The 55947-nt window shown below is 42.7% G+C and carries 63 protein-coding genes and 1 tRNA gene (1 of these 64 only partly in view); 31 read left to right on the forward strand and 33 right to left on the reverse strand.

The genetic code is table 11. The annotated features are described in order from the left end of the window. Nucleotides 1-141: 141 nt before the first annotated feature. A tRNA-Leu gene (locus tag OKC24_RS01495) sits at nt 142-227 on the forward strand. Nucleotides 228-991: 764 nt separating this feature from the next. Here OKC24_RS01495 and OKC24_RS01500 read toward each other — a convergent pair. Next, the gene (locus OKC24_RS01500) at nt 992-1195 is read right to left on the reverse strand and encodes a hypothetical protein (protein ID WP_005010578.1); all 204 of its coding nucleotides are present in this window, start codon (nt 1193-1195) and stop codon (nt 992-994) included. 432 nt (nt 1196-1627) lie between these two features. On the opposite strand from OKC24_RS01500, the gene OKC24_RS01505 reads away from it, so the two are divergent. Further along, nucleotides 1628-1900 carry a hypothetical protein gene (locus tag OKC24_RS01505; protein WP_130144535.1) on the forward strand — a complete coding sequence of 91 codons (273 nt, stop codon included), beginning with the start codon at nt 1628-1630 and terminating at the stop codon, nt 1898-1900. Between the two features lie 55 nt (nt 1901-1955). Here the strand turns inward: OKC24_RS01505 and gloB are convergent, their stop codons facing one another. Together gloB and OKC24_RS01515 are read right to left on the reverse strand one after the other, a co-directional pair. After that, complete coding sequence (gloB, locus tag OKC24_RS01510; protein ID WP_131275913.1) at nt 1956-2687, reverse strand: hydroxyacylglutathione hydrolase; 732 nt, start codon at nt 2685-2687, stop codon at nt 1956-1958. 142 nt (nt 2688-2829) lie between these two features. Further along, nucleotides 2830-3414, reverse strand: coding sequence for a flavin reductase family protein (locus OKC24_RS01515; RefSeq protein WP_131275912.1), 585 nt, complete (start codon nt 3412-3414; stop codon nt 2830-2832). Nucleotides 3415-3653: 239 nt separating this feature from the next. Here OKC24_RS01515 and OKC24_RS01520 point away from each other — a divergent pair, with 239 nt between their 5' ends. From OKC24_RS01520 to OKC24_RS01530, 3 genes are all read left to right on the forward strand, one after another. Further along, nucleotides 3654-5042 carry an L-cystine transporter gene (locus OKC24_RS01520; RefSeq protein WP_005010569.1) on the forward strand — a complete coding sequence of 463 codons (1389 nt, stop codon included), beginning with the start codon at nt 3654-3656 and terminating at the stop codon, nt 5040-5042. A 112-nt stretch (nt 5043-5154) separates the two neighbouring features. Continuing rightward, nucleotides 5155-5988, forward strand: coding sequence for a PhzF family phenazine biosynthesis protein (locus OKC24_RS01525; RefSeq protein ID WP_130144541.1), 834 nt, complete (start codon nt 5155-5157; stop codon nt 5986-5988). Between the two features lie 171 nt (nt 5989-6159). Further along, complete coding sequence (locus OKC24_RS01530; protein WP_265464589.1) at nt 6160-8928, forward strand: M16 family metallopeptidase; 2769 nt, start codon at nt 6160-6162, stop codon at nt 8926-8928. A 132-nt stretch (nt 8929-9060) separates the two neighbouring features. Here the strand turns inward: OKC24_RS01530 and OKC24_RS01535 are convergent, their stop codons facing one another. Further along, complete coding sequence (locus OKC24_RS01535) at nt 9061-10125, reverse strand: amidohydrolase family protein (RefSeq protein WP_131275910.1); 1065 nt, start codon at nt 10123-10125, stop codon at nt 9061-9063. A 204-nt stretch (nt 10126-10329) separates the two neighbouring features. Beyond that, on the reverse strand, nt 10330-10725 hold the full coding sequence (locus OKC24_RS01540; RefSeq protein WP_005010560.1) for a DUF3144 domain-containing protein: 396 nt from the start codon (nt 10723-10725) through the stop codon (nt 10330-10332). A gap of 108 nt (nt 10726-10833) precedes the next feature. On the opposite strand from OKC24_RS01540, the gene OKC24_RS01545 reads away from it, so the two are divergent. Continuing rightward, complete coding sequence (locus OKC24_RS01545) at nt 10834-11466, forward strand: hypothetical protein (RefSeq protein WP_265464590.1); 633 nt, start codon at nt 10834-10836, stop codon at nt 11464-11466. A 90-nt stretch (nt 11467-11556) separates the two neighbouring features. On the opposite strand, the gene OKC24_RS01550 is transcribed toward OKC24_RS01545, so the two are convergent. Then, nucleotides 11557-13005: a CYTH and CHAD domain-containing protein gene (locus OKC24_RS01550; RefSeq protein ID WP_131275908.1), complete on the reverse strand. Its 1449-nt coding sequence runs from the start codon at nt 13003-13005 to the stop codon at nt 11557-11559. Between the two features lie 146 nt (nt 13006-13151). Further along, nucleotides 13152-14612 (reverse strand): CYTH domain-containing protein, encoded by a 1461-nt coding sequence (locus OKC24_RS01555; RefSeq protein WP_265464591.1) that lies wholly within the window; start codon nt 14610-14612, stop codon nt 13152-13154. 317 nt (nt 14613-14929) lie between these two features. Here OKC24_RS01555 and OKC24_RS01560 point away from each other — a divergent pair, with 317 nt between their 5' ends. The 4 genes from OKC24_RS01560 to OKC24_RS01575 all read left to right on the forward strand — a co-directional run bounded on the left by OKC24_RS01560 (nt 14930) and on the right by OKC24_RS01575 (nt 18419). Then, nucleotides 14930-15313, forward strand: a complete 384-nt coding sequence (locus OKC24_RS01560; protein WP_131275907.1) for an Mpo1-like protein — start codon at nt 14930-14932, stop codon at nt 15311-15313. A gap of 635 nt (nt 15314-15948) precedes the next feature. Further along, complete coding sequence (thiE, locus tag OKC24_RS01565; protein ID WP_130144555.1) at nt 15949-16569, forward strand: thiamine phosphate synthase; 621 nt, start codon at nt 15949-15951, stop codon at nt 16567-16569. Between the two features lie 41 nt (nt 16570-16610). Next, nucleotides 16611-17915, forward strand: coding sequence for a glutamate-1-semialdehyde 2,1-aminomutase (gene hemL / locus OKC24_RS01570; RefSeq protein WP_130144557.1), 1305 nt, complete (start codon nt 16611-16613; stop codon nt 17913-17915). 87 nt (nt 17916-18002) lie between these two features. Continuing rightward, nucleotides 18003-18419 (forward strand): GlcG/HbpS family heme-binding protein, encoded by a 417-nt coding sequence (locus tag OKC24_RS01575; RefSeq protein WP_130144559.1) that lies wholly within the window; start codon nt 18003-18005, stop codon nt 18417-18419. Nucleotides 18420-18640: 221 nt separating this feature from the next. On the opposite strand, the gene OKC24_RS01580 is transcribed toward OKC24_RS01575, so the two are convergent. Together OKC24_RS01580 and OKC24_RS01585 are read right to left on the reverse strand one after the other, a co-directional pair. After that, nucleotides 18641-19183 (reverse strand): cysteine hydrolase family protein, encoded by a 543-nt coding sequence (locus OKC24_RS01580; RefSeq protein ID WP_130144561.1) that lies wholly within the window; start codon nt 19181-19183, stop codon nt 18641-18643. 84 nt (nt 19184-19267) lie between these two features. Further along, nucleotides 19268-20152, reverse strand: a complete 885-nt coding sequence (locus tag OKC24_RS01585) for an MBL fold metallo-hydrolase (RefSeq protein WP_131275906.1) — start codon at nt 20150-20152, stop codon at nt 19268-19270. A gap of 132 nt (nt 20153-20284) precedes the next feature. Here OKC24_RS01585 and OKC24_RS01590 point away from each other — a divergent pair, with 132 nt between their 5' ends. Both OKC24_RS01590 and OKC24_RS01595 read left to right on the forward strand, forming a co-directional pair. Continuing rightward, a complete protein-coding gene (locus OKC24_RS01590; protein WP_131275905.1) occupies nt 20285-21262 on the forward strand; it encodes a GlxA family transcriptional regulator in 978 nt (325 codons plus the stop codon). Nucleotides 21263-21860: 598 nt separating this feature from the next. Continuing rightward, the gene (locus OKC24_RS01595; RefSeq protein WP_131275904.1) at nt 21861-22214 is read left to right on the forward strand and encodes a hypothetical protein; all 354 of its coding nucleotides are present in this window, start codon (nt 21861-21863) and stop codon (nt 22212-22214) included. Nucleotides 22215-22256: 42 nt separating this feature from the next. Here OKC24_RS01595 and OKC24_RS01600 read toward each other — a convergent pair whose 3' ends face one another. Beyond that, entirely contained in the window at nt 22257-22757 is a 501-nt protein-coding gene (locus tag OKC24_RS01600) for a Dps family protein (protein ID WP_131275903.1), read from the reverse strand. 739 nt (nt 22758-23496) lie between these two features. Here OKC24_RS01600 and OKC24_RS01610 point away from each other — a divergent pair. Together OKC24_RS01610 and rapA are read left to right on the forward strand one after the other, a co-directional pair. Then, the gene (locus OKC24_RS01610) at nt 23497-24141 is read left to right on the forward strand and encodes an RluA family pseudouridine synthase (RefSeq protein WP_131275902.1); all 645 of its coding nucleotides are present in this window, start codon (nt 23497-23499) and stop codon (nt 24139-24141) included. A 141-nt stretch (nt 24142-24282) separates the two neighbouring features. Next, entirely contained in the window at nt 24283-27120 is a 2838-nt protein-coding gene (gene rapA, locus OKC24_RS01615; RefSeq protein ID WP_130144571.1) for an RNA polymerase-associated protein RapA, read from the forward strand. Nucleotides 27121-27234: 114 nt separating this feature from the next. Here the strand turns inward: rapA and OKC24_RS01620 are convergent, their stop codons facing one another. After that, nucleotides 27235-27522, reverse strand: coding sequence for a hypothetical protein (locus tag OKC24_RS01620; RefSeq protein ID WP_228257562.1), 288 nt, complete (start codon nt 27520-27522; stop codon nt 27235-27237). Nucleotides 27523-27719: 197 nt separating this feature from the next. Between OKC24_RS01620 and OKC24_RS01625 the strand changes: the two genes are divergently transcribed. Both OKC24_RS01625 and OKC24_RS01630 read left to right on the forward strand, forming a co-directional pair. Further along, on the forward strand, nt 27720-27986 hold the full coding sequence (locus tag OKC24_RS01625) for a PAAR domain-containing protein (RefSeq protein WP_265464598.1): 267 nt from the start codon (nt 27720-27722) through the stop codon (nt 27984-27986). 173 nt (nt 27987-28159) lie between these two features. Continuing rightward, nucleotides 28160-28981 carry an alpha/beta fold hydrolase gene (locus OKC24_RS01630; protein ID WP_130144577.1) on the forward strand — a complete coding sequence of 274 codons (822 nt, stop codon included), beginning with the start codon at nt 28160-28162 and terminating at the stop codon, nt 28979-28981. Between the two features lie 27 nt (nt 28982-29008). Here OKC24_RS01630 and OKC24_RS01635 read toward each other — a convergent pair whose 3' ends face one another. The 4 genes from OKC24_RS01635 to OKC24_RS01650 all read right to left on the reverse strand — a co-directional run bounded on the left by OKC24_RS01635 (nt 29009) and on the right by OKC24_RS01650 (nt 33622). After that, nucleotides 29009-31393, reverse strand: coding sequence for a fimbria/pilus outer membrane usher protein (locus OKC24_RS01635; protein WP_265464600.1), 2385 nt, complete (start codon nt 31391-31393; stop codon nt 29009-29011). Between the two features lie 5 nt (nt 31394-31398). Further along, nucleotides 31399-32127 (reverse strand): fimbrial biogenesis chaperone, encoded by a 729-nt coding sequence (locus OKC24_RS01640; protein ID WP_130144581.1) that lies wholly within the window; start codon nt 32125-32127, stop codon nt 31399-31401. A 304-nt stretch (nt 32128-32431) separates the two neighbouring features. Continuing rightward, nucleotides 32432-32923 carry a spore coat protein U domain-containing protein gene (locus OKC24_RS01645; protein ID WP_130144583.1) on the reverse strand — a complete coding sequence of 164 codons (492 nt, stop codon included), beginning with the start codon at nt 32921-32923 and terminating at the stop codon, nt 32432-32434. A gap of 213 nt (nt 32924-33136) precedes the next feature. Next, nucleotides 33137-33622, reverse strand: a complete 486-nt coding sequence (locus OKC24_RS01650; RefSeq protein WP_130144585.1) for a hypothetical protein — start codon at nt 33620-33622, stop codon at nt 33137-33139. Nucleotides 33623-33849: 227 nt separating this feature from the next. Here OKC24_RS01650 and OKC24_RS01655 point away from each other — a divergent pair, with 227 nt between their 5' ends. The 3 genes from OKC24_RS01655 to OKC24_RS01665 all read left to right on the forward strand — a co-directional run bounded on the left by OKC24_RS01655 (nt 33850) and on the right by OKC24_RS01665 (nt 35139). Next, entirely contained in the window at nt 33850-34131 is a 282-nt protein-coding gene (locus OKC24_RS01655) for a hypothetical protein (RefSeq protein WP_130144587.1), read from the forward strand. 325 nt (nt 34132-34456) lie between these two features. Then, nucleotides 34457-34672: a hypothetical protein gene (locus OKC24_RS01660; protein WP_265464604.1), complete on the forward strand. Its 216-nt coding sequence runs from the start codon at nt 34457-34459 to the stop codon at nt 34670-34672. After that, nucleotides 34645-35139 carry a response regulator transcription factor gene (locus tag OKC24_RS01665; RefSeq protein WP_265464605.1) on the forward strand — a complete coding sequence of 165 codons (495 nt, stop codon included), beginning with the start codon at nt 34645-34647 and terminating at the stop codon, nt 35137-35139. The genes OKC24_RS01660 and OKC24_RS01665 overlap by 28 nt, the downstream gene beginning before the upstream one ends. Nucleotides 35140-35155: 16 nt before the next feature. Here the strand turns inward: OKC24_RS01665 and fabR are convergent, their stop codons facing one another. Beyond that, nucleotides 35156-35848, reverse strand: a complete 693-nt coding sequence (fabR, locus tag OKC24_RS01670) for an HTH-type transcriptional repressor FabR (RefSeq protein ID WP_026253432.1) — start codon at nt 35846-35848, stop codon at nt 35156-35158. Between the two features lie 143 nt (nt 35849-35991). On the opposite strand from fabR, the gene OKC24_RS01675 reads away from it, so the two are divergent. Together OKC24_RS01675 and OKC24_RS01680 are read left to right on the forward strand one after the other, a co-directional pair. Continuing rightward, nucleotides 35992-37059, forward strand: coding sequence for a ferredoxin reductase (locus OKC24_RS01675; protein WP_213073142.1), 1068 nt, complete (start codon nt 35992-35994; stop codon nt 37057-37059). A gap of 15 nt (nt 37060-37074) precedes the next feature. After that, nucleotides 37075-38169, forward strand: a complete 1095-nt coding sequence (locus OKC24_RS01680; RefSeq protein ID WP_131275900.1) for a fatty acid desaturase family protein — start codon at nt 37075-37077, stop codon at nt 38167-38169. 103 nt (nt 38170-38272) lie between these two features. Here the strand turns inward: OKC24_RS01680 and OKC24_RS01685 are convergent, their stop codons facing one another. Both OKC24_RS01685 and OKC24_RS01690 read right to left on the reverse strand, forming a co-directional pair. Then, nucleotides 38273-38935, reverse strand: a complete 663-nt coding sequence (locus OKC24_RS01685; RefSeq protein ID WP_131275899.1) for an HAD-IB family hydrolase — start codon at nt 38933-38935, stop codon at nt 38273-38275. Then, the gene (locus OKC24_RS01690; protein WP_131275898.1) at nt 38902-40110 is read right to left on the reverse strand and encodes a DUF1615 domain-containing protein; all 1209 of its coding nucleotides are present in this window, start codon (nt 40108-40110) and stop codon (nt 38902-38904) included. The genes OKC24_RS01685 and OKC24_RS01690 overlap by 34 nt, the downstream gene beginning before the upstream one ends. Nucleotides 40111-40659: 549 nt before the next feature. On the opposite strand from OKC24_RS01690, the gene pgaB reads away from it, so the two are divergent. From pgaB to pgaD, 3 genes are read left to right on the forward strand one after another with little or no spacing between them, the layout of a single operon-like run. Beyond that, on the forward strand, nt 40660-42648 hold the full coding sequence (gene pgaB, locus OKC24_RS01695; protein WP_265464607.1) for a poly-beta-1,6-N-acetyl-D-glucosamine N-deacetylase PgaB: 1989 nt from the start codon (nt 40660-40662) through the stop codon (nt 42646-42648). Between the two features lie 11 nt (nt 42649-42659). After that, entirely contained in the window at nt 42660-43952 is a 1293-nt protein-coding gene (gene pgaC / locus OKC24_RS01700) for a poly-beta-1,6-N-acetyl-D-glucosamine synthase (protein ID WP_131275896.1), read from the forward strand. Then, nucleotides 43942-44358 (forward strand): poly-beta-1,6-N-acetyl-D-glucosamine biosynthesis protein PgaD, encoded by a 417-nt coding sequence (gene pgaD / locus OKC24_RS01705; protein WP_130144603.1) that lies wholly within the window; start codon nt 43942-43944, stop codon nt 44356-44358. Before pgaC ends, pgaD begins: the two co-directional genes overlap by 11 nt. A 454-nt stretch (nt 44359-44812) precedes the next feature. On the opposite strand, the gene OKC24_RS01710 is transcribed toward pgaD, so the two are convergent. The 15 genes from OKC24_RS01710 to OKC24_RS01780 all read right to left on the reverse strand — a co-directional run bounded on the left by OKC24_RS01710 (nt 44813) and on the right by OKC24_RS01780 (nt 52019). Then, the gene (locus OKC24_RS01710; RefSeq protein ID WP_265464609.1) at nt 44813-45103 is read right to left on the reverse strand and encodes a pyocin activator PrtN family protein; all 291 of its coding nucleotides are present in this window, start codon (nt 45101-45103) and stop codon (nt 44813-44815) included. Next, complete coding sequence (locus tag OKC24_RS01715; RefSeq protein ID WP_265464610.1) at nt 45104-45307, reverse strand: hypothetical protein; 204 nt, start codon at nt 45305-45307, stop codon at nt 45104-45106. Beyond that, nucleotides 45300-45500, reverse strand: coding sequence for a hypothetical protein (locus OKC24_RS01720; RefSeq protein ID WP_265464611.1), 201 nt, complete (start codon nt 45498-45500; stop codon nt 45300-45302). Before OKC24_RS01720 ends, OKC24_RS01715 begins: the two co-directional genes overlap by 8 nt. Then, nucleotides 45493-45813, reverse strand: a complete 321-nt coding sequence (locus OKC24_RS01725; protein ID WP_265464612.1) for a hypothetical protein — start codon at nt 45811-45813, stop codon at nt 45493-45495. The genes OKC24_RS01720 and OKC24_RS01725 overlap by 8 nt, the downstream gene beginning before the upstream one ends. After that, nucleotides 45813-46385: a hypothetical protein gene (locus OKC24_RS01730; protein ID WP_265464613.1), complete on the reverse strand. Its 573-nt coding sequence runs from the start codon at nt 46383-46385 to the stop codon at nt 45813-45815. The genes OKC24_RS01725 and OKC24_RS01730 overlap by 1 nt, the downstream gene beginning before the upstream one ends. 60 nt (nt 46386-46445) lie before the next feature. Continuing rightward, nucleotides 46446-46622, reverse strand: coding sequence for a helix-turn-helix domain-containing protein (locus OKC24_RS01735; protein WP_307735398.1), 177 nt, complete (start codon nt 46620-46622; stop codon nt 46446-46448). 76 nt (nt 46623-46698) lie between these two features. Continuing rightward, nucleotides 46699-47004, reverse strand: a complete 306-nt coding sequence (locus tag OKC24_RS01740) for a hypothetical protein (protein ID WP_265464614.1) — start codon at nt 47002-47004, stop codon at nt 46699-46701. After that, nucleotides 46979-47485, reverse strand: a complete 507-nt coding sequence (locus tag OKC24_RS01745; protein ID WP_265464616.1) for a hypothetical protein — start codon at nt 47483-47485, stop codon at nt 46979-46981. Before OKC24_RS01745 ends, OKC24_RS01740 begins: the two co-directional genes overlap by 26 nt. Before the next feature lie 47 nt (nt 47486-47532). Beyond that, on the reverse strand, nt 47533-47745 hold the full coding sequence (locus tag OKC24_RS01750) for a hypothetical protein (RefSeq protein ID WP_265464617.1): 213 nt from the start codon (nt 47743-47745) through the stop codon (nt 47533-47535). Then, nucleotides 47745-48425: a 3'-5' exonuclease gene (locus tag OKC24_RS01755; RefSeq protein WP_265464618.1), complete on the reverse strand. Its 681-nt coding sequence runs from the start codon at nt 48423-48425 to the stop codon at nt 47745-47747. The genes OKC24_RS01750 and OKC24_RS01755 overlap by 1 nt, the downstream gene beginning before the upstream one ends. Then, entirely contained in the window at nt 48422-49558 is a 1137-nt protein-coding gene (locus tag OKC24_RS01760; RefSeq protein WP_265464620.1) for an ATP-binding protein, read from the reverse strand. Before OKC24_RS01760 ends, OKC24_RS01755 begins: the two co-directional genes overlap by 4 nt. Before the next feature lies 1 nt (nt 49559). After that, on the reverse strand, nt 49560-49778 hold the full coding sequence (locus tag OKC24_RS01765) for a hypothetical protein (RefSeq protein ID WP_265464621.1): 219 nt from the start codon (nt 49776-49778) through the stop codon (nt 49560-49562). Nucleotides 49779-49863: 85 nt separating this feature from the next. Then, a complete protein-coding gene (locus OKC24_RS01770; RefSeq protein WP_265464622.1) occupies nt 49864-50670 on the reverse strand; it encodes a DUF2303 family protein in 807 nt (268 codons plus the stop codon). A 52-nt stretch (nt 50671-50722) separates the two neighbouring features. Further along, nucleotides 50723-51055: a YfdP family phage-associated protein gene (locus OKC24_RS01775; protein ID WP_265464623.1), complete on the reverse strand. Its 333-nt coding sequence runs from the start codon at nt 51053-51055 to the stop codon at nt 50723-50725. Between the two features lie 214 nt (nt 51056-51269). Beyond that, nucleotides 51270-52019 (reverse strand): LexA family transcriptional regulator, encoded by a 750-nt coding sequence (locus OKC24_RS01780; RefSeq protein ID WP_265464625.1) that lies wholly within the window; start codon nt 52017-52019, stop codon nt 51270-51272. 130 nt (nt 52020-52149) lie between these two features. Here OKC24_RS01780 and OKC24_RS01785 point away from each other — a divergent pair, with 130 nt between their 5' ends. From OKC24_RS01785 to OKC24_RS01815, 7 genes are all read left to right on the forward strand, one after another. Further along, the gene (locus tag OKC24_RS01785) at nt 52150-52389 is read left to right on the forward strand and encodes a Cro/CI family transcriptional regulator (protein WP_265464626.1); all 240 of its coding nucleotides are present in this window, start codon (nt 52150-52152) and stop codon (nt 52387-52389) included. 19 nt (nt 52390-52408) lie between these two features. Continuing rightward, nucleotides 52409-53185: a phage antirepressor KilAC domain-containing protein gene (locus OKC24_RS01790; RefSeq protein WP_265464627.1), complete on the forward strand. Its 777-nt coding sequence runs from the start codon at nt 52409-52411 to the stop codon at nt 53183-53185. Further along, on the forward strand, nt 53182-53382 hold the full coding sequence (locus tag OKC24_RS01795; RefSeq protein WP_265464629.1) for a hypothetical protein: 201 nt from the start codon (nt 53182-53184) through the stop codon (nt 53380-53382). Before OKC24_RS01790 ends, OKC24_RS01795 begins: the two co-directional genes overlap by 4 nt. Before the next feature lie 53 nt (nt 53383-53435). Then, nucleotides 53436-53915, forward strand: a complete 480-nt coding sequence (locus tag OKC24_RS01800; RefSeq protein WP_265464630.1) for a hypothetical protein — start codon at nt 53436-53438, stop codon at nt 53913-53915. After that, complete coding sequence (locus tag OKC24_RS01805; protein WP_265464632.1) at nt 53912-54670, forward strand: hypothetical protein; 759 nt, start codon at nt 53912-53914, stop codon at nt 54668-54670. The genes OKC24_RS01800 and OKC24_RS01805 overlap by 4 nt, the downstream gene beginning before the upstream one ends. Next, nucleotides 54667-55035, forward strand: a complete 369-nt coding sequence (locus OKC24_RS01810; RefSeq protein WP_265464634.1) for a hypothetical protein — start codon at nt 54667-54669, stop codon at nt 55033-55035. Before OKC24_RS01805 ends, OKC24_RS01810 begins: the two co-directional genes overlap by 4 nt. Before the next feature lie 79 nt (nt 55036-55114). Further along, nucleotides 55115-55947, forward strand: partial view of a DNA cytosine methyltransferase gene (locus OKC24_RS01815; protein WP_265464635.1) — the 5' end (the start) only. It continues 850 nt past the right edge of the window; the window shows 833 of its 1683 coding nt (coding positions 1-833); its start codon is at nt 55115-55117; the stop codon falls past the right edge of the window.

The following is a 55947-nucleotide window of genomic DNA, read 5'->3' on the forward strand; positions in this document are numbered from 1 at the left end:
CGCCGCAAGGTGTGAGAGTTCGAGTCTCTCCGTCCCCACCATCAAATATTAAATCATGCGTTTATTATTGATTTAATAGCTGTTTTTTTAAACAGCACTATGTGAAAAAGTCCATTTATCTTGTTATAATTGGCGACCTAAGGGGATATGGCGGAATTGGTAGACGCACTGTGTTCAGGTCGCAGCGCCTTCTGGGCGTGAGAGTTCGAGTCTCTCTATCCCCACCAGAATTTAACTTCATATAGCCTTATATGAAGTATAAAGCCTTAATTCAAAAAGAATTAAGGCTTTTTTATTGCTTAATTTAATGTTTGGGATGCCGTTGATCTGGCTAAAGTTCAACCAATTTTAACGGTTAAACTCGGGATGAAATAAAAAGAAAACTGACGCATTGGGAACTGAAGCGAAATTAGATCTTGTTAAATCTATTGAAATACTCTTTCTTAGAGCAAGTGACAGCCATATAAAACGGGCAATTGGTGTCTAAATTTTTGGCGGCGATTCAACGTTTTTTTATCAGCACACATCAGTCTGCAAAGGGTTGGGTAATCAGGCGCGGCCTAATTCAACTTACAAAATTTCATCGGGCTTTGAACAAAGCTTCTGGTCACATGCAAAGATAATCCAAATAAAGCCTTGATCGCCCAGCGGAATAGGGTTGGCTGTATCTGAATAAGTATGGTTTCGGTCATTTTTGCCTGTTGATTCGGCGTACCATTAGCCGCAGGGATCAAACCCAATATTATATTTCTGTGATTAATCAAAGCGCATTAAGAAGTCCCCATTTGTTAGGCGCGGGGGATCTTTATTTATAAATGATAAAGTTCAATAAACACTGATGATTGGTTTGCGTAACAAAGTCAGAGTTTATAGCCTTGTGTTTTATAGCTTGAGGCACGATAAAGCTGCAGTGCTGTAAAATATAAGCCCTCACAGTGGAGGGCATAGTTTCGAAAAATCCATTTTTCTCGATCAAAAATTGGCAGATGAATTATGCTTTTAAGTGATCCTCAAATTCTTCGCCCAGCTGCATGGCCAAAGCATTGCCGGAGAGGTCACAGGTGACTAAGCCATATTCTTTTTTAAAACTGAATGAGAAGCCGCGGTTGTCTGCTAAGCTGCGGACGTTATAGCCTAATTTTTCAAGCCAAAGACGAAATGCGATCAGATTTTTTGCTTTAACCACTTTTTTCACGAGAGAACTCCTTATTCATTGATAAATATTTAATAGGGATGGTTAAATATTTTTTAAAGGGCAAAATGGAACTTTTTATAAAATTACATTTTTTTGCTGAATAAATAAACAATGAAATTGGTTGAAATGATAAGGATTTTAAATTAAATATATAATTTATAATCAATTTTATAGAGTGTAACTAATTATGATTGCATTGATAAAATAAACTTAAATGCAATGAAAAATACATTATTAAAGGTTATGCTGTATTAAATCTGAATGTAAATCATACAGCTGATCATAATCAAAACGCGATAAAAAGAATAAAGTATGCAGTTAGCGCTAAAATGCGGCCTTTGATCAAGGCATCCTTTTTTATAAGGATGCAGGATTGTTTGCGCTGTATATTTGAGTTTGCAAATAAAGCCAAACTGAAGAAGGGAAATTGTCATGCGGTCTGAAACCATTGAACAATTCGTTGCCAATCAAATTGACAGAATGACGCAAAATGATCAACAGCCAGCCGCGGTGATGCTGGGCCATGAAGACTGGCTGATTTTTTCTGCTGAATCGAAGGTCGCCTATACGCCATTTGGAAGTGCGCGCCGTTATCAGCCGGCATTGGGCGGGCTGCTTTTGGTCCGTGTGGATGAAATGCATGCAGTCCGTGTGGTGACACAGGCGGAACTGGATGCATTCGCTGAAACAAATCAAATTTTATGATAGAAAAATTCGAGTTTTAGCACTTGGATATTTCTTAAAGTCCGAGTCTTTTTCCTCAGAACTGATCTTTCATTTCTCTTAAGCGCTGAAACTCTTCTGCATTGTCCGCTCGGAGAAAAGGATTGGTTTCAAGTTCTAATTCAATCGTGCTGGGCAGGGTACACTGTCCCAGCATGCGCAGCGCTTCAATACGTTCAAAGCGCTCTCTGATGGCCATATTATGAGGCTCTGCATGCAGTGCAAACTGTGCATTGGACAATGTATATTCATGCGTGCAATACACTTTGGTCCGCGGCGGCAGGGCAGCCAGCCGGTTTAATGAATGGAACATTTGCGGATGGGTTCCTTCAAAGACACGCCCGCAGCCCATAGCAAACAGTGTATCGCCGCAGAACAGCACATCTAAAGCATCGATAAAATACACAATATGCCCTAGGGTATGGCCTGGAACAGCGATAATATCGATCTTTAAGCCGTGAAATTCAAAATGGCCTTCGTCTGCCAAGGGATGCGTGATAAACGGAATTTTAGATAATTCATCCCGCGGGCCATAAACAGGTATATTGTGCTCACTGATCAGCTCCGGCACGCCGCCAACATGGTCTTTGTGCCAGTGAGTCAGCCAAATTTGCGCTAAGTTCAGCTGATGCGCTTGGCAGTATTGTTCAACCAAACCTGCTTCTGTCGGGTCGATGGCAATAACATCTTGAGAATCTTCATGTTCTAAAAGCCAGATGTAATTTTGAAGCGCATTTTTAACATCTATGCAGTGAATTTTAAAAGACATAGGGCTTACTTCTTAATTTTTTGCATAAATTCAACTTATCATGTAAAGCGGCTTGCTAATACTATAAAAATTGAATATTTGCGGGCGTTAATCTTAGAAAAGCACGGAAACGATTCAGCATCGGTATTCTGCTGAATCCGTTTTATTCTTGATCCGTGTAAACGCTGACGGCATCGCCGATAGTATAAAAATGCCCGCCAGCCACATGATGCAGGCTTTTCCATTCATCTGCAGCATCCTGATAGTGCCAATGGCCATCCCTGAAAACCCGCTCATCTGCATAAGCGCCAATGACTTTGCCAATAAATAAATCATGCGTCTGCTGATTATGCGGTTCTGAAATAAGCTCGCATAGAAGCCAGGCGGCGCAGCCCGCGACAACAGGAATATTGGAATGCGGGAATTTAAACAGCTCAGTCCCAGAATGGCGCAGTTTCTCAGGGGCATCTTTGAGGCTGATCATGCCTAAGGCATATACCATTTTCAGCTGTTTTAGCGTAGGAACTTGCAGTGCGAAGTATCCTGAATTTTCAATAATTTCTCGAGTTTTTGTGCTTTTATCCAGCACAACAGTCACTTTAGCGGGATTGAACTCCAGCGCGCAGGCCCAAGCGGCTGTCATGACATCGGTATGTTCATGATCCTGTGCGGAGACCAGCACTGTTGGCCCATGATTAAGCAGGCGGTATGATTTTTCTAATTCAACGGGAAGAAGATGTGTAAGCATGCAGTGAACCTGAAATCTAAATGGATTTAATAAACTGAGGTAACGCAGATTGGAGCTTAAACTATCAAGCAGGGACTGCAAAGCTTGTAATTCTGCACTGTGCATAAACATGAAGCTGACGAAGATATCGTCAAGAGGCGGGTCATAAACACAAAATAGCTGTGGCCGGCTGAATGGGTGCCCTTGGGCAACGTTGAGCTGAAAGCGTATAATAGAGCTAGAAATTTAAAGGAAAGCTCATGAATACACCAATAATGCTGAATATCGCAGTATTTATTGCACTCTTGTTGTTGCTTGCGCAGATGCATAAAACCCAATGGAGCCTGTCAAAGAAAGTTTTTGCCGGTTTAGGGCTAGGTGTGATTTTTGGTTTAGGACTGCATGCCGTTTACAGCAGTTCGCCTGATATTTTAAAAGACTCGATACAGTGGTTCAATATTGTTGGCAATGGTTATGTCAAGCTGCTGCAGATGGTGGTGATGCCGCTGGTATTTATTTCCATTTTAGGGGCGGTTATTAGGCTGCATGATGCCAGCTCATTAGGCAAAATCAGTATTTTAAGTATCGGCACACTGCTGCTGACTACTTTTATTGCCGCTTTTGTCGGGGTGATGGTGACTAACTTATTTGGCTTAAGCGCTGCCGGTTTGGTGCAGGGCACTCAAGAGACCGCGCGTTTAAACCAGCTGAATACAGAATACATCTCTAAAGTGACAGACTTAAGCGTGCCGGATTTGGTGCTGTCATTTATTCCAAGCAATCCTTTTGCTGAACTTACAGGCGCGAACCCGACATCCATCATCAGCGTAGTGATTTTTGCCGTGATGCTGGGGATAGCAGGGATCAAGCTCATCAATGAAGAGCCTGAAAAAGGGCGCCGTGTATTAACTGCCATTGAAACGCTGCAAGGCTGGGTGATGAAGCTGGTGCGGATAGTCATGCTGCTGACGCCATATGGTGTATTTGCTTTAATTACCAAAGTGGTCGCCAGTTCAAATTTGGCGGATATTCTGAATCTAGGCGGGTTTTTGGTCGCGTCTTATATTGGCCTTGCCATTATGTTTGCAGTGCATGCGGTCATTTTGGCGCTTACAGGCATGAATCCTTTTAAATTCTTTAAAAAGGTCATGCCGGTTTTGGCCTTTGCTTTTACCAGCCGTTCCAGCGCAGCCAGCATCCCCTTGAATATTGAAGCGCAAACCCGCCGTATTGGCGTGCCTGAGTCAATCGCCAGCTTTTCTGCGTCATTTGGCACTACCATTGGTCAAAATGGCTGCGCAGGGCTGTATCCAGCGATGCTGGCCGTGATGGTCGCGCCGACGGTTGGCATCAATCCTTTAGACCCATTATGGATACTGACTTTAATCTGTGTGGTGACACTCAGTTCAATTGGTGTTGCGGGTGTGGGCGGCGGAGCGACTTTTGCGGCTTTAATTGTCCTGCCCATTATGGGCTTGCCAGTGACTTTGGTGGCGCTGCTGATCTCGATTGAGCCTTTGATTGATATGGGGCGGACTGCACTGAATGTCAGCGGGTCGATGACGGCAGGCACAGTGACCAGCCAGCTGCTGGGGCAAACGAATAAAACAATTTTTAATCAAGAAGATGTAGATTTAACACACGTTTAAAGACACAATCTGACTATAAGGTTAAATTTAAAAGCCAATGCATCCGTGTTGGCTTTTTTACAGACATATCAAAGATGATGAAAAATCAGTGATCAATCAGGGAAAAGCGCAGATGAAAATGTATCAGGCCGATGCATTCACCAAGCAGCTGTTTAAGGGCAATCCGGCAGCGGTAATTGTATTGGATCATTGGTTGGATGAAGCAGCCATGCAGAATATTGCTTTGGAAAATAACCTCTCTGAAACAGCATTTGTGAAAATGCTGGATTCGTTGAATTATGAAATCCGCTGGTTCACCCCCACGACAGAAGTCGATTTTTGCGGGCATGCGACATTGGCCAGCAGCCATGTCATTTTTAAAGATTTTACCGACGCTCAAACGATTCAGTTTCACGTTAAAAAATTGGGCATCTTTACTGTAGAGCAGGCAGATGACGGCCAAATTCAGATGAATTTCCCCATGCGCCGGGCGCAGGCAGTAACGGAATATCCTGATCTTTTAAGGCAAGCTTTAACTAAACCCTTTAAGCAAGTGTATTTGAATGCCCAAGCTTATATTGTGGAATATGAAAGTGTTCAGGATGTTTTGGATGAGCGGCCTGATTTTGAATTGCTGAAACAGTTGGGCCGCATCCGTACAGCCATTACCGCTTCAGATGGTGAAGTTTGTGTGGATGTTGCAATTACATCAGGCAATCAGCAGTATGATTGTGTATCCCGCTATTTTGCTCCTGGCAACGGCATTAATGAAGACCCTGTGACCGGTTCTATTCATACAGGGATTGTTCCGATTTGGGCCGATAAACTGGGTAAAACAGAACTTACTGCGTATCAGGCTTCGGCGCGGGGCGGTGAGCTGTATTGCCGTATTTTGGAAAATGACCGTATCGAAATTTCGGGCTATGCCAAGCTGTACATGCAGGCAGAAATTTTTACAGATTGTTAGTTTTCGCTAAAGCTTAAGCAGGCATTCAATTTAGTTTGATATGCGCTGGATTAATCTGGCAAATGTATTAAAAATACGGCAGATTTAAAAAAATCCTGTATATAATGAGAATCATTCTCTAAAATGAACGGTATAACAAATTTATTGATTTAGATTGGAAAGATAACATTCATGCGTTTTAAACAGCTTACTCTCTCACTTTTTTTTCTTGGCTGCAGCTCAGCAATTTTTGCGCAGCCTGTTTTGGTTAAAACTGAACAGGATATTGAAGAATATAAATTAGATAACGGTTTTCGTATTATTCTGGCGCAGAATAATAAAGAAAATAAAATTTTTATGAATACGGTTTATAAGACTGGTTCATTGAATGATCCGCAAGGCAAAGGCGGCTTGGCGCATTTGCTGGAGCATTTGGCTTTTAAGGGCACGCAGAATGTCAAAGGCGATGAGTTCCAGCGCAGACTGGATCAGTACACCTTAATGACCAATGCCAGTACAGACTATTATTCGACGAAATATACCAATATTGTGCGTCCAGAACAGGCGGCTTTGAATGAAGTGATTCATCTTGAAGCGGAGCGCATGGATAAACTGGTGCTGCAGGAAAAATATGTTCCTTCTGAAATTTTGATTGTGAAGCGGGAACGTGAAGTGCGTTTAGATCAGCCTTTTGCCGTGTTGATGGATCAGGTGTTTAAAAGTGCATATGGCAATCAGCACTTGGGCCGTTTGCCCATCGGCGATCTGAAAGAACTGCAGTCTATCAATATGCAGGAGCTGAATCAGTTCTACCGCGCGTGGTATGCGCCGAACAATGCGGTCATGGTGCTTTCCGGCAAGTTTGATAAAGCTGCGGTGCTGGAGCAAATTGATGCGCAATTCAGCCCAATCGCATCCCGCGCTGTGCCTGCGCAAGCGGTTGTGCCTAAACTGGATGGAAGCAAGATCAAACAGCGCCAGTTCAGCGTGCAAAAAGGCAGTGATTTCGCCAAATTCAATATTTATCTGAATGGCGCAGATCAGGCCATTGTGCCTGCGCTGTCAGTATCACCTGCGCTTTATACGCTGCAGCCTAGCGGCCATCTATATCAAAGTATCGTAGAAACTGGTTTAGCGACAGGTGTTGCGGCATCAACGTGGCTGGATAAGGATTTTAACTTGGTCTTTTTAGGCGCTGTGTATGCGCCAAATCATGATGCCGCCAAAGTTCAAGCGCAGTTGAATCAAGGAGTAGAGCAAAGCAAAGCCTTTGATGATACAGAGCTGAATCGGGTAAAAAGCATGACCCGAAATCAGGCCGACAGCATTAAAAATAATGCGGCGGCATTAGGTTCCCGCCTCAGTGATTATTATGCGGCGTATAATGGCGACTGGACGCGTTATTTTAAAGATTTAGAGGATATTCAAAAGCTGACGCCAGCCGAGGTGAATCAAACTTATAAAGCCTTTTTAAAGCCTGAATACCGTATTAGCGGGAATATTCTGCCGACACCGGAAGATCAGAAAAAGGCAATGGAACAGAAAAAAGCTCAGCCCGCTAAAACACTAGGTCAGCAGGATGCTGCAGAAGAGCCGCTGAAAGATGCCAGTGCTTATAAAGAGGAAGTGAAGCAATATGTTCAGCAGTCAAAAACATATCTAGAGCAGAAAGAAAAACAGATTCAGCGCGGCAAGCTTAAAAATGGCATTCAATATGCGCTGTACCCGACAACAACGCGTGACGACAAAACCTATGCCTCGATTGCTTTGGATTTTGGCACGGCAGAGTCGCTGATGAATAAAGATGTGACTTTGGATTTGACCGCTTATTTGCTGTTCCGCGCATCGGAAGGCAAGAGCCTGCAGCAGATTGCGGACAAGATTATTGAATCAGGCGGTTCAGCCAGTGTCAGCACCAGCGGCAATGGTTTCACTATTCAAATTTCTGCCAAAAAAGACAAATTTGAAGAATTTTTTAAATATTTCTTAGAGGCGATGAAGACCCCTGTTTTTGAGCAGGCGCAGTTTGACTTGATTAAGTCACAAAGCTTGTCTAGCTTAGACCGTCCCTATACCGAACCCGATACGGTCGCTGCTTTAAACATGGCGCGTTTAATTGAAACACATCAGCCGGGTGATTTGCGTTATCACTTTGAGCCGAAACTGGTGAAAAAGCAGTATCAGGCAGCGACACGCGAGCAGGTGCAGCAGCTGTATCAGCAATTCTTTAAAACCAATCATGGTCAAATTGCCATTACTGGTGATTTTGATGCCAAAAAGATTCAAAAATTATTGAAATCTGAGTTTGGCAACTGGACTACAGCAGAGCCTTATGAGCGCCTAAGTGACGATTATACCGCCTATAGCGCGCAGAAAGTGCATGCGCTGTCAGAGCAGCGCGAGTTTGGCAGCTATCAAGCTCTGCTGACAGTGCCTGTCGGCAGTGATCATGCAGATATGCCTGCACTGCAAGTTTTCCGGCACATTTTAGGCGATTCGCAGCTATCGTCACGGCTGGCGCAGGAGCTGCGTGAGAAAAACGCGCTGGTTTACGGCTTTGGCGCAAATATGAACTTTGACAGCTGGACAGATTCCGGCGCCTTAATGATCAGCGCAAATTATACGGCTGGGAAATCAGCGCAAGTTTCGCAGACGGTGCATCAAGTGCTGCAGGCTTTATTGGACAAGGGTGTGACGGAGCAGGAGCTGGAAGCTGCAAAGGCGTCTATGCTGAAAAAGCGTGTAACTGCTTTGGAAGATGAACGCCGTATTCACAGCATGCTGATCCCTCAGCTTGAAAAAGGGCGTGATTTGCTTGACCGTGAAAAGCGTGATCAAGACATTGCGAAATTAACCAAGGCAGATGTTGATGCTGCGATTAAAAAATACATCCGTCTAGATCAGCTGGTCGAGGTGATGGCGGATCAGTACGGTAAAGCGCAAACGTCCGATAAAAAATAATTTGATGCGATGTTCATTGCATTCAGCAAAAAACTCCCAGATGCTTCAAGCTCTGGGAGTTTTTTACTTCTGTTGCTGAAGTTTCTGTTTCTTAAGCTTTTGCATTTGAAGCGGCAGTCAGCCTGCCGCAAATTACATACGGTAAAACTGTTTGGCATTATGTCTAAAAACGTGTGAAAGCGCATCTGGATCATAAGCTGCAACGGCATCACTGAATGCATCGATAATATTCACCAGTGACGTGCTTACACTGTCCATAGGAAAATTGGACGCAAAAATGACACGGTATTTGCCAAAGCAGTTCAGCACATGATGAATCATCGGATATGCCAAATCAAAAACTTCATCTTTGTTGGCTAAACGGCGTTCTTTATGAAAACCATGGCCTAATACAGGCATAAATAAGCCGGACATTTTAGTGTAGACATTGGGACAGCGCGACAATTCAGCGATATCGTCCTGCCAGCGGAATAAAATATTTTCCCGAGCTGTTTGGGTGATGCCTGTATGCGCGCCAACAGGGCCAAACAGGCCGGCAGGTGTGCCAAAGTGATCTAATATAATTGACGTCTCAGGAAACGCTTTAGCCAGTTTGATTAAATCTGGCAGCTGGGTGGAATAGACCCATGCGTCAAAGCTTAAATCCAGAGCCTCCAGTGCTTCAAAACCTTTCATGAATTTTTTATTGATATATAAATGCGGCTCATCAGCCCAAGCATGAATTTGACGGTCTTCATGCGCCGCCGCCATTTTGCGTATGCCGCGGAATTTTGGCGACGCTTTTTGATGCAATTTTAAAATTTTCTTAAAGCTGCTGTCTCTCGGGTCTGCTGTGCCGACAATTGCTCCAAGCTTCAAGCCTTCCTGTGCAAAAGGCAGTTTAGAGATAAACTCAGTTTCGCCAATGACGCCTTTGCCCTTATGGTCATGCCAGCTGGCTTCAACATGTACAACCTGTTCTACCGCATAGCGGCCAATATCCGCTTTATAATCGGCAGGTAAATAGGGGGAGGTGACATGCTGGGTCAGTCCGAGAGTTTCTATCAGATCTTTTGGTTTCAGCATGCGCATCATTTTGTCCAGCAGCTTGGGGTGCTTGCCCAGCAGTTTTACCGCGGTGGCTGCCGCATGCGGTGTGCTGTAGGGGTCCCATTGGTGAATGTGCGCATCAATGATGCCAAAATCGAGCTGCTGCATGGCGTTCCCTAATGTGCAGTATTATGGTGTTGAACAAAACTTTTATCATAAAAAAGCCGCAGATCTGCAAAAAAGATGACAAAACGCTGCGTATTTGAAGGCGGTGAATGATATTCAATCAAAACAATAAAAGCCCCGAAGGGCTTTTAAATGCGTTTGTATGCATTCAGCAGGACTGAATGACTTGGTCAAAACTCAAGGCGTTCAGTGCTTATGATCGTGATCATGCTTGTTGGCATGAAATTCTTCATTATGGCGGAAGCGCAAATAGTTTTCGAACTGTTCACAGTATTCATCGTAGTTGTCTTCCAGCATCATTTGGAATTGCTGCAAGATGTATGACATGACTTGATCTTTGGCATCGCGCATTTCATTGCCATCTTTGAAGTTATTGGCTGCTACCCAAGTGTTGAAACGGGCTGTGCCAAACAGCATCGCAGCGCTGATTTGCGCGCGTTTTTCAGCAGGCTTTTCTTGGCTGCCTTTTTCTACACGGCTAAATTCATTTGCAAGTTTAATAAATTCATCAGCACGTTCAAAGAAAGCCGCATTTAACGCTTCTTCTTCAGTTACATCGGTCGCATCAATCTTTTGAACCATGAATTTTTCCTGACATCTAAAATCTTAAAGGTTAATTATAGGCAAAGCCTTGCAGAAACAAAACCATTGACTTAATCTAAAAATAGCCTAAGCAAATTGGAAACCGCCATGCAAGATGCAATTGCAGTACAAAGTTTAAAAAGCGACATTGCGTTATTGCGTCAAAATATCTGGCCGCCGGCAAATTTAGCCAATGTTGAAGGCTTGCCCATTTACTACGGCAGCAAAGAACAAGTTGATGAATATTATCAGCAATGGGGCGGGCTGATTGAGCGGGCGCAAGCGCTGTTTCAGCCTTTTATGGAAGATGAAGCGGTCGACGCCATTCATTTGCCGAGCCATTTAAATTTGCCGTTATTTTATTTTCATGTAGACCGCATCCGAATTAATAAAACCCGCGCCAAAGAGTCAAAAACGTTTCGCGGCATTGCAAGCTTAGTGGAAAAATGCGGCCAGTTTGAACCTCAGGAAATATCCGCCATGCATCACTGGCTGGACGCAGATGATACAGCGGCCTTGGTTGCGCACCGTGAATTTATCGACTTGCGCACTTATGTCTTTCAGTTTGGGCAGAGCGAATATACCCGCACGCGGTTTTATGTGAATGGCATTGTGCTGAGTGTCGAAAATGATTTCCAGCTGGTTGATGCCCGGGATAAACCGCGCAAGCAGCGCAATGACAGTTATAGCGATCCCTTGGCTGACAATCATACTTGGAAAGTTTTTGGCAAATACCGTTAATTATCAGTTCATTTCAGATGCGCTTTGGTGAATGGCATCAATGAAGCCGGTCTGATGCTTCGGATTTATCCGAAAAATGCATTTGCACATTTACCAAAAGGGCTGCGCTTGGCTAAAGCATTTCAAACTTTTAACAATATGCTTTTCAAGCTGCTGTTTTTCAGCTGTGATCCAGCCGAGAACAAACCATGCTTCAGGTTGCTGCTGTGTATTTTTTTCAAATAATGAATACGCGACAGATAAGTCATTAAAGCGTCCTAAGTTATCCTGCAACGGCTTAAGGGCCTTTAAATAGGTTTTCACCTTGGTTTTGGAATAGAGTGAGGATGCAAACTCCACACTATAACGCAGTGTTTTTACCCGTTTGCGCAATTGGTGTTTTTCTGCATCCTGCATGTGCGCAAATTGCGTTTGCGCACGGCAAATATGCGCATGCATTTTATGGAGCCGTTTGTTCAGCGGTTTTTTGAGTTTTGGGCTTTTCTGAGGCGGTGAATAGGCAAATTCAATCAGCTCCAGTAAAAGCAGCGTTGTTGCTGGTATTTGAAATATATCAGGGATATTTACAGTTTCAGTTTCTTGAAGCAGCGGCAATTGCACAATCGGTGAACCTGCGGCAATTAACTGGGGCATAAAGCTTTCAGACAAGGCATCACGGTCGCGGGTGGCGCCAAACTGCCGAAACAAATCAGCCAGCTTTTGCTGCCAGAGGGCCGCTTTAGATACCGCAGGCGATTCAAAAGCAAAGGTTTTCAGCGCGCTGCGCAGGCGCCGTATGGCAACGCGGGTTTGATGCACATGCTCTGAACTGAATTGACCTGAAGCGATTGCGCTGGAATTTGGCAGCAGGTGTTCCAGGCAATTGGCGATGATTTTCTTCAGGGCCGTATCGCAGTCATCTGCCGCATTCAGTTTAAGGGCAGATTGATACTGAACCGGCGCTGCTGAACACGACTGCTGCAGCATTTGCCCTTTAAGCGCTTTACTGCTGCTGTCCAGCCAGATGTGATATTTTTTAATCCACGGTAGAATAGCTTGAATCAAATCGCGTATATTGCCTTGCTTGAGTTCAAATTCGATTTCATGAATCTGAATGGCGTGGTCATTGGCTGTGATTTGTCCTTGGTCAAAAGCAATTTCAATTTCACTGCCATTGAATGGCTGCAGAATCTGCTGACGCTGAATTTGTGTTTCAAATTGAACAGATAATGGTGATTGCAGGGCAGGCAAAAGTACGGCTTGCAGGCTCTTTTCCTGAAGATAGGGCTCTAAGCCGATTGAATTGGATTCGTGCGGATTCAGTTCGGTTTCAATTTCAATCCGTTCGATATTATTTTTAGGCGCTTTCAAGGTCTGCAGCCATTTTTCATTTTCTAGGCGCTGGCGCAATGAAATCTGGTGCTGCTGTAAATATAAATCTGCAGTATCAAAATATTTGGCATGCAGCTGCAAGCGCTCAGGGCTCTGCTGCTGCACATAGCGGCTTAGGGCTTTCAGTTTAGCCTGAGGAATTTGGAATTTAAGTTCAATCTCGGACATTGCAAACCAACCTTTCCCAGTAAGTTAAAAGCAGCATTACATCTTGAGTATTGACTATAAAACAAAGCGGTTGAAAAATATACAGATTGATGCAATGCGGGTGTGCGGCAGCCCGTATTGCATCTGGACGGTTCTTTCAGCCGAAGCTATTTCATAAATTTACGGCTCACCAAAAATTGTTCTGTCGCTTCTAACAGTTTTTGCGCATAAACTTCCTGCTTTGCCGTCAGCCAGCCCAATACAAACCAGTCGCTGGCTTCCAGCTCAGTTTGCTGGATATAGGCTGCTGATGAGGCTAATACTTGGTATTCCTTGGCGGCCAATTGCGCATCATTCAAGGCCTTGCTGTATTTTTGCAAATTTTTGACATCATAAATGGATGTCAAAATCGGAAAGCTGAATTTCAGCTCCTTAATTTTGGCTGCCAGCACATCCAAACTTTCAAAATTGGCAATATCTGCATCATTTAAACTGTCTTGCAGCGCTTTATATTGGCTTTGCAGAGTGTTTTGCGCAAACCATTTTAAATCATGCGGCTGCGGCTGGTCTTGATGATTTAAACTGAACATCAGCAGTTCTAAATAATGATGCACGTTCAGCGTCGACTTTACCAAGTTATGCAGTTTTTCCTGAGCATATAAAATATCTTTGGCTAAATTTTCAGAGGTGGTGCGGTTCTGTAAAAAAGCGCCCAGCGTATTTTGCATATGTTCGAAATGATGCAATTGCTCGAACTGCTGTTCAAATGCTTCCAGCTGATAGCCCCATTTATCGGAGATATCGCTGTTCCAGTCTTTCAGCAATGAAATGGTCAGCTGTAAATGCTGCAGCGCTAATTGCGCTTCTGCAATATGTTCTGGCGCAGCTGTTTGCGCGGACATTGCCGCAATATTTGGCAATAAGTGCTGCAGCTGCTGGCCAACCAGCTGCCGTAAATTTTTATTGGCCGCTTCCTTTTTGCTCAGTACAAATTCTTTGGCTTTTGTGGCAGGGCTTGCCGCCTGATGCATCGCTAATAAATTGCCAAGCTCGGCTTTGCTGCGCACATCCAGCCACAGCTGATATTTTTTAACCCATTCAAAACTAAACGCCAATAAAGACTGAATGGATCCGCTTTTCAGTTCAAACTCAATTTCATGCACTTCCTGTTCCGCTTGCCCGGTACGGATGCAGCCGATATCTAAGCTGACTTCAATTTCTGCATCTTTATACTGAATAACCCGCAAAGTACGGGCAATATCAGTTTCAAACTGCAGGGTGAGCTGATCTTGCTGATTGCCTAAAGCATTCTGCAGTACCGCTTGAGCCTCGGCGTGCTGTGCGTAAACTGCCAGATTCAGTTCGGGGGCTTGTTCTGATTCACCCAGATCTACATTATGTTCAAAGCGTTCAATGTGGCTTTTGCCGGCTGCTTTTAAAGTTTGAATCCAGCGGCTGCCTTCCAGGCGTTGACGCAGAGCCGCATGCTTTTGAGCCATTAATCGGTCAGGCGTATCGTAATATTTAGCTTTCAGTTGAATCTGCTGTGATTTTTTTGGATCAAGCGCCTTCAGCAGCGCCGCGCGGCGCACTTCAGGAATTTGAAATTTCAATTCAACTTCAACCATGTTTATGTCCTAATTGATAAGATCTGTGTCGGCAATTTAATCGGCGCTGCGCTTTGAGCACTTGATCAAATGCCTGCAGCAATATGCGTATGTCATTTTTTAGCTTTTGATTTTAACCAAAAACAAAATGCATGTAAGGCTTGACGCGGTGCTAAAGTGCTTAATTGAACAGAGATTAGCACCAATTTTCTGAAAAACACGCAAGCATAGGGCAATCAAACAGCCATGCAATAAATATTTACGCTCCAGCTGTACTGGCTTTTCATTGCCTTAAATTTACGCTATGGTGATTGAAAATCATCAGGAAGATGTGAAAAATGAATGTCCAAGCGCCAGTTTCAATAGAACCGTCATCAGAGCCGTATTTTGAATTGCCAATCCGCAACTATTCAGACTTTTACCGTTTTTATTTAACCGAGCACCGCAATATTATGAGCAGGCGCTTGCATGTGGCTGGCAGCACGATTGGGCTGTATTTTTTTTCCAAGGCTGTACGCCAGCGCAAAGCTAAATATTTTGTTTATGGCTTGGTTTCAGGCTATGCCTGTGCATGGATCGGGCATTTTGTATTTGAAAAGAATAAGCCTGCTAGTTTTAAGCAGCCAATCTACAGCTTTATATCTGACTGGCGCATGCTTGCAGATGTGCTTTGCGGCAATTTGAGCTTGGCAGACCGCAGTCGAGATAAAATTGAAAGCTGAATTTCAACTACCTAAGCGGGCAGCCATGGAGAAATTTATGGCGGATTCTGCATGACGGTTATAATTATGCAGAGTTTGCAGGTGGGTGATCAAAAAATGTGCATATATTTATTGCTGAATCAATAACTTGAATTTTGTTCAGATTTTAATATTGCATTTTTTAAGTAATTGTTCTAATAATATTAAGATTGATATTTGAAAAAGATGAACAGCATTTGCAAGATCAATGCTTTCCAAGCCTAGAGCGACCTTTCTCTAGGCTTTTTTTATTATAAGGTTTTGGTTTTTTTAAGAAGTTTTGATTTTCTGAAAATAGGGTAGGCCTTTTAATGATTTACGCTCCCCATGCGTTTATCTTAAATCATTAAAAGGCCTAATCTTGCGCGGTGTGATTTATAATTATTAAGTTTATTTTTTTATCGCTATATTTGTCATTTTACAATTAACCCAAAGCAAGGCTATCCCCAGAATTTGGTATTTTTCACTCTAAAATTGGCATTACATAGCTTTCTGGCCGTAATTTTATTGGTTCAGTATTGTCTGCAGCGGGTTTAAACAATATTTCACATGAGAACTGCTTAATATTATTCACGCTTTGCCTATAATAGGAAAAATTTAATTGATGTGAATGTTGTATGCGCGGTTTATATCTAATTACCAATGATGATCCTATTGAATTGCTGCTAGCTAAGCTTGAAGGGGCTATGGCGACCTATGATGTTGCTGTACTGCAGTACCGCCGGAAAAAAGTGCCTAAAGAAAATCAGGCCTATGAAATTGAGTACATGAAACATCTATGTGCGCAATATAAAGTGCCTTTTGTCATTAATGATGATCTTGAAGCTGCAGTGCGCTATGGTGTGGGTGTGCATCTAGGGCAAGAAGACGGCTCAGTTGCAGAAGCGGCAGCGCGACTGCCAAAAAATGTGCTGATTGGCAGCAGCTGCAATAATTCGGTAGAACTTGCAGAACAAGCTATTGCACAAGGTTCAACATATGTGGCATTTGGTGCAATTTATGCAACAGATACCAAGCCGGAAGCGGGCAATATCGGTATAGAAACGTTAAAGCAAGCCAAAGCAAAATTTAATGTGCCAATTTGCGCCATTGGCGGTTTAACCGTTGAAAACTCAGGCGATGTGATTGAAGCGGGCGCTGACCTTTGCGCCGTGATTAGTGATATATTGAACCGGCCAATGTCTGCAGTTCCTGCACGAATCGAAGAATGGTCTGATTTATTTGCATCAAAAGCTTAAGCTTTTTTTTGATGCGGCTTTATTTTTAGTTGAGACATTTCATGAGCTTATCTCCAAAGCAAGAACAGCTGTTTAAACAAGCCAGCAAGCATATTCCCGGCGGTGTGAACTCACCTGTACGTGCGTTCAACGGCGTGGGCGGTACGCCAGTATTTATTGAAAAAGCGCAAGGCGCATACTTGTATGATGTAGACGGTAAACGCTATGTGGATTATGTGGGTTCATGGGGGCCCATGATTTTAGGCCATGCGCAGTCAGACATTATTCAGGCTGTTCAAGAAGCCGCAGTCGATGGTTTAAGTTTTGGCGCGCCAACGGTGCATGAAACGACTCTGGCGGATATTATCTGTGAAATTATGCCGTCAATTGAATTGGTGCGTATGACCAATTCAGGCACAGAAGCCACCATGACCGCGATCCGTCTGGCGCGCGGCTACACAGGCCGTGACAAGATTGTGAAATTTGAAGGCTGTTATCACGGCCATTCAGACTCGCTTTTAGTGAAAGCGGGTTCTGGTTTGCTGACCAGTGGTGAAGGCGAAGCGACATCTGCGGGCGTTCCGGCAGATTTTGCCAAGCATACTTTAACGCTGCCGTATAACGATATTGCAATGTTAAAAGAATGCTTTGCAAAATTCGGCTCTGAAATTGCAGGCGTGATTGTAGAACCTGTTGCAGGCAACATGAATTTAGTGAAACCGATTGATGGTTTCTTGCAAGCCATTCGTGATGTCTGTGATGAACATGGTTCAGTGTTCATTATTGATGAAGTGATGACGGGTTTCCGTGTCGGTCTTGGCGGTGCACAAGCGCATTATGGCGTGACACCTGATTTAACCACTTTAGGTAAAATTATTGGTGCAGGTTTGCCGGTTGGCGCATTTGGCGGCAAGCGTGAAGTGATGGAATGCATTGCGCCTTTAGGCAAGGTGTATCAAGCAGGCACATTATCTGGCAATCCATTGGCAATGCGTGCCGGCATTGAAATGTTTAAGCATTTGCGTCAGCCAGGTTTCTATGAAACATTGACTGAAAAATTGGCAGGCTTGCTGGCAGGCTTACAGTCTGCAGCGGATGAAGCGGGCATTCCATTTTTTACCCAGCAAGTGGGCGGTATGTTTGGACTTTATTTTACCGATCAAGAAGAAATCACCAGTTTTGATGCCATTTTAAAATGTGATGTCGATGCTTTCCGAAAGTTCTTCCATGGCATGCTGCAACGCGGCGTAAATTTGGCGCCGTCCGCGTTTGAAGCCGGTTTCTTCTCTAGCGCGCATAGTGATGAAGATATTGCATTTACCATTGAAATGGCGAAAGAAACTTTTGCTGAAATGAAAAATGCATAAGCGCTGAAATCCAGTACACTAAAAGCCTGCATAATATTGCGGGCTTTTTTATATGAATTTGCAAATAAATGCACAGGGAATGAGCCAATGAAAACCAAACATTATCTAACACTTGCAGACGCTGAGTTTTTGCTGAATCAGGCACATCAATATGCAATTGAAAACAGCTTTAATGTCAGCATTGCAGTTACGGATGAAACCGGTAATTTGCTGGCAATGAAACGTATGGATGGCGCTTCACCCATGACGGCAAACTTATGCTTAGAAAAAGCCAAGTGTTCTGCTATGAGTAAACGCCCGTCAAAGCTATTTGAAGATTTGATTAAGGGCGGGCAGATGGGCTTTTTAACCATGGCTACCTTTAATGGCATGCTGGAAGGCGGTGAGCCAATTGTGTATGAAGGGCAGCTGGTTGGCGCAATAGGCATTTCTGGCGTGAAGTCTTTTCAGGACGCTGAAATTGCACAGCAGGCAATTGAAAAGTTTTTAGTGCAAGCGTATTAATGGTTTTATGTTTAGAAATGTATAAAGCACCTTCTTAAGGTAAATTTTACAAACTTGCGGAGTGCGCATTAAACAATAGGCGCGGAACATGAATAGTCACAAAGAAACCATGACAGTGCGCTGAACCCCATCATGGTTTCATATAAAATATTGATGCTTATAGAAAAACTTCAAGCATTTCGTATAAGGCGTACTATGTTTATTTTAGAAAATCTTAGTCTTTAGCTAACATAATCTTCAGTTGATATAACTTGAGCATAAGCAAATTCAAAAGCGGCCATTAATGTTACATGGACATGGCCAGCAGGTACTTTGATACCATTAAATTCTAGGTCTAGCGTTGCACAAGCATCATGAATAACTTTTACCTTATAACCAAAATCAGAAGCAGCACGAACAGCAGCATCAACACACATATGGCTCATAGCACCAATAACAACTAGCTCAGTCACTTGATTGGCATCTAAGATTTCTTTGAGCGCAGTGTTTAAAAATGCGTTGATGTGATTTTTAATGATCACAGCTTCATCTGCTTGCGGTTTAACTGTGTCCTGAAATTCAATACCGTTTGAGCCGGGTTGAAATATAGGGGATTCAGCATTCGCAAGATGCTGGACATGAATCACTTGAGTACCGTCTTGACGGGCCTTAGCAATTACTTTCACTGCATTAGCAGCAGCTTGTTCAATATCTACCAATGGTAATTTACCTGTAGGTAGATATTCGTTTTGTAAGTCGATAACTAATAAAGCTGATTTTGACATCTCTGTTCCTTTACTTAACTTATATTGGTTTTGTTCTGCGTATGATTTTAAAGAAGTAGAAGAACTCCACTTCTTTAAGTTACTTTAGAAAGAAAGCGTTTCGCCATCGATAGGAATTAGAACCTTATCTTGGATTCCTTTGTCTTTTACATATTCTGCAAGCTGTGCACGTGTTACCGACATATGGTTAATGGCATCCATGTGGACAGCAACCACTTTAGCATTTGGCGCTTTCTGAGTTGCTAGATAAGTATCTTCTTTACCCATAATAATGGATTCTTTAAAGCCATTAACCAAAGCGTTACCAGTATTCAATACAATCACATCCGGTTTAAAGGATTGAATTGCTTGATCAACTTCAGGACGCCAAATGGTATCACCAGCCACATAAACCGTTTCATGACCATTGGCTTCAAATACCATACCCATTGCTTCACCTAATCCAGACTTGAGCTTAGGAATACGGTACATAGCATCAGTACCGTGTTGACCGCCAATTTTAGTGAGTTTAATGCCTTCAAACGTTGTTTGTGTTAATACACGAACATCTTTAAAACCCTGTGACTGGATGACTTTTTGGTCTTCTTCATTCTGTACAAACAAAGGCATATTTTTTGGAATAGCCGCTTGTGCTGCATCGTCCCAATGATCTAAATGTGTATGAGTCACGATTACCGCATCTACACCTTCTAAAATCGTTTCAGGCTCGATGGGCAAATCGACTAATGGGTTACGTAAATAGCTGCGATGAGTATCAGGGAAACCTTCATAGAACCCTTTTTTCGCAAACATTGGGTCAATTAAAAAGGTCGTATCCGCATAGGTTACTTTAATCGTTGCATTGCGAATTTCTTGTATATGCGTAACTTTAGAGGTATTTCGCTGAACCACCTGATCATTCGCATATAAATTGACTGAAGCTACTGCCAGAGAGATTGCAATAACACAGTTACTTAAAATTTTATTCATGTTCCAGATCCAATCATTTAGTCATACTTGAATCATGATAGAAAACATCAAACAAAAAAAATGTCCTTAAGGACAATCATCGAAACTATTGGGACAACATGCTATATTTATTATTTTAGAGAGGTACATTGAATGGCTATACCAGTGATTGGATTGTTCGTTTATCCCAATATAAATCCATTTCACTTCTCAATCCCTCATATCATTTTCAATATCAAGATTGAAGATAAACCATTATTTTATCTGAAAATTTTTTCTATAGATGGTCAGCCTGTAAATACAGAACAATCTATGATAATTATCCCTGATGGCGGGATCGAAATTATTAAAGAGTCGGATCTTATTATTATTCCTGGGTGGGATGATTTTAATCATGAGCCTGAACAAGAACTTATCGATGCCCTAAATTGCTCGTATCAGACTGGAATTAGAATTGTAGGGTTGTGCTATGGAACTTATGCATTGGCATATGCTGGTTTGCTAGACCATAAAAAAGCCGCTACGCACTGGATGGCTGAACAAGATTTCAGCGAGCGGTTTCCACAGGTTCAGCTTGATCATGATGCCTTGTATGTAGAAGATCAAAGGATTGTAACCTCTGCTGGAACAGGCGCAGCGCTAGACTGCTGTTTGTACTTGGTACGTGAAATCTATAATGCACAGATTGCCAATAAAGTCTCTAGAGTCATGGTGATTCCGCCTCACCGTGAAGGTGGGCAAGCTCAGTTTATTGAACAGCCTGTAGCAAAATCGAGCCATGATGCACAAATTAACCTATTACTTGATTTTTTAAGAACGAATTTAGCTGTACAACATAATATTGAAAGCCTTGCTGAACGGACACATATGACACGTAGGACGTTCACACGGCATTTTAAGAAAGCTACAGGCATGACCTTAGTTGATTGGCTGAATACTGAAAGAATCAGGTTGAGCTGTGAACTTTTAGAAACCACAAACTTATCTATTGAAAAGATCACTGAGCTTTCAGGCTTTAATAATACAGTGTCGTTTAGGAAGAATTTCCGTGAAAAATATGGCACTAGTCCTCAGGCATGGAGAAAAGCTTTTGGGGTCATTAATGAAAATAATCCGCCCCATCTAACATAATGGGCATTATGCGAATTTTTTTAAAATTTTAATTTAAAATAAAACATAGAAAATCTAAAAAAAGCAAAAAAGCCGATATAGAACATATTGGCTTTTTTACAAACAAACTTGATATCTTTTGCCAATAAAATCGAGTGCTTTCTAATCTGACTTTTCATCTGTGTTATCAATTCATCTGGTGCTTAAGTTATCCCGCAATTTCTGCGGAAAAGCTTGGGATAAATTAAAGATTTTGTACGCTTAGGCGTACAATTATTGAGGGATTTAGGCAATATACGGATTCAACGCAATTTCTTATCATGGCCATATAGAGAGCAGGATGCTCCAGACAAGAATAAGAAAATAAACAACAAGGACGAAGGTATGACAGGAGTTATACCAGCGCAACCGATATGTAAAAAAGCTCAACAGGATGTTGGGCTTTTTTATTGTCTCAAATTGCCCATTTGCCAACACTGCATATCTCGACAGATCTATTTAATCAATAGCTTGAACAACAAGATGAATCAGCACAAGAGAAAGCCCAAGCTGCTTTGGCTGTTCTAAGTGATAGGGAGCATAATACTGTCGATGACTCTGAAGAATATAAAAGGACAGCGTGTTTAGTATTGTGGTAAACCGCTCAGAGTTTTTTGCATTCGATTTTTTAAAAGTCATTGGTGATAAAGGCGGTAGAGAGGCGCTTCTGCACAGAGTGCTTACAGTTGCAGAGCAGCAGGCAGAACTTCGTCTCTCAAATTTTATTTTGAAAAAGCCGTATGAGGTAAATATAAGTGAAATCCAAGACCACAAGGCTGTGGCTTATGTATGTTCAGTTAGGGGGCAGCTCGGCATCATGAATCTTGGTGAAATGATATTCATGACGCCGATACGCCAATTTAATCAGCATAATAGGTCATGCAGCAATTTGCGCCCGCAGCCGGTCTATGTGATGATTTATTTTTATCTGTAACTCTTCAATATTTAAAATGCTCAAGAGTCATATACAAATGTATTAATATTCTAGAGTGCTTCTTAACATCCATGCAGTTTTTTCATGTATTTCAAGTCGTTGTGTAATCAGGTCTGCTGTCGGTTGATCGTTTACTTCATCAACAATTGGGAAAATTCCTCTGGCTGTTTTTGCAACAGTTTCGTGAGCATTCACCAATAAGCTAACCATTTCTTCTGCTTTTGGGACACCCTCTACTTCCTGAATTGCAGTCAATTTAACAAACTGCTTGTACGTTCCAGGGGCAGGAAATCCCAAGGCTCTAATGCGTTCAGCTATCGTATCTAAAGCATTCCATTGTTCAGTATACTGATCCATAAACATGGTATGTAAACTGTTGAACTGCGGTCCTGTAACATTCCAGTGAAAATTATGTGTCATTAGGTACAAAGTATAGCTATCAGCAAGTAATTTAGATAATCCTGCGACAATCTTTTCTCGATCATTGTGCGAAATACCAATATCAATTTTCATTGCTTTTACTTCTTTTTTAGGGGGAGTCATAATTGATTTCCTTAACTTTAAGTTAATGATATTTATATTATTTAAAAAATTTTTAATAAAAAACGGGTTGCATCTAAAACCTCCTCTATCAGAATATAATTCAACCGAAAATAAAAGCAATAGCTATTAAATAGCAATAATGTTACTTGAAAAATAAACCAATATTACAGCCATTAAAAAACCAAGGTTAAATTTAAAGAACACAGTTCTTTGAAGCAGCTTAATCAAACCGTCCAACTTTTTGGGAGTCGATTATTTAAGGGTCTTTTGATCATCTGGCTAACATAAAATCTTTTATATGTAGCTCAGGGGATAACCCAATCAAAGTGTCTTTATTCTCACCAATAAAATCTCTATCATCACGGTATCTCTATTTATTAGATGTCAGTGAGCGTATTGCATGCCTCAATGATTTTGCTCAAAGATAGGATTCTCCATTTATTGAAACTGATCTTTCAGTACATTTGCTGCAGTACGGATTAGACTCAGCAGCAATGGCCAGCTTGGTGGAATTATGGCGCGCAAATGGGGCAAAGATCAGCTATTAATATTTTTAAAGCATGCAACTTTGCATGAATTGCAGCAAATACTGATGCCTAAAAATTAAATTTAGGCCAATTGGAATTTTTTTTTTCTAAAATCGTAAAAAACGGTATTAAATCTGACATTTCGCATTGTATTTCTTGGCTAAGCTTTTTATCATTGCGCCCTTGTTTTCGCGATTGGCCTGGATTAAACATTGACTAGTTTTCTGACAGAACATCTGATTCATCGTGATGAGGATTTTATGGTAATCCACAAGCCAGCAGGCTTGCTCACTGTTCCAGGGAAAACGCCAGACTTGCAGGATTGCTTGATCAGCCGTCTGCTCCAAGAAGAACCAAAAACCTTGCTGATTCACCGCTTAGACCGCGATACATCAGGTATTCTGGTTTTTGGTCTATCCCGCTTAGGTCAAAACCGCATCTCCCGTCAATTTCAAGAGCGCCAAACGTCTAAAACTTATCATGCTGTTGTGGCGGGTACTTTAGAAGGCGAAGGCACTGTTGATGTTTCCGTGGTTTATGATCCGAGCCGTCCGCCCTTGCATATTGCAGACCCAGCGCACAATAAGCCAGCACTCACGCATTGGGAAGTTATTGAAAAATTTCAAATTAATGGTGTGCCCGTAACACGTGTAAAATTGACGCCCATTACAGGACGCTCACATCAGCTGCGGGTGCATATGCAATATTTAGGTCATCCGATTGTCGGGGATACGCTGTATGCTGATGAACCGCATCAAGCACTCATGCCTCGTCTTTGCCTGCATGCGGAACGCTTGAGTTTTCAGCATCCTGTAACAGATCAGGCCATTGAATTTCATTGTCCGGCACCATTCTAGAAAATACTGATTAAACATTCAAAATGAGGCTCACTTTTTAGTGGGCTTTATGTCAAAATACATTGCTATTCGGTGTGAATTTTTGCTCAAATATCAAACAGGATTTGGGTCGTAAATTTGCAGTCCTTACTAAAGATAAAGGTGGAAAAATTGCAGCAGTTCGCTATTGGTCAACGTTGGTTATCGGACACAGAAACAGAACTTGGCTTAGGGGTTCTTATTGATGTAGACGAACGATCGGTCAGCATTTTATTCCCCAAAAGCGATGAAACCCGTGTCTATGCACGCCACAACGCGCCTTTATCCCGTATTGTTTTTAACTCTGGTGATGAACTTCAGGATCAAGAAGGCACAGTATGGTCAGTTGAGTCTGCAGAAGACCGTCATGGTGTATTGCGCTATAACGTGATCCGGACATTGGCGGATGGCACTGAAGAGCGCAAAGCGCTGAACGAAACCCGTATTGGCGCCAACATTCAGCTGTCTAAGCCTTTAGACCGCCTGCTGGCCAGCCAAATTGACTACAAAGAATGGTATGACCTGCGTATTGAGTCACTGCTGATGCAGGCCAATATACAGTCCAGCCCATTGCGCGGTTTAGTCGGTTCACGTGTTGGCCTGATTCCGCATCAGCTGTATATTGCGCATGAAGTCGGCAAGCGTTTTGCACCGCGTGTTTTACTGGCAGATGAAGTGGGTCTGGGTAAAACTATTGAAGCCGGCTTAATCATCCATCAGCAATTAAAAACGGGCCGTTCAGAGCGCATCCTGATTTTAGTGCCGGATTCACTGCAATATCAGTGGATGATTGAAATGCGCCGCCGCTTCAATCTTGAGTTTTCTTTGTTTGATTTGACCCGAACCGCATCGATTAAAGAGCATGATCCAGAACAGAATCCGTTCTTAACTGAACAGCGCATTATTGCCAGCATTGATTTAATGATTGACCACGATGACTTGCGCGAACAAGCTTTAGAAGCCGGTTTCGATCTGCTGGTGGTCGATGAAGCGCATCATTTGATGTGGAGCGAAGAAGAAGGCGGCAATGACCGTTATGATCTGGTTGAAGAGTTGGCGCAGCAAACGGCTGGTGTACTGCTGTTAACTGCAACGCCAGAGCAGCTGGGCGTAGAAAGCCATTTTGCGCGTTTGCGTTTGCTCGATCCTTCACGCTTCAATTCACTTGACCGTTTCTTGGATGAAGAAGAGCAGTATCAGCAAACTGCAAAAATTGCAGAAGTGTTGATGTCGGATATGCCGTTAGAAGCAATGCATTTAGATGCAGTTAAAGCGCTGCTGGGGCAGCGTATAGACGATACGCCTGAACAGCGCTTCCGTGCGATTCACGAAATTTTAGACCGCCACGGCACAGGCCGTATTTTGTTCCGTAACACGCGTGAAGCGATTCAAGGCTTTCCAGGCCGTGACTGTCAGCCAGCGCCATTGCCGGCGCCGGAGAATTGGTCTAAAGACGGCAAATTGCGTGAACAGATGTGGCCAGAAGAAGCGCAGCTGGATGGCGCCTGGATGGAACATGATCCGCGCGTGATGTGGCTGATGGAAAAACTGCGCACAGATTTAAAACACAATAAAGTCTTGCTGATCGCCCGCAGCGGCCCAGTGGTTGAAGCCTTGGAAAATGTACTTCGCCTGCATGCCGGTATCCGCACAGCGATGTTCCATGAAGGCATGAGCCTGCTGGAACGTGACCAAGCGGCTGCATACTTTGCAGAGGAGTCTTATGGCGCGCAGATTTTACTGTGTTCAGAAATTGGTTCTGAAGGCCGCAACTTCCAGTTTGCCTCAGATTTAATTTTGTTTGATTTGCCTGCAAACCCTGATGTGCTGGAACAGCGTATTGGCCGTTTAGACCGTATCGGCCAGCAAAACCGCATTCAAATTCATGTGCCGTACTTAGCAGGCACTGCGCAAGAGCGCATGTTCCGCTGGTACAACGAAGGCCTGAACATTTTCAGCAATATTTCGCCAACGGCGCAAACTTTGCAGGAAAACTTCATTGTGAACTTAAAAGACTGCTTATTGGCAGATTTAGGGCATCAGTTTGAAGATTTGCTGGAAGAGGTGTCTGTACAGCGTGAAGCGCTGGAGGCCGAGCTGCAGGCTGGCCGTGACCGCTTGCTGGAATACAACTCTTGCCGTCCAATCGTGGCGCAGGAAATTGTCACTGCATTAGAAGATTACGACGACAATACCACTTTGCCGATGTTCATGAAGCGCTTTATGGCGGCAACCAATATCGATTTTGATGAACAAAGCAATGGCACGGTGATTATTAAGCCGACTGATCAAATGCAGGTTCAAGGCCTGACCTTGGATGAAGACGGCATGACGGCGACATTCTACCGCGACCAAGCGCAGCTGCGTGAAGATGCGCAGTACCTGACTTTGGAACATCCATTCACAGAAAGCGTGATGGAAATGATCAATACTCAAGGTTTCGGCAGCACCAATGTGGCTGTGCTGAAATCGGCAGCGCTGCCGCAAGGTTCTGTGCTGATTGAAGTGTGGTTTAAGGTGGATGTGATTGCGCCGAAAGCGCTGAACTTGCCGTCGAGCTTGCCGCAGCAATTGGTGCGTGTGCTTTTAAGTGAAAAAGGCCAAGATTTATCGCAAAAAATTGCGCCAGAAATTTTGAAGCCTTATTTGCATCATTTAGACAGCAACAGCTGCCGTCAAGTGGTGAAAGCGCGCCGTGATGTGATTGAAGAGCGGTATAACCAAGCGCTGGAGATTGCGAAAGAAGCATTGCCAAACTTCAAGCAGCAGGCTAAAGAATTGTATGGCAGTAAATGGCAATATGAAATTGACCGTTTAACCTACCTGAAGCAATTCAATCCAAGCATTCGTGAAGATGAAATTACACGTCTGCAGAAATTCCAAAAAGAAGGCTTGGGCTTGCTGGATGGCCTGTCTGTTACGCCGGAAGCGATTCAAGTCATGGTTGTAGTGAAGCCTTAATTCAGGGCTTTCAATGCCGTATCATTTCTTTTAAAAAAGCGCCTATGGGCGCTTTTTTATGGGCTGGTAGAAAATAATTCAGGCTATTTTGCCAAAGTAAAGGGCTGATATTGGTTAAGCGATAAAATTTTCAAAATGCTGCCAAATTTTGGCCGCGGCCTTTTCAGCGCGGTCAGTTTGCTTTTTTATGCCTAAAAATTCATGTTCAATTTCCTGCAGGCAGCGGACTATTTCGGCAGCTGTAGCGCTTTCATCTTCAAGTACATCCAAGACGTCAATAATATACGCATCGTATTCGTCTTGCATCGATACATCTTTGCGGATGTTTAATGGATCCCAGTCATGCAGCAATACGTTTTGAATCTGCTGAATAAATAATTCAGAACGTTCTTCGGAATTCATGAAAGCCTCATAATATGGAACATATAGTTTGAAAAACATTATAGCTGGAATACAGCTAAAAACTTAATCATTGCCAAGATATGGCACTCATCTCCATAGAATGAGCGCTATACATTGTGCATAGGGTAGAGGCCGGAGATCAATTCAGCTAAAATGCACGCATAATTAAAATAATGGATAAAGTAAGGATAAAAAGAATGGCAAAAGCACTGGTGACTTTAGGCTCACAAACTTCACATGGCGGCGTCGTCTCTGAATGCGAAAATACCTTTACAGTTAATGGCATTGCTGTGCATTTGAACGGCATGAAGCATTTTTGTCCAAAATGCAACGTGATGACCACCGCGATTGCATCCAATCAAACTACGGTGGTTAAAGGGCGGGCAGTGGTTGTTGCTGGAGATCAAACCACCTGCGGCGCAACATTTATGCCAAATCAAAACTTGGTGGTTTCTGCGAAGTAGCAGAGGCTGCGCAGTGTAAAGGCAATGCGGGACATTGACAGACGTGCTCTTCGTCTGTTGGTGTATTGAGATGGAAGAATGACTGAATGTTCAGATGAATATGCAAAAATGCAATTACTAAAAAATGCATAACACGATAGGCTAACAGCAATAAGTCCTGTCTTTTAAATTTTATGTTTCAGCCTATACATTTTACTCATGCCAACGGTATTCCCGCTGGCAGCTATGCTAAATTTTTTCAGGCATTTGATGCAAAATATAAAATAAAAGCCATTCCTGTGCTGGGAATGAGTGCTCAATTTCCTGTGACCTATACATGGAGCCACTTGGTTAGCCAAGTGATTCAAGATATTGAACAGCAGTTTCCAAATCAGCAGGTCATTGGTTTAGGGCATTCCTTTGGCTCTTTAGTGACTTTAATGGCGGCGTATCAGCGTCCTGATCTGTTTTCGCAATTGGTCATTATGGACCCGCCTTTTGTAATTGGCCCTAAATCAGCCATTTTTGAAGGCATGCAAAAGTTAAGGCTGAAAGCAGTTGATAAAATCACGCCTGCAGCGATCACGCTCAAGCGCAATGATTGCTGGCAAAGTTTTGATGAAGCATATGCTGCGCTGCGCCATAACCGCTTGTTTAAAAATTTTGATCAGGAATGTTTTGATGATTATTTTGCACATGGCATTCGGGCTGATGAACAGCGCGGCGGCGTGATGCTGAGCATTCCTAAGCATGTAGAAGCGCATATTTTCCGTACTGTGCCGGCTTGGTGGTGGCGGACCCCGCGTAAAGCGCCGAATATGCCTGTGCACCTAATCACAGCAGATCAAAGCCATTTTTATAAGCAGGGTTTGCCGCAAGGCATGAAAAAAACTTATGGTATTGAGTTCAGTGTTGTCAATGGCGGGCATATGTTCCCGCTGGAACAGCCAGAAGTAACCGCTCAATGTGTGCAAAAAATAATAAATTTACAGGCTGTAAAAAAAGGAGATTCTTAAGAATCTCCTTTTAATGCTTTTTGAGCATTATTGGCAAGTGAGGGTAACCGGCTCATCGACTTTTGTATCGGGACTCAAGGTAAATTCACTTTTACAGACTTTATCCGCAGTTTGAACTTCCAAACTGTAATCTCTAGGCATCAAGTCATAAAATGTAACGAGACTGCTACTGGCAATCGGGTATTTCGCATTTGGAATGCCTAAAATACGGACCACGCTGCCACTGGCTAAAGCCTGCTGATTTGCATCAATAAACCTGAAAGTTACATCTCTGCTTTGATGATTGCTAATTGGAAAATCAACGATGTAGCCGCGCTGATTCATTGGCATAAAGGTATGGAATGTTTCGGCAATATTGGCATCAATGCCAACTTGGCTTTCATCAAAGGCAATGCTGTTTTTGGTATAGCCTGCTAAGTTGTAGCTGAAAATTTCCCCATTTTTATCGGTTTTTCCTATATAGGAGCCATTGCTGTACACATCAATATTTGGCGTATTTTCTAAGCGGACGAGCGAAAAACTGTTGTTGATGTATTTGCTTAGGTCAAAGCTATTGCCCAGCCAAACGAGTGACCGCATATAGCTTGCGGAGTAATATTTTTGATCATCTGTTTGCAAATACTGCAAATTCAAGTCGCCGGCGTTGGTTTTAAAGCGTGTACTGAGATTGCCGGAATATACATCATGTGAGCGGCTTGCGCCAACCGTGTAGTCGAAACCAGTGTTTTCATAAGAATACTTGTTGAACTGCAGGCTGGTCTCGTCATCATCATGCTGTGAGAAGGTGACAGAATGCTTGCGGTCATCAAAGTTATAGCTCAGCATCAAATTGACACTGGCGCGGTCGCCGCTTTCAGCATCATAGGACACGCCGAAGCTGCCAAAAAGCCCTTTTGCGAGGGATTGGCTGGTTCTTAAGTTGAAAATCCGCTGATCCTGCCGGTCAGTGCCTTCGCGGTATTTTCTTTCAACATAGCTTAACGATAGGTTGTTAATGAATGGAATTTGATTTCTGGATAAGTAGATTTGGCTTTCCTGCTTAGGCAGGTAACTGGCTGTATAGTCATCTAAACCCAGCATGCGGAATTCTGGGCTGTAATACTGAGCGCGCAAGCCAATACTGTAAGATTGCGTATCACGCTTAAATTCAGTATTGACGGTATAGCCTTCTAAACCGAGGTCATCTGCATGGCTATAGGAAGAATTCACTTCCAGCAAGCCAAGCTTATACAGATACTGACTCCATAACAGTCCGGCGCTTTCCAGTTTTTTGCTGTAGTCGGCAACAGCGCCCAGTGTCGTGGATGAACTGATGCCTCTGCGGATATAGGCGCTTCCGAACCAGTCGCGGTAATCATTGTCATCATAGGCATAGTTATAGCGGAGCTTGCCGGCGGAAATATTATAATCCGTCAATCCAGGGCGCAGCAGGCGCTGATTGACAAAGATCGGTATGCTTTTAACCGTTGTATTGCCTAAAATATTCTTTACGACAATTTCAGCATTGCCGAGGCCATTAAAGCCAAGATTGCTGTCTATATTGAACTGGCCTGGATTGACTTTGGCATTATAGGTTTGCGTGCCATTAATAATTAAATCAACGCTGGATTGAGTCAGCGCGCTGCCTTCAATCGAGGGCGTGTTCCAATAGATATAATTCGGGCGGCTGGTAAAGTTGGTGCCAAAGCTGAATCCGCCAAAATAGAAGGACTGGTTTAAGCCAGTATAGGTGCTGATATTATCGCCCAGTTTTAAACTGCTCATCTGTTTTGGAAACTCAAAACTCAATGAGGTATTTAAACGGCTGCTGTTCTGGACATTAGCCTGCTCATGATTATAGTTTTTCCGGAAAACATGGCTGCTGTTGAAGAGTATATTTTTCCAGAAGAGATTTAAATCTGTAGAGGTATTTGCCTGCTTATTAAAATCCCCATCTTGAAAATAGAGATTGTAGTTTACAAAACCGCCTAAATTGGGTAGATCCGGCAGGTATGGCTGCTGAGATGACAGCTTTTGCGCCAGCATATATTGTGCAGGAATGCTGAGCTTGAATAATTGATGCTGTTCATCCATTTGACTGCTGATATCCGGGCGGTCAATTAAACAATATTGCAGACTGTCTTTATTTAAATGGGTAAATTTGGATATATCGACAAATCCGCCTTTTAAAAGGCTGCATTCGATATAGGTCTGGCCATTCTCCCTTAAAATAAATGCATCCTGCTTCAGGTCTACACCATTAATCCAAAGCCCCAAAATTGCATTTTCTGAATTTGGGTTGCTTACAGGGGGCTTTGCTGCGGATGCCGGCGAAACATCCTGCGCTTGCGTATGTTCTAACTGAATGCAGCACAGCAGCAGGATCAGCACAGGCGGGGATTTGCGGATCTTGCATAATTGTCTTAGCCGCATTGCCATTACTCCGCCACATCAAATTGCAGGGTTTTAGAGTCTGCTGTTTGAACAATAAGTTTAAGGTTTGTATAAGGCTTAGCAGCCAGTGTATTTAAATCGAATGCAACTTGTTTATGCGGCAAAACATATTTAAGTTCTTGGGAATTAAAAATATCTTTTCCAGCAGCATTTTGCAGTTTAAAACCTGTGATTTGAAAATGGGCGGTACCTGAATTTTTTGCCAGCAGTACAGGCTGATTTTTATTGTTTTTCGCTAGCTTAAAAGACATCTCAGGCCTAAAGTTTGTACCGGCAAATAACGGAACATTAAAACTGTAAGCATATTTTAAGCCTTTAGCTTTCTCGGCATCAGGAAGGGGAATAATTTTGATCCGCCATGCGGCTTCTTCCTGCAGCTGCATGGACGCAATAGGCTGCTTGAATCCCATGCGGATAATGCGCTTGCTGTTCGGTTCAAGCATAAAAGTAAGCGGATTGATCATCAATTCTGTATCTGGAGTTAAGAGTTCATGGCCCTGATCATCCTGCGTCCAGCGGAATACATGAACTTCATAGCTTTGCGGCGGCTCTTCATTTGAAGAAATCACATTTATGGTGGTTGTGCGCTGCCCCTTATCGCCAGTGATGAAAAGCTTGATTGGAAAAATAGACAAATCAGCATGTGCAGGGATGCTGACTGCCCCGATTGAAGCAATAAGCAGGCACGATAATTTGTTCAAGATAGATGGCATTTATTCTTTTTTTCCTTAATAAATCTAAAAATTAAACCAATTCAAAATAGCCGCAGGGCTTTTTCTGGCGCATAAAAAGCCCTGCGGGCGAATGAACCGGCTTGATGGGGGTATATGATTTTATTAACAAAATAAATTAAATATTCCGCAGCGCAGATCTAATTTATTCATGACTTCAGATGATTTATTTAAAATCAGTTCCGTTCAATGGCGCATGGCCAGCTAAAATATTTTGAGGCCGCATGGCTTAAGAATATATAAGTTAAGAAACATAAAATGAATTTATGTTTCTTAATGAAATCAATTAATAGGATATTTCAATCGTAACTTCGTCGGTGTAGTCTGTTGCAAGTAATGAGGACAGCGGAAAAGCTGGAGCGCTTGCGGTTAATGTATAAATTTCAGGCGTTGCGGACAGCCCCGCTGTAACTTTAGTGCCTGCCGCATTATTCACAGGTACATTGCGTAAAGGGCTGGTTAAGGTAATTGGATATGCAATAAGCGAGGTTCCTTTAGGGCCGGCATAGCGCAGCCATGATTGATTTACAGAACCGTTAGGGTTCTTGGTTTGGGCCGAAATTGTATAATCCGTATTGCACATGACACTGAATGTTTCATTTACAGACGTACCATCAACTGGCAGCGACTTTGCAACCGTCGTGCCGGCTTTGGAGAGCGTACATGCGGTTGGAACAGTCAATGTATACTGCACAGTGACACTTTGTGTTGCGGCATGCGCTGCAAAAGCGCTTGAGCCAAGCAGCAAGGCGCTGCTTATTTTGAAAAGTGAATGCATATTTTAAATTTCCCAATACTTGAAAAACGAGTTTTGTTGTCGATGAATAAAAATATATTTATAAAATGTTAAATATAGAATTGAGTTTAGATTTGAATGATTTATAGGGAATAACTAAATTTAGGTATTTTGAATTCATTCGGCGTATGGTTTGATCAGCAGCCTGATAGATATAACCTAATAATCCGAAACTTAATATTGAATGACATGGCGCTACCATTCAGCTGCGGAGAAAGTGAGGCTTGCCCTGTAAGTGCCGACTGGATATTGCGCTAAATCTTTATAGTGAGAAGAGGAAAGTTGCGCATAGGTGGTCAGGTTTTTGGTTTGGCTTGAGCTGCTGAAGTGGCTGTTGAAATCTGCATCAGCATTTGCAGCGGTCATTGATGCGCCTAAGGCAGGATGGTTTCCATCCCAATCTCCTCCGATTCTGGAAAAGAGGCTGACCGGAATATAAATATCGGGTTTTCCATCTAGACGGAAAACTGAACTATTGCCTGCGGGATTAGACCAGTGAAAAGAAGGGCGCACTCGATTTTTACAGTTTTTAAATTCTGCAGATACGCGTCCGGCTTGAGCGTAATTTAAATTAACATTTGTGACTGGCGCCGTAACGGTGCAGTTGCCGGCGTAGCTGTTCAGCGTAAACGCGCAGCTGAGTATTGCGCTTAAAAAAGCTAAATTATTAATTTTGAGCATGGGCAGTCAGCTTTAATTTATTTCATAGTAAGTGAAACTATGCTGCTGCAATGCTGTTTTAGCGATACCTAAATTTAGGTATATATCATGAATTTCCAGCCCGCATGCAAAATACTTATTTTTAGGTATGTCCATGAAAAATTAAAATGACTATAAAAATAAGCGTTAAGTATTCCATCAGGCAGTATTTAACGCTTATAAAGCATTATGATAACAAGGAAAATATTATGAATCATGCAGTTGGCGCTTGGAGTGCGAAAAAAACTCCACTGTTGGGCAGCCCAGTATGGAAAACATTTGATGAAATTTTTTCAAAGCTTCTGGGCTGTGAATATACTTTAACGGCTTATTATGAGCAGGTTGTTGCTGGAACGCATTATTGTTTTGAGGTGGAAGTTAAGCCAATTTACCCGAATGCTGTCAGTACAACCAAATGGGCTTTAGTTTTTAAACCGCTGGAAGGCGCTGCAGTATTGGAAGGCTTCTACGATACGCTGCCAATCAAGTAAGCTGTTTGAAGAAATACTAAAGGCTGTGCTGCTTTTAGTATTTCTGATCCGCTGAGCTGCATAAAAATTCAGAACTGTACAGCAGCCCGATATTTTTTTAATAAAGTTTCTATTTAAAAAATGCCTTTCTGGCCCAGTCATGGTTCAATTCGGCGACGCGCGAGAATCCGTTTAAGCCGTTCAGTTGAATTTCCGCCTTTTGGCTTGCTAAGCTACTAAAAATTATCAAAAAAATAGTGAATGCCTAATTAATAAATCCCCAATTCTAGGGATGGAAATTATACAAAATATAGCAAAAAATATAAAAAATATATCGGACAGTCAAATGCTGAATCTGAATTTCCCTTTACTTAAGCCCATATTGATTCTGGAAGATGATCCCTGCGCTCAGGCGCGCATCCATAATATTCTGAAAACTTTTGGCTATCTGGATGGCGACTTATTTTTCTCGCAGACCGTAGACGGGGCAAAGCAGATTTACCGGCAGAACTGTATCGGTTTTTTCTGGTCGATTTGGATCTGCCTGATGGCTGCGGCATAGAGTTTATTCAGTCCCTGTGCCAGAAGCATGCGCAGAATGCTCCCGTATTGGTCTTATCGGCATGGAACACTACGGAGATGATCTATAAAGCTCTGGCTGCCGGCGCTAAAGGCTATGCTTCAAAGGAACGGGATGATATTGAGCTGATGTTTGCAATCCGCACCATGCTTAAGGGGGAGGCAGTTATTGATCCAGGCATTGCAAAAGAAATTTTAAAGCAGCTGCATGCGGCGCAAGTGCAGGCTGTGGCAGGCGCAGCTGCAAACCTTCAGGCAAACCTGTCCAGCCGTGAACTGGAGATTCTGAATTTTATCGCCAGCGGCTTCAGCAGCCGTGAAATAAGCGAAAAAATACATATATCCCGCTTTACAGTTGATGTGCATATCAAGAAAATTTATCAAAAGCTGCAAGTCAATTCGCGGACCAAAGCCGTGCATCTGGCGAAGCAGATCGGCTTATTGAGCTAGCTGCTGCCTGAAGCAGTTAGCGGATTTTGGCTTCATCCAGATGGCGCGCGCCTTCCAGAATCATCCGAATCATAATCATGGTTTGTTCAGCCACTTCTTTGCGTTCATCTGCCGGCAAATCGATAACTTTTGCGCCCATATTAAATACCAGCTGAGTAATGCCCTTGGCGACAATGTCCGGATGCGCCAATTTGCTTTGGTTGAGCCTTTCCAGAACAATCAGATCTTCTTTCAGTTCCTGCTGGAAAAAATTCAGCTGGCGTTCTACAGCCTGTTTATACGAGGCTGAACCAGTATAGCCTTCGCGCAGCAATAGGCTTAAATTGCCTTTATCAATATTGAGCTGTTCTATAAAGACTTCAACAGAACTGCGGATAATGCTGTTTTGTTTAGATGCTTTCAGCCGCGCTTCATGCAGAATTTGACGCAGCACCAAGCCTGAACGGTCAATCAGTTCAATAGCCAGCTCATCAATATCTTTGAAATGGCGGTAAAAGCTATTTGGCGCAATGCCGGCTTCCCGTGCGACTTCACGCAGGCTCAATGAGGCGATGCTTTTTTGCGGACCAATTAAATGCAATGCTGCTTGAAACAGTTCTTCTTTTGTAATGGTCGCTTTACGCCCAACTGTGCGGACAGCATTTGTTTCAGGGATTGCTTGTTCTTGGAGCATAGTACCTATTTTCGCTTTCAATGCAGACGGAGTCATATTTTTCAAGGGATTAGAAACCATACCATATTATCGCAAAAGCTTACAGTTTTTGTAGGGTTTAGATAAAATGAACGAATATATATACAAATATATATACATGTGTATAATAATTATAAAACCGCAATGAGATGTCTATGACAATGCATGCACTTCAGAAAACGAACCAGCCTTTGAGTTTCTTTACAGAAAGCGTTATCGACTTTAATGCTGTCAATTTTTGGCTGCAGAAATTCAATCCGCTTTGGTCGAGCAATCAAGCTTTGGCGAAAGTCGTGCATAAGGAATTTGCCGCAGATGACATGGTCAGTTTAACTTTGCAGGTCAACCGCCATTTTAAATTCGGTGAAGCAGGTCAGCATCATCCAATCTTTGTAACGGTCAACGGCGTACGTTATGAACGGACTTACAGTTTGACCCAATTGGATCATCAGCATGTGCTGCTGAGTGTGAAAAAAGTAGAAGCAGGCAAAGTCAGCACATGGCTGACAGAGCAGGCAAAAGCAGGCGATATTCTTGAATTTGGCATCCCATTCGGCGACATGACAGTTCCAATGGATAAACCTTTGGTTTTGCTGGCGGCAGGTAGCGGCATTACGCCGATGTACAGTTTGCTGAAATCCTTAAGCCAAAACAATCAGCTCAACGCACAGCCGATCCAATTGATGTATTGGGTAAAGCGTCATGAAGATGCGGCGTTTAAAGCGATTCTTGAAGAATGGTCGGAAATAAACCCAAATTTCAGTGTTCAGATTTTCTATACACAAGAAGCGGAGCATGATGCGCGCTTGAATGAAGCACACGCGGCTGAAATTGCAAATTTAGCAGAAAGTACAGTCTTTGCTTGCGGTCCTTCAGGCTTTTCTGGCAAAGCAGAAGCGTTATTTGCTCAAACTGCGCAAGTGTTTAAAAGTGAAGCATTCAGTATGAGCCTGGCGCAAACTGACGATATTGGTTTTGTGAATGTCACATTAATGCAATCCAATAAAGTGGTCAGCATTCCGAAGGGCCAGTCTATATTAGTGGGCTTGGAACAGCAGAATATTAAGCCGACGCATGGCTGCCGGATGGGCATCTGCAATAAATGCGTGTGCAATAAGGCTGAAGGCGCAACTAAAAATTTATTGAACGGCGCACAAAACTCAGAGCCTGGTAATGCATTGAAAATTTGCGTGAACTCGGCCCAGTCTGATCTCGTGATTGATTTATAAGGTAGGACAATTAACATGAATATGCCTGTAAAATTTGAATATTTTAAAAACCCGAAAAATCGTGAGCTGAGCCAGACTGACTTAGATAATCTTGCGCTTGAGCTGGATGCGATTAAACAAGAAGTGCTGGATGATATTGGTGAGAAAGACGCCAAATATATCCGTCGCGTTTATTCAACGATCCGCTATTCGTCATTGGCAGGCCGCGCGCTGTTATTTGCAGGATGGTTTCCGCCGGCGTGGGTGCTGGGCACAGGCCTTCTTGGCTTTGCCAAGATCATGGAAAATATGGAATTGGGCCATAATGTCATGCATGGCCAATATGACTGGATGAATGATCCTAAGTTCCAGGGGCCGAGCTACGAGTGGGATATTGTCGGCACTTCAGACAACTGGCGTCAAACCCACAACTATAAACATCATACATATACCAATATTAAAGGCATGGATGATGACATCGGTTATGGTATGGTGCGTTTGTTCCCTGAGCAGCGCTGGAAACCGGGTTATATTCTCCAGCCGCTGTACAGCATTCCATTTTGTTTGCTATTCCAATGGGGGGTTGCCATTCAGAACCTAGAAATCGGTAAACTGCTGTATGGGCGCAAGACTAAAGCGCAGGCCAAAGAAGAATGGAAGCCGATGCAGAAAAAAATTACCAAGCAATTGTTTAAGGACTATGTCTTTTTTCCATTAATTGCAGGGCCTGCTGCTTTACCGGTCTTTACTGGAAACTTAGTTGCAAACGGAATCCGAAATATTTGGACTTTCAGCATTATTTTCTGCGGGCACTTTACCAAAGATGTAGAAGTGTTCCCTAAATCTGTACTGCAAAATGAAAGCCGCGGTCATTGGTACATGCGTCAAATCCGCGGTTCTTCAAACTTAACAGGTTCAGAGGCATTCCATATTTTGACCGGCCATTTAAGCCATCAAATTGAGCATCACTTATACCCAGATGTTCCGGCACGCCGCTACCGCAAAATGGCGCCAAAAGTGCAGGCGGTTTGTGAAAAATATGGCTTGAACTATAACAATGCCAGTCTGGTTAAACAGTATGGCAGCGTCCTTAAGCGTATTGTGAAATATGCGTTTCCATTTAAAAAGTAAGCCGTATGCAATATGAATTGCACAATAAAAAAGCCATGCAATGCATGGCTTTTTTATTGTGCAAAATTACGTTGTTTTAAGATTGAATCAGTTTAGGAATGATTTAAGGTGTATGGGCATAGCTGCTTGAGGGAGGATAAGTCAATTTTGGCAGATCTGTATCGTTTCCGACCATAAAGCGGTGGTTTGCTAGTTCCAGCATTTCCTGATCTTCAAAACTGTTGCCATAGGCATAGATATTGGCGTAATCCTGCAGATTAAATTTTTCTAAAATGCGCAGTTTTTTCTGTTCACCGCTGCAGTCTGCAGTCTGGTAGTGCCCTGTGATTTTTTGGTTTTTAATTTCGACTTCAGAGCAGATCAGGTCTATGCCTAATAATTGGCAGATGGGTTTTAAATACAGATCGACTGACGCGGAAACCAGCGCAACATCATGGCCTAAATTTTGATGTTCGCGCAGCTGCTTGAGCAGGGCAGGGTTCAGTGAGTCCAGCAGTTTTGCAGCATATTCTTCCGCGATGCGCTGTACATCAAGCGCATCTGAATTGCTGAACATAGCGCGGTACAGTTTTGGGCGCATGGCATGCGCGGGGTAAAGGTTTAAATAGTAGCCTTGAATCCACGGCAGGATTTTAATCCCTTGACGGACAATATGCCGCTTCCGAAGCGAATAAAAAATAAACCCTGTAAAACTGTCTTTGCTGCACAGGGTTCCATCAAAATCAAAAAGTGCTAAATTTTTAGATGTTTTATTCTGTTCATGCATGTTTGATAGCGTCCGTTTACTCTGCTCGCGAACCAATTGGTGTTGTAATCTCTGCTCAGTTTTGGTCCCGAAATGACAACCTCAGGCATCATGGCATAAAAAGGTTCTTTGCCGGTTTTCTCTTTGTACAATTTGGTGACAGCACGGTAGGTGGCTGTATCTTCAAAATCTTGGTCTTTTTCTTTCTTTAAATCAGCTCTGATTTGGCGCGGCGTCAAAATAACGTTATTCGCCGAAAAGACTTTAAGCAATTCTCGTTCAGATTCACTTTTTGCTGAACGCGGAGAACCGTCTTTATCATACAGCAATAAGTCGCCATCCAGACTTAATTCGGCTTCTGTCAAATCATTCAGCATGCTTTGAAAGGCTGCGTTGCGGCTCGAATAGCGCCCTGAGTTGTAGTCAGCAAAGCGGTAAATAGGCTTATCATAATCAGCCGGGTACATCATGAGGCGGTGGATGCCGTAATACATGCCGCCGTACTGGGTATACATATCTGAACGCAGTTCAGCAATACTGCCGCCTTGGCGTTTATGCTCTTTGGCATAGCCAATATGAACCTGCATAGAACCCAGAGTAGTAATCGGGTTCATTTTTTCACCGATGTCCTGACCGACCAGTTTGGCTGCGCCAGTTAATGCGCTGACATGGTAATGCTTAGACATATAGTCAAAAATTTCGCGGTACAGCTCGTCCAGCTGACGTTCTGTTGTGACTTTGCGCATTTGGCTTAAATAATTATTGTCTGGGCTGGGCTGAGTCTTCAGAACTTCTTCAAAATAGCCCGCCATTGTACCGCCAATACCGTCGCCTAATTTTTCTTTAAACTTCTCGTCTAAACGGGTTTGCACTTCTTTAACCGCTTTTTCACCAAGGCCCGGCACCTGCGGGTCAGCAACAAAGTTGGATTCCTGATCAATCACAGCCACAATGGAGCAGATGTTTTGCTTGGTCTGAGGAATGCCCAGCTGATCGGTAATGTCGTAAATATCCTGCGCCCAGGATGAGCGGTTTTGCACCCGCGGTGGAATAGCCTTGCGGATTTGTTCTGCATTTAAGGTGGGTTCATCATTTTTAGACCACCAAGACCCATTGCCGCAAGCCGCTAAACTGATTGAGAGAGCTAAAACAGATATTGTTCTAACACGGGCAGAGTATGCAAAAGTTTTTTTCATATCGTAGAAAGCATGTTCCGAAAAGATGAGCCGCAGGGCAGATGCAGTATACTATGGCTGCTGGTAAAAGGATGAATTAATCTTGTATCCTTCTTGAAAATACAGCAAGTTTTTGGCCTTTGTCTATGCTGTTGAGCAACTATTTTATTGGCACTGTTTTGCTCGGCGTCTACTGGTGATTTGGCAGTTATTGCAGCTTATCATATCGGCTATGATTTTCAGGTTCTAAGGCTTGTCAGAAGCTTGAAGTGCGGGGAGCTGAAATTCACACCTGTGAAAATGGCGCAGCGCGATGAGGAGCCAACTAATAAAAATAATACTGCATGAATGTTTGAGTGTTTTATGCCTGCGGTGGGCATAGGCGGTTTGTTAAACAGGACTTTCAGTCTAAATTGCTCTTCTGCATGGTAATTTTAAGATTCATTTCATCTTGAGTTGGTAAAAAGTATAAACGGAAACTGAACTTGAATTTTTGTTAAGGAAAACGAAAATATCTGGATGATATAAGTTCAAGATTCAGTTTCTGCTTTTAATTTTGAGCAAATCTCCATGAAAATTCGTTTTCTTCTTAATATTCTTGCAGCATCACTTTCGGCCTCTGTATTTTGCGCTCCGCTGACATGGGCTAAAGCGTCATCCAGCGACCAAACTTTGACCGTGATTGGCTATCATGAAATTACCAATAAGCAAAATGCGCTTATTCCTGAGTATGCTGTAAGTTCGGCTCAATTTGAAAAGCATATCGAATGGCTGAAAAAGAATGGCTATCATTTTATCAGTGTCGATCAATTGCTGCAGGCGCATGCAGGCAAAGCACGCTTGCCCGTTAAACCGGTATTATTGACTGTAGATGACGGCTATGAGTCTTTTTATCAAAATGCCTACCCAATCATTAAGGCTAATAAAATACCTACAGTGCTGGCTGTGGTCGGCTCTTGGCTGGAACCGGCGGAAAATCAGAAAATCAATTTCTCAGATGAGATCATTCCGCGCAATGCAATGCTGTCGTGGGAACAGCTGAAAGAAATGCAAAACAGCGGTTTGGTTGAAATTGCCAGCCACAGCTACAATCTGCATCGCGGTATTTTAGGCAACCCGCAAGGCAATTCAGAGCCGGCTGCGGTAACACGCCTATATGACCCGAAAACAGCCTCTTATGAAGATGACCTGCATTATCAGCAGCGCATTACTGAAGACTTAAGGCACAACAATCAGCTTTTGAAAGCGCATGGCATTCAATCCCCGCGGGTGATGGTTTGGCCTTACGGACGCTATAATTTGCAAACAGTGTCAATTGCCAAGCATTTGGGCATGCCGATAGCTATCAGTTTGGATGATGGCGCTGACTCTGTGAAAAGCGCGCTGAACCAATTAAACCGGATCTTGGTAGACGGCAATATGTCCACCAATGATTTGGCGCAGGAAATTGAAAACCGGCAAAAGAATTTGGGCGATAACAACCGTCCGCAGAAAATCATGCATATTGATTTGGACTATATCTATGATCCGAATCCTGCGCAGCAGGAGCGGAATCTTAGCAATCTGCTGGACCGCATAGAAACCATGAAAGTGAATACAGTATATTTGCAGGCATTTTCAGATCCTGATGCGAACGGCTCTGCGGATATGGTGTATTTCCCGAACCGCTATTTGCCAATGCGTGCCGACTTATTCAACCGAGTGGCTTGGCAGATTCAGACCCGCACTCATGTCAGCCGTGTATATGCATGGATGCCTTTGCTGGCGTGGGAGCTGCCAAAAAACAATCCAGTGGCGAATGATGTTGTTGTCACGCAGCAAAGCGGTGACAGCGCACATTTAAATATGGGCTATAAGCGCCTCAGCCCTTTTTCTTCAGATGCGCGTAAAACCATTGCCGGCATTTATACAGATTTGGCAAAGTCTGTGCCTTTTAATGGAATTCTGTTCCATGACGATACGACTTTGTCCGATTATGAGGATGCCAGTCCTCAAGCCATGCAAGCCTATGCGTCTATTGGGCTGCCAAGCGATCTAGCTGCAATCCGCAGCAATGATGCCGATTTGCAGAAATGGACTGCGTTTAAAACAAAATCGATTGATGATTTTGCTTTGTCTTTAGCTGCGGATGTCCGCCAATATCAGCCATTTCTGCTGACCGCGCGCAACCTGTATGCGCAGGTCGCGCTAAAGCCTTATGCGGAAAACTGGTATTCGCAGTCTTTAGAAGAATCTTTAAGACGCTATGATTTCACGGCCATTATGGCGATGCCATATATGGAGCAGGCGCCGAATAACGCGCAGTTTTATCAGGATATTGTGAATCGGGTCAAAAAATATCCGAATGGCATTAAGAAGACCGTATTTGAGCTGCAGGCGGTAGATTGGCGCAGCAATCAAAAGATCCCATCTGATGAGATGGCTAAAACCATTCAGTCCTTGTATGAACAGGGTGCAATGCATGTTGCCTATTATCCGGATGATCCAATTAAAGATCATCCAGACAGCAGCGTAATGCGCAAAGCCTTTGATTTGAAATCAAGCAAACTTATTCCTTAGAGGAATTGATTATGTCAGCATTTCAGCATTTTTGGCATTCAGCTTTGCACTTTGTTTTTTATTATCCATTGTTTATGTCATATCTTTGGATGGTTGGGGCATTGATTTTCTATTGGAAAGAGCGAAAAGATCCGCCTTATCAGCAGCCTGCAGCTTTAACAGAGTACCCAAAAGTTGCAGTTTTGGTACCTTGCTTTAATGAAGGTGATAATGCGGAAGAAACACTCAGCCATGCGCTAGCGCTGCAATACCCGAATTTTGAAGTGATTGCGATCAATGATGGCAGTTCTGACAATACAGCAGAAGTTTTAAACCGCCTCGCCCTGCAGTATGAAAAGCTCCGCGTGGTGCATTTGGCGCAAAACCAAGGCAAAGCGATGGCCTTGCAGGCGGGCAGTTTATTGACGGATGCCGAATATTTAATTGGTATTGATGGTGATGCGCTGCTCGACCCGCATGCGGCGTCATGGATGATGCGCCATTTTCTTGAAGATGAAACCGTGGCTGCTGTAACCGGAAATCCTCGTATCCGCACCCGTTCCACATTAATCGGGCGGATTCAGGTCGGAGAGTTTTCTTCCATTGTCGGCATGATTAAACGTGCGCAGCAAAGCTTCGGTAGGCTGTTTACAGTGTCGGGTGTCATTACCGCTTTTCGTAAAAGCGCTGTGCACGCTGTTGGATATTGGTCGCCAGATATGCTGACTGAAGATATAGACATCACTTGGAAGCTGCAGCGGGCAGGCTGGAATATCCATTTTGAACCCAATGCGCTGGTTTGGATACTGATGCCTGAAACATTGAATGGCTTGTGGAAACAGCGTCTGCGCTGGGCCATGGGCGGGGCGCAAGTGCTGCTGAAAAATATTGATGTCTTGATGAAGCCGCAGCTGAACTTCTTATGGCCGCTGATGATGGAACTCATTTTGACTCTGGTCTGGTCCTATTTGATGCTCCTCTTGGCTGTGGTCTGGCTCGTGCATTTTATTGTGCCTATCACAGGTGTTGGAGATATCGGTTCACCATTTTTGCCGTATGGAACGGGGATGCTGCTGGGGGCAACCTGCCTGCTCCAATTTGCGATCAGCAAATGGATGGACAGCCGTTATGAGCCCGCCTTAGCAAAGAATTATTTTTGGATGATTTGGTATCCCTTTGTATTTTGGCTGATTACCATTACCGCAAGCATTGTGGCTTTTCCAAAAGTTTTAAAATTAGGTACAGGACAGCGTGCGCGCTGGGTCAGTCCAGACCGCGGCATACGCATCAACAATTCATTAGAGAATAAAACAAATGAAAAATAACGGTTTAATTATTGATTTGCGCCGTCATCTGCCATGGCATAAACGCTATGCATCCAGTACCAGTACGGCAGTGATGTGGGCGGTATGGCTGCTGCTGTGGCGCCCAGTTCTACTGATTGCAGGTTTCATGAGCTTGCAAAAGCATCATGTATTGCAGCATTTATTTGGCGCTTTTGGTTTGGGTCTAGAACACGGCATAACCGCATTGCTGGCCTGCGCAGCAGCTTTACTGCTGTGGTCCAACTATATGCCTGCTAAAACTGTGCAAAAAACACAGCAAAAAACCATGACCGATTATGTGCATCATTTTAATGTGCCTGTACAGGAAGTGGAGCAAGGGCGCCAGCAGAAAATCAGTATTGTTCATCATGATGAACAGGGAAAAATTGTGCGCATTGAAACTTAAATTTTAAATAGCTGAACCGAATGGCCTGACTGCTGCATCTAAAGCTTTCACGCTCAGGGCTTATTATATTTGCTCATCATTGGCTAGAGTTTTTGCGCAGAAAGTTTTAGACTTGCTTCCCATTGAAATTTCTCTTTCAATGGCTGTCACGTTTTCTTTGCCTGTGTATCAGCATTGCGGTTTCCTTTGTCGGCTATTTAGAAAATGCCTTTTTCTATTTGGTTTTTCAGCAAGGCATTCTGCACAACGTACAGCATCATCCTCGCGCGTGGACACTTTTGCATGACTCAGCATATTGTAATCAAAGAATTGTTTGATAAACCTATTGGGAAAAAACTGTGGGTTGCGCCGATGGCGGGTGGGATAGATAATTAAGTAAATAATATTAAAAACAATAACTTGTTAAAAATTGTTTGGCGTAAGGCGTAAATTTGGCGTAAAAAATGAGGTGAAATTAATTCACCTCACTCCAGTTCTTTTTTGATTCTTCCTGCAATGAATCCAACCAAATAGCAACATCGGATAATTTCACAAAATACTCAGACTTATTCCCATCAGTTTTGAATGCAGGGAAGGGTAATTTACATTTTGCCGCACGTTGCTTGGCTGCCGGCAAATCCATATGAGGCATGTAATCTTTAACAATGTCTTTTAAAGCTACAACTGGACGTTTGTAGCGAAGGATTAACATTAAAGATGTATCAATCTGATCATCTTTTTCATTGTTTCTAACAGCTGATCCCATTTAAGACACCTCCTTCAAACTTTTTCTAACTGCCGCTGGCAACCCATCTGCCGCAGCCAATTTTTCATCTATAAGCTTGTATAACAATGTGACTAATTCAGCCGGCAATGTTGTCGTGTAAAACATTTCTGATACATGGCGCGGCGCCAGTTCTTCGCGGAACTCTTCTAAAAGTTCGATTTCTGCTGGGGAGAGTTCAGTCATTTGCTGGCTCCAAACAGTAGATAATCGCAAATTCAAGTGATGGAAATAGTTCTTCTATCTCCCCACCATCTTGGTCATCATCATCTTCGCATTTCTTTCCAACTGCGAAATGCATACTGTCACAATGAAACCAAACGTGTTTGCCATTAATAAAAATGTAATCATCATCAAAATCTACAGTTGCTTTAATCATGGCCTTGCTCCTGTGCTTCAATCATTGCATTTAGATCTTGTTGAATTGGAAGCAATTCACCCAGTGCCAACAGTGAATATTCTTCAAACAATGCTTCAATCCCGTCAACTGCTTTTGCTAAGCGATCTTTTGACACCAAAACAAATCCTTCCGGCACCGATTGGGCTTTAGCTTGCCATGCAACCCATTGAGCATTCGCATACCCAACAGAGTATGAGTTATCCTCTTCAACATAATCGCAAGATATTTGGCGGCCGTTATGGAATGATTCCCACCAATTTTCAAAAGCTTCTTTTTCTTTCTGAATATCCATCAGACTTCCACCTCATCAGATAACTGAACTGAGACGCGGCCAACAGCTAAATCTTCTGCTAGAAAACAAACTTTCTTTAACCCAAACACATCCTGCAGCAGTTCGGTGAGTTGACGCATGTTTAGACTCACTGATTTTTTCTGCACAACCACTGTTTCAACCATGGCCTTGTAGCTAGCCAATGGATCAGCTAATTGCGCAGCTGACTCTATGGAATCCATATGCTGAATCAATACCTCTTCAGATGAAGGGGAATGTTCAATTTCTGTAGATGTATTTTCATCTGCAGTGACGGCAACTGTTTCTGGTGAATCAGTCATTTCAGGCTGGGGTGGAGCTTCGGCAGGTTTAGCTTTCATGCTGTACACACCTATATTTTCTTCAACCAGGTGAAGCTGAGTTGCCAGAACATTTTGAACAGTCTTCACACTTAATCGAGTGTTGTTGGCAATTTGAGCCACGGATAGCCCGAATGGGTCATTTTCTAAAGCAAAGAGCACCTTTTGAATGTTTTTGTGCTTTTTAATGTCTTCGTCAGAAGTGCGTACATCATTATGTGTTTTAGTGTTCATCGTTATAGTCCTGAAATTTAAATAGGGAGCCTAGGTGTTTGCCTAGGCAGATTTAATTGATTACATCAAGCCCAATTCATTGAGCTTTTTGCGCAATGTGCCACGATTCAGGCCTAGCACTTCTGCAGCTTGAGTTTGATTGCCGCGTTCACAAACCATCACTTCTTCCAAAACAGCTTTGTTAAATGCATCCAGCAGCATTTGGTAAACCTTGCCTCGGTTGTCATTGTTTTTCATGACTTCTAAGATTGTTGCTGGATTGATATTCAGCAAATCGGCTACTTGTTTTTCCTGTTGTTCCATCTGTTTATTCCTAAGCAGCATCTGCTGATTTTTTCACTTTAATTTGAGATCTTAATTTGCGCATGAATGGGGCGCCGTGCTTTAAGTACACTTTTAAAAACACTCTGTACCGTGCTTGAGCGTGATCATTCATTGAGCCATTGCTTCCAAATACGATTGAAGGTTCACCTTCTTTAATGAAGATTGCTTTTTTCTTTTTGCAATGCTCAACAGGGATATAGCCGTCATTCATGACAAAGGCTGCAAATGGAAGCATCATGTATTCATGGACTTCAGATGCGCCCTTGGGTTCAAGTTTCGCTTTGAGGTAGTCCATTCACAGTCTCTGATTCTGCTGTTTCACCGATTGCGCCGGCGGCTGTTTTTGCTGCATCGTCTTCAAACAATTTCTGAACTGTGCCAAGCACATTGTTTGTGGAAATGCTGACGCGTTGTGGGAATGATCCGCCACTGGCTAAAATAAGCGCTTTAGCATGATTGATAGCGGACTGCTCATTTAAATGCACCATTTTGCGCTGTAATAGCGACTTCTGAGAATCATCGCCACGCCAAATTGAATTGGCATAAAAATCAGCACGTGAAAGGGAAGGAAAAAAGAATTCTGTACCTTCCGCTAATTCGGTTGTTTCGGCTTCAGTATATAAGTGGCCTTCAATGCGCGTCATGTTTGCAGCTAAGCGAAATTCAAAACCAGGCAGAGCGTACACATTGCCACTAAATTCAGTAACGGGTGCGAATTCATTAATAGCTGGCACAAGTGAGGGATTGCGGCATTCAATGTTTTTGCCAGCCATCATTAAGGTGAATGCTTGTTCAGGAGTAAGTAAGTTCATTTTTAATTTCCTTAGGCTGCAGACTGCTCAGGCCATTTATCAAAATTGTTTAGACGGGCATTTTTACTACGGTCAATTGAAATTGTTTTGACGCTATCAACCATCAAATTACATTCTTTAACGCGGCGTTCTGCTGCACTGTGGCTGGGAGCTTCGACACGGCCTTTAATTACACCGCGACCACCTTGGACTTTTGCGGTGTATTTCCAGATATAGAGATGCATTAAATGTTCTCCAAAGCTTTGCGAAGGTAAGGATCCACCTCAGGCTGTTTAAGCAGCCATGCCACATAATCAGAAGGCAATTCTTTGATTGCTGTGCCACGATGCTTGCCAAAAGTTATGATGTTAGGGATGCGCGCTTGCTCAGATATAAGCCAGAGAGAGTTCATATCTTTGATTGCCAGCTTTTCTAAAATTGCCAGCAGTAATACACCAGTGAAATAAATATCAGCCTTGGCATTATGAGCGCCGCGAAGATGACGCTTAGCTGTAACCAAGTCATCCATTACGTGGTAGTACATCGCACTCAGGTTATGGGATTCAAGTTCTGGCCACACCATTCGGGAGAGGGCCAAAGTGCATACGCCTTTCACTTGAATTGTCTGTTGGCATTTTTGCAATGCTCGAATGTCATAATCAATGTTATGACCAATGATATGTGTGATGCCTTCGGGCAACTTAAATGTGCTGTAGAGTGGCTTGTTCTCAATTTCTGAAGGCAGAATGTGATGAACCGCCATGGCACCTAAGCTGATTGGGTCAGGGCAAGAGAAAAAGCCATCAAAAGCATTCTCTTGATCAATAACCAATTTCCCTTGATCAAATGCACAGTTTGCATAGGCAATCTCAATGGGATAACCATTCATTGTGTTGGTTTCAGTGTCTGCGATTATTGCGTTCATGCTGTAGCAGTTCCTTGATTTGTTTTGGTATTGATATAAGCAACTACATCGTTAAATCGTTCAGCTTCAATCCCCATTAAGCTGTCAATGCCTTGTTCTTCACAGAAGGCAACAATGTCTATGTTGAGCTGAGCAAGCAGCTCTTGAATATGGTCGCGCTGTTCAGGGGAGATGCCATAAAAAGTATTTTGTTTAGGGTCGATAAATTTCTGCTTTTCCTTGTCATAGACAAAACCAAGGTGCAGAGATTTAGCTTTCAAAAACTTGCGCATTTCTAGGTAATGAACATGGTCTTTATCCAGCTGCTCACACAATTCGTTAATACTTGATGCGTAAATAGCCTGGTCACATTCAGCAAAAAACTGATCACGCTGCTCAATGGCTTTCATTGTTTCCAACTGAGCTGGCGTCATAATGTTTAAATGATCTTTTGCTTGCTGAATCAGATCCGCAAAAAAAGTTTGTGCTTGCATTAGATTAGGTAGAACAATATTCCCGCCCGTATCAGCACCGAGATTTCCAGAGTTTTTGGCATGATGAGAGTTTGAAGCTTGAAACTTCAACACTCGTACAATTTGACCATCTGCTGCTTTTTCATAAGTTAGATAAGCCATAATGTCGGAAATGCGGTAAAGCACATCGCGGTTTTTACCTGTCATTGAAGGTCGATGAATTAACAGGTCATCATTTCGCTGTTCTTCTGCATGACCAATGAAAACAATATCTTTGCCATAGCTGCGAATGCGGTTGATCAAGCTAATAAAGTCATTACCTGCATAACCTTGGGCTTTCAGCGTAAGATTTCCGTCGCGTTGAGTATTTCCTTTAATGCCTTGATAATAGATTTTTACGCAGTCCAGCATGGTGCCAACAGTGTCAAAAACCACAGTTTTAAAAGGTTTTAGATCTTCCTCTGTGACATTGGATACATCAGTCCATTTTTGCACCTGAACAGCTGTTCCTCGACGCAAAGCACCAACACGATGTACACCTTTATCAAAGTCAAAAAGAATAGGGGCATTGGCGGTAAAAGCTAAAGATGACTTACCAATGTCTGGATCAGCGTAGTAATACGCAACAATTGTTTCGACATGAATTGGCTCATCAGCACGAACTACATTAATTAAAGCCATATTACGCTCCAAACAGTGCAGTTAGGATCAGTGACAGCACACACCAGCTAACCAATAGGATTAAGCCTGCAATCAATGAATCCTTTAAATCAGCGATTAAAAATGCTGAAAATGGAGTTTGCATTTCTTCTGCCGTTGGATGCCGGTACAGCACTGGTTTTGTATTGCTTTCGTTTTTAACAAAAACAGGTGTATTGCTATGTGAAGCGATTTCTTTCATACTGAATCCCGTAAGCACCGATATGTGTATGTTTAAAAGGCCCTGTCTTCCGACCAAGTTGTACAGGGCTTTTTAATGTTTAAAATTAAGCAGCGAAAGTTCCAATTCGTACTGGGTTTTCAGGAAGCAATTCGATTACTTTTTCTTTAAATTCCTGAATGATTTCATTGCACAGCAATTCTTCTTTGACGATCTGTAAAGCAAATTCAGGTTCACCGCCTGAGCCATTCACCACTAAACGCAATTTAATGGTTTTTTCTTCAAGGCCCACATACGCTGTATCTTGAATTTCAAAATAGCTTGGCAACTTACCTACAGTGGCAGAAGCTTCAACGCGCTCAAGTTTTGAGCGAGATTCGCTCATGTTATTTACTTGGCTGTCTTTCGATGCAGATGCATCAACTTTCATATTGCGAACGGCATTGAGTGCTTCACCAGTATTAATAATTTCGCCTGAATCAGTGGTGGCAACCAGCACACCCGCCCAATCTTCAAGAAAAATGGCAAAGCGTTTTTGACTAAGCTTTGTGTCTTTAAGTTGGTTTAATTTATTCCAGACCACGGTGGGCTCAAGTTTTAAAACAGCAGTATGGTCACAATGGCCTTGAGCAAAATCAGGTTGGAAATAATTCAGCAGTGCTGTGGCACTTACATTTTTGTGATCTACAAAAACAGGAGCTGGATCAGGAGTAGTACCAGCGAGAACATATGTTTTAAAGTCTTCGAATGAAGGGGTATTTAAAACACCGCGTGCACGGTTACGGCCATCTTGAAAACGTTCTAAATCTACAACTTTGTATTCGTTATTTACTGCTGCCAGCTCACCGCGAATTAAGCCTTTAACTGGGTTTGCTAATTCAGCGATTGCTTGAGCTTCTGTAGTACGTTCCATGGTTTTACCTTTGTGGTTGGGTTGGTTTAAAAAGAGTGGACAGAATTAGGGGTTAAACTTCTTCTTTTTTGAATAACTGGTCTGTGTGCGATGCAAAAAGAGTTACGTCACCACCAAGGTTTACGTGCATAGGAGTTTTTTCGTTGTGTTCTTCAGCACGCTTACCTTTTGCAAGTGGCTCATTAAATGAAAGCTTGCTTTCGACTTGCACCTGGCGCGAATCTGCAATTTGCGTAAGTTTTAACTTGATGGTGATGTCACCCATCTTTCCAGTTTTAATAACGCTGTTTGCAACATCGCTTACAACAACACCGAGCTGCTTTGAAAAAACACCGCCGCCGATGTCTTCTATGAATTGCTGTGAATCAGTTTGTTTATTACTCACTTTTTATCTCACGTTGGGTTAATGTGTGAAATAATAATAGTATTGTTATTATTTATATGCAATAGCATTGTTAGTATTTTTAATTAAATAATAACCATGTTTTTTTGATATACAAAAAAACCCATCAAATGATGGGTCAACGGAGGAAAGGGAACATTTTAGAAAAAAAGTTAATTTATATGGTTATTAGGGATACTTTTAGATAAAGATACGATTAATGTTGCTTGATTGGCATCATCGGAATTTCATCACGATGGCGGCTTGGTGGAATTATCTCAACAACAGGTACAATCCGTTCAACATCTGTCATATCAAATGTTAATCGCTCGTTTCCATTTACTGCAAGAACATGCAAAACCCCGTTAATTACGCCAATAAATTCCTTTATGGTACGCCGACCATCTTTTAACTGAACCTCTACAAACTCTGTTATTTGTGGTTCTAGATCAGGGTCACAAACCAGAAACCACCCACTTCTAATGACTGGATACATGGAATCACCTGTACCTTTGACAGCATAAGCGTATTGTCCAGCAGTTAATGTAGGGACAAAACCATCACAACCATCGCCAGAATCTGAAAAATACCCGTCCATTCCCATTTTACTGTAACTCTTTACAGGGACCCATCTTCCGCTTGGCATTTGACTTATACTTTGGGATTCATCAGGACTTTTAGAAGTTGAAGATACAGAATTGATTTCTTTAGCAAGTTCTGGACTTATATCGTATGGATTTACTTCGAGAATATTGGATAATTTAATGAGGGCATCTAGATTTAGTGGTGTTCTACCGTTCAAATAGGCACTAAAAGCTGCCTGAGTATTCCATCCACAAGCTTCAGAAATATCCTCTTGAGTGACTTTGCGTCCTTTTGTTTTCGCTTCTTCTTTATATTTATCCCATGCATTTTTTAAACGAGCAGCATCCTGTTTACGCTCTAACGAAAGCTGTTTTCTCACCATGTTAATACTTCTAAGTTAAATATCTTAGCATATATTAATAGCGTTGCTATTAAACAACAAATAGCATTGTTATTGCATTAAAATAATAACAATGCTATTGTAAATTGAAATTTACTAATACTGTTATTTTATGGCATTAATTCTTTTGAAAGACATGGTTGAGCAGGAAGGGCAAGTTCAGGTAGCTAAGAGAATTGGATGCCATCAAACAGCCATCAGCTTAGCAGTAAGAAAAAACAGAGTAATACATCTGGAAATTGAAGACGGAAAAGTGACTTCGGGCTATGAAATTAAGCCTGCTTTTGGGTTGCCATTCAAGAATGAAGATCCCCTATCTATAGAAAGCTTGTCTACTGCCAAAAATAAATAAGAATTATGGGAGATCAGTCATGAATGCTTTGGTTAAACCTGCGATTGCAATTGATGGTTTTGAAATCAGAACTGATGATGAAGGTCGTTTTTGTTTAAATGACTTGCACAAAGCAAGTGGGGCTGATGTCAAGAATAAGCCTTCAAACTTTATGCAGAACGATAAAACGCAAGCTCTTGTACGAGAACTGATCGGTGATGGAAATCCATCATCGGTTCAAATTCAGCCATTAAGTGTAATTCGTGGCGGCTTAGAACAAGGTACTTATGTTGTCAAAGAATTGGTTTACGCATATGCGATGTGGATTAGCGCTGCTTTCAATTTAAAAGTGATTCGAACTTTTGATTCTGTATCCAATTGTGCAGCAGTTACTTTGCCTAATTTCACTGATCCAGCTGCTGCTGCGCGCGCCTGGGCTGAACAATTTGAAGCAAAACAAATTGCTGAAAAGAAAGTAGCAGAATTGGCGCCTAAGGCTGAAGCATTAGACACAATTGCCGACACAGCAAACACGTATTGCATACGTGACTGCGCCAAAACTATCCGTATTAAAGAAAAAGATTTAATTCAGCTTCTTATAGAGAAGAAATGGGTATACCGCGATGCAGATAAAAAGCTGCAGCCGCACGCACAGTACGTCCTCAATGGCGTATTTGTGAACCGCACTTCACCAGTAATAAAAAATCAATATGACGGGCAGGAGCGTGTGTTCTTACACATGCGTGTCACTGCATTTGGCCTGACTCGAATTACAGGTCTTGTAAACAAATCTAAAAAGGAGAAAACAGCAGCATGAATGAACATGTTTGCCAGAACAAATGTTCTGAATTTAAGAACGAACAGTGCAACAACTGTTTGATTGAACAAATTGAAAAGCGGGAATTTGATTTAGGCCTTGCGCCTGATGATGTCTATGAGAAAGACGGCAAAACTATCCTTCAAGGGATGGAAGAGTCATTTATTGAAGTATTTGGCGTAACAACACTGCCATAAAAAAAACCCCGATCTCTTACATCGGGGCCATGTCCAACAACAGGTAAATGTTTATGAACGAAATTATGTTAACACATGACCGGCAAACGCAACAATTTTCTGCGAATGATAGCCAAAAGACTGCGCGTTATATGGATGCAAAAGCGGCATCAAAACAAGCATTGCGCGAGCAGCTTGCCAAAGTAACTGCAAAGTTCCTTAAAAATGGCGGCAAGATTGAGCCGATTGAGGGTTTTGAAGGTATCAAGCATAAAGAGCACACCGTTCTTAATAATGATGCCGAGTATGCCGGTTATACGAAGGCTGCGCGGGTAATCCGCTGGGTGAATGAGGATCTGCGTTTAATGCGTAGAAAACAATTATCAATTTATTCAGGCATTGGTAAGAACCGCATTTATTCAATAACTGCAACAAATTGCAATGATCGTGGCGAAATGAGTAACGCAGAATATAAGAAGATCATTGCAGTAATGCCGCAGATTGAAATGCTTGAAATGAAGGCACTGGATGTTGCTGCAGAGGCTGTTGTATGAGCAAGCCAAAAAACCGAGCTAAACGCAAATTCAATCCGAACCGCAAATCAGCTGCAGCAGTTCAAGCTCTGCAGCAGCAGGCAGAGGAACGCCGTAAATACGCTGAGGACATTGAATATACATATGAGCTCGAAATGGAGTTCACAAGTAATGCAATTGATAAATTCGTAAAAGAACAGCGGGCGCTTGAAATTGACTACATCAACAGGTTTCCGAACCGCAATTGCGATCCTTACGACATTTTGATAGGCGCATATTGCTATCAGGACTTAGCCATTGCTTTAGTTCTGGAACACCTCAAAACACCGGAAAAATGGATTCTGGCAGCTGATGGCCACTTTGTAAATTTGAATGATCCTGATTGTCCGATGTTCAGCTTTGAGTACCGTCAAGAAGTGCCAAATGTTCCACATCAAGATTTATGGCACGGCAATAAAGAATGCCTGATTGACATGGGGAATGGACTTAAGCGCAAAGGCTGGAAAGGGTTGCAAGAAGAAATGATTGCTGTGTTTCAAGAACAGGCTGATAAACAGAATTTACCTGACGGTTACACGCTTGAAGAAATTCAAGTTCATATCGCTACTGAAGCTCAATTCAAAAGCGCAACGACTTATCAAGAATTTTTAGAGGTGCAGAAGTGGGTTGAACAGGGTACAGCTCAAAAAAAGCTTCGCTCTTTGTGGCAGCAGGAAACTATGGTGCTACAGGTTAAAAGCATGAAGAAAAATGGACTGGTCAGGAGTGCGGCATGAGTCAATTCAATAAAGGCGCTTTGATCGTCAAAATCCAAGGTATCGATAAACGGCTACATAAAGTCATGAACATGGCAGGTTCTAAAGTACAACTTGCCAGCCTTGATAAAGATGGGCAGCCAGATCCCAAAAGCATACGTGCACCTTATGCAGACCTTTTCCGTTTGGCAAATCAGCATGAACGCTTATGCGGGTACCGCATAGACGACTTGATTGCACATCTTGGATTAAAAGATGCCCGCGACATTTTAAATGGCAGCAAGTCTTCAGATGTATGCAAAGATACGCTGAAAACTCAATTTGATGCATGGCATGCAGTTCAAGAACGCGAGATGCGTGAAGAACAAGGATTTTTTGAGGCCTAATTATGAAAGAAATGGACAAGGTTTTTCTATTTGTTTTCATGCTACTTGGGGCGGCTTTTGTTAAAGCAGGGGGATTTATATGACAAGTTTCATTAAAGGACTGGATTCTTTTAAAACACAGTTTGAACTAAATTTCTCAGAAAAAATCATAGTTGATTTCTTTGCAGGTGGCGGCGGGGCAAGTACAGGCCTTGAAATTGGCCTAAACCGTCCTGTATTTGCAGCCGTGAATCATAATCCTAAGGCTTTATCGATGCATGAGATGAACCATCCTCATGCAAAACATTACGTGCAAGATGTATTCGCTGTCGATCCGGTTGCGATTTGTGAAGGGCGGCCAGTTGGCTGGTTTCATGCGAGCCCAGATTGCACCCATCACTCACAAGCAGCCGGCGGACAGCCGCGCAAAAAAGAGATACGTGATCTTTCGTGGGTTGTTTTGAAATTTGCAGGTAAAGTCCGGCCAGACGTAATCAGTTTAGAGAATGTAAAGCAGATACTGAACTGGGGGCCTTTAATTGCTAAACGTGATAAGGCAACAGGGCGTGTTATTACATTAGAAAAAATTAAAGTCGGTAATAAAACAATTCACCGAGTTGCAGAGCCTGGTGAGCATGTGCCGCGCCACAATCAATTTTTAGTGCCGAATCCGAAGCTAAAGAGCAAAACATGGAAGCACTTTGTTAAAAGTCTGGAAAATTTAGGCTATGTGGTTGAGTGGAAGAAATTAATTGCAGCAGATTTTGGAGCACCTACAACACGCGAGCGCTTATTTTTAGTTGCAAGATGCGATGGTAAGCCAATCGTTTGGCAAGAACCATCATTTCTAAAGGCCCCAAAACGCGGTCAAAAAAAATGGCGCAGCGCTGCAGAATGCATTGATTTTACAGATTTAGGAAAGTCTATATTCGA

It is taken from the genome of Acinetobacter entericus (assembly GCF_026168575.1).
Lineage (GTDB): Bacteria > Pseudomonadota > Gammaproteobacteria > Pseudomonadales > Moraxellaceae > Acinetobacter > Acinetobacter bouvetii.

Bases quoted from the DNA above. Each gene is read 5' to 3' on its own strand.
- OKC24_RS01505 (WP_130144535.1), top strand. From the start codon at position 1,628: ATGCGGTCTGAAACCATTGAACAATTCGTTGCCAATCAAATTGACAGA.
- gloB (WP_131275913.1), bottom strand. From the start codon at position 2,687: ATGTCTTTTAAAATTCACTGCATAGATGTTAAAAATGCGCTTCAAAAT.
- OKC24_RS01515 (WP_131275912.1), bottom strand. From the start codon at position 3,414: ATGCTTACACATCTTCTTCCCGTTGAATTAGAAAAATCATACCGCCTG.
- OKC24_RS01520 (WP_005010569.1), top strand. From the start codon at position 3,654: ATGAATACACCAATAATGCTGAATATCGCAGTATTTATTGCACTCTTG.
- OKC24_RS01525 (WP_130144541.1), top strand. From the start codon at position 5,155: ATGAAAATGTATCAGGCCGATGCATTCACCAAGCAGCTGTTTAAGGGC.
- OKC24_RS01530 (WP_265464589.1), top strand. From the start codon at position 6,160: ATGCGTTTTAAACAGCTTACTCTCTCACTTTTTTTTCTTGGCTGCAGC.
- OKC24_RS01535 (WP_131275910.1), bottom strand. From the start codon at position 10,125: ATGCAGCAGCTCGATTTTGGCATCATTGATGCGCACATTCACCAATGG.
- OKC24_RS01540 (WP_005010560.1), bottom strand. From the start codon at position 10,725: ATGGTTCAAAAGATTGATGCGACCGATGTAACTGAAGAAGAAGCGTTA.
- OKC24_RS01545 (WP_265464590.1), top strand. From the start codon at position 10,834: ATGCAAGATGCAATTGCAGTACAAAGTTTAAAAAGCGACATTGCGTTA.
- OKC24_RS01550 (WP_131275908.1), bottom strand. From the start codon at position 13,005: ATGTCCGAGATTGAACTTAAATTCCAAATTCCTCAGGCTAAACTGAAA.
- OKC24_RS01555 (WP_265464591.1), bottom strand. From the start codon at position 14,612: ATGGTTGAAGTTGAATTGAAATTTCAAATTCCTGAAGTGCGCCGCGCG.
- OKC24_RS01560 (WP_131275907.1), top strand. From the start codon at position 14,930: ATGAATGTCCAAGCGCCAGTTTCAATAGAACCGTCATCAGAGCCGTAT.
- thiE (WP_130144555.1), top strand. From the start codon at position 15,949: ATGCGCGGTTTATATCTAATTACCAATGATGATCCTATTGAATTGCTG.
- hemL (WP_130144557.1), top strand. From the start codon at position 16,611: ATGAGCTTATCTCCAAAGCAAGAACAGCTGTTTAAACAAGCCAGCAAG.
- OKC24_RS01575 (WP_130144559.1), top strand. From the start codon at position 18,003: ATGAAAACCAAACATTATCTAACACTTGCAGACGCTGAGTTTTTGCTG.
- OKC24_RS01580 (WP_130144561.1), bottom strand. From the start codon at position 19,183: ATGTCAAAATCAGCTTTATTAGTTATCGACTTACAAAACGAATATCTA.
- OKC24_RS01585 (WP_131275906.1), bottom strand. From the start codon at position 20,152: ATGAATAAAATTTTAAGTAACTGTGTTATTGCAATCTCTCTGGCAGTA.
- OKC24_RS01590 (WP_131275905.1), top strand. From the start codon at position 20,285: ATGGCTATACCAGTGATTGGATTGTTCGTTTATCCCAATATAAATCCA.
- OKC24_RS01600 (WP_131275903.1), bottom strand. From the start codon at position 22,757: ATGACTCCCCCTAAAAAAGAAGTAAAAGCAATGAAAATTGATATTGGT.
- OKC24_RS01620 (WP_228257562.1), bottom strand. From the start codon at position 27,522: ATGAATTCCGAAGAACGTTCTGAATTATTTATTCAGCAGATTCAAAAC.
- OKC24_RS01625 (WP_265464598.1), top strand. From the start codon at position 27,720: ATGGCAAAAGCACTGGTGACTTTAGGCTCACAAACTTCACATGGCGGC.
- OKC24_RS01630 (WP_130144577.1), top strand. From the start codon at position 28,160: ATGTTTCAGCCTATACATTTTACTCATGCCAACGGTATTCCCGCTGGC.
- OKC24_RS01635 (WP_265464600.1), bottom strand. From the start codon at position 31,393: ATGCGGCTAAGACAATTATGCAAGATCCGCAAATCCCCGCCTGTGCTG.
- OKC24_RS01640 (WP_130144581.1), bottom strand. From the start codon at position 32,127: ATGCCATCTATCTTGAACAAATTATCGTGCCTGCTTATTGCTTCAATC.
- OKC24_RS01645 (WP_130144583.1), bottom strand. From the start codon at position 32,923: ATGCATTCACTTTTCAAAATAAGCAGCGCCTTGCTGCTTGGCTCAAGC.
- OKC24_RS01650 (WP_130144585.1), bottom strand. From the start codon at position 33,622: ATGCTCAAAATTAATAATTTAGCTTTTTTAAGCGCAATACTCAGCTGC.
- OKC24_RS01655 (WP_130144587.1), top strand. From the start codon at position 33,850: ATGAATCATGCAGTTGGCGCTTGGAGTGCGAAAAAAACTCCACTGTTG.
- OKC24_RS01660 (WP_265464604.1), top strand. From the start codon at position 34,457: ATGCTGAATCTGAATTTCCCTTTACTTAAGCCCATATTGATTCTGGAA.
- fabR (WP_026253432.1), bottom strand. From the start codon at position 35,848: ATGACTCCGTCTGCATTGAAAGCGAAAATAGGTACTATGCTCCAAGAA.
- OKC24_RS01675 (WP_213073142.1), top strand. From the start codon at position 35,992: ATGCATGCACTTCAGAAAACGAACCAGCCTTTGAGTTTCTTTACAGAA.
- OKC24_RS01680 (WP_131275900.1), top strand. From the start codon at position 37,075: ATGAATATGCCTGTAAAATTTGAATATTTTAAAAACCCGAAAAATCGT.
- OKC24_RS01685 (WP_131275899.1), bottom strand. From the start codon at position 38,935: ATGCATGAACAGAATAAAACATCTAAAAATTTAGCACTTTTTGATTTT.
- OKC24_RS01690 (WP_131275898.1), bottom strand. From the start codon at position 40,110: ATGAAAAAAACTTTTGCATACTCTGCCCGTGTTAGAACAATATCTGTT.
- pgaB (WP_265464607.1), top strand. From the start codon at position 40,660: ATGAAAATTCGTTTTCTTCTTAATATTCTTGCAGCATCACTTTCGGCC.
- pgaC (WP_131275896.1), top strand. From the start codon at position 42,660: ATGTCAGCATTTCAGCATTTTTGGCATTCAGCTTTGCACTTTGTTTTT.
- pgaD (WP_130144603.1), top strand. From the start codon at position 43,942: ATGAAAAATAACGGTTTAATTATTGATTTGCGCCGTCATCTGCCATGG.
- OKC24_RS01710 (WP_265464609.1), bottom strand. From the start codon at position 45,103: ATGGGATCAGCTGTTAGAAACAATGAAAAAGATGATCAGATTGATACA.
- OKC24_RS01715 (WP_265464610.1), bottom strand. From the start codon at position 45,307: ATGACTGAACTCTCCCCAGCAGAAATCGAACTTTTAGAAGAGTTCCGC.
- OKC24_RS01720 (WP_265464611.1), bottom strand. From the start codon at position 45,500: ATGATTAAAGCAACTGTAGATTTTGATGATGATTACATTTTTATTAAT.
- OKC24_RS01725 (WP_265464612.1), bottom strand. From the start codon at position 45,813: ATGGATATTCAGAAAGAAAAAGAAGCTTTTGAAAATTGGTGGGAATCA.
- OKC24_RS01730 (WP_265464613.1), bottom strand. From the start codon at position 46,385: ATGAACACTAAAACACATAATGATGTACGCACTTCTGACGAAGACATT.
- OKC24_RS01735 (WP_307735398.1), bottom strand. From the start codon at position 46,622: ATGAAAAACAATGACAACCGAGGCAAGGTTTACCAAATGCTGCTGGAT.
- OKC24_RS01740 (WP_265464614.1), bottom strand. From the start codon at position 47,004: ATGGACTACCTCAAAGCGAAACTTGAACCCAAGGGCGCATCTGAAGTC.
- OKC24_RS01745 (WP_265464616.1), bottom strand. From the start codon at position 47,485: ATGATGGCTGGCAAAAACATTGAATGCCGCAATCCCTCACTTGTGCCA.
- OKC24_RS01750 (WP_265464617.1), bottom strand. From the start codon at position 47,745: ATGCATCTCTATATCTGGAAATACACCGCAAAAGTCCAAGGTGGTCGC.
- OKC24_RS01755 (WP_265464618.1), bottom strand. From the start codon at position 48,425: ATGAACGCAATAATCGCAGACACTGAAACCAACACAATGAATGGTTAT.
- OKC24_RS01760 (WP_265464620.1), bottom strand. From the start codon at position 49,558: ATGGCTTTAATTAATGTAGTTCGTGCTGATGAGCCAATTCATGTCGAA.
- OKC24_RS01765 (WP_265464621.1), bottom strand. From the start codon at position 49,778: ATGAAAGAAATCGCTTCACATAGCAATACACCTGTTTTTGTTAAAAAC.
- OKC24_RS01770 (WP_265464622.1), bottom strand. From the start codon at position 50,670: ATGGAACGTACTACAGAAGCTCAAGCAATCGCTGAATTAGCAAACCCA.
- OKC24_RS01780 (WP_265464625.1), bottom strand. From the start codon at position 52,019: ATGGTGAGAAAACAGCTTTCGTTAGAGCGTAAACAGGATGCTGCTCGT.
- OKC24_RS01785 (WP_265464626.1), top strand. From the start codon at position 52,150: ATGGCATTAATTCTTTTGAAAGACATGGTTGAGCAGGAAGGGCAAGTT.
- OKC24_RS01790 (WP_265464627.1), top strand. From the start codon at position 52,409: ATGAATGCTTTGGTTAAACCTGCGATTGCAATTGATGGTTTTGAAATC.
- OKC24_RS01795 (WP_265464629.1), top strand. From the start codon at position 53,182: ATGAATGAACATGTTTGCCAGAACAAATGTTCTGAATTTAAGAACGAA.
- OKC24_RS01800 (WP_265464630.1), top strand. From the start codon at position 53,436: ATGAACGAAATTATGTTAACACATGACCGGCAAACGCAACAATTTTCT.
- OKC24_RS01805 (WP_265464632.1), top strand. From the start codon at position 53,912: ATGAGCAAGCCAAAAAACCGAGCTAAACGCAAATTCAATCCGAACCGC.
- OKC24_RS01810 (WP_265464634.1), top strand. From the start codon at position 54,667: ATGAGTCAATTCAATAAAGGCGCTTTGATCGTCAAAATCCAAGGTATC.